Source organism: Flavobacterium sp., from assembly GCF_043780635.1.
GTDB lineage: Bacteria > Bacteroidota > Bacteroidia > Flavobacteriales > Flavobacteriaceae > Flavobacterium.
The window spans coordinates 1-57,671 of record NZ_JAYWCK010000071.1 but is presented as its reverse complement, the minus strand read 5'-3'; the positions used below and the strand labels follow the sequence as shown (position 1 = coordinate 57,671).

The 57,671-nt window shown below is 34.4% G+C and carries 52 protein-coding genes, 6 tRNA genes and 1 pseudogene (1 of these 59 running past the window's edge); 33 read left to right on the top strand and 26 right to left on the bottom strand.

All coding sequences use genetic code 11. The features are described 5' to 3' along the window. Positions 1-1,231 carry the start of a DEAD/DEAH box helicase gene (locus tag ACH2BV_RS06885; RefSeq protein ID WP_395049985.1) on the bottom strand. 1,340 nt of this gene lie to the left of the window's left edge, so 1,231 of the gene's 2,571 nt are visible here — the first part of the coding sequence; the start codon lies at positions 1,229-1,231; its stop codon lies beyond the left edge, outside the window. Next, positions 1,232-3,094: a site-specific DNA-methyltransferase gene (locus ACH2BV_RS06880; protein WP_395049984.1), complete on the bottom strand. Its 1,863-nt coding sequence runs from the start codon at positions 3,092-3,094 to the stop codon at positions 1,232-1,234. It lies immediately after the preceding gene. A gap of 109 nt (positions 3,095-3,203) precedes the next feature. On the opposite strand from ACH2BV_RS06880, the gene ACH2BV_RS06875 reads away from it, so the two are divergent. From ACH2BV_RS06875 to serB, 10 genes are all read left to right on the top strand, one after another. Further along, a complete protein-coding gene (locus ACH2BV_RS06875; protein ID WP_395049983.1) occupies positions 3,204-3,449 on the top strand; it encodes a helix-turn-helix domain-containing protein in 246 nt (81 codons plus the stop codon). Between the two features lie 722 nt (positions 3,450-4,171). Further along, positions 4,172-5,617 (top strand): tRNA (N6-isopentenyl adenosine(37)-C2)-methylthiotransferase MiaB, encoded by a 1,446-nt coding sequence (miaB, locus tag ACH2BV_RS06870; protein ID WP_395049982.1) that lies wholly within the window; start codon positions 4,172-4,174, stop codon positions 5,615-5,617. A gap of 107 nt (positions 5,618-5,724) precedes the next feature. After that, positions 5,725-6,096, top strand: coding sequence for a GxxExxY protein (locus ACH2BV_RS06865; protein WP_395049981.1), 372 nt, complete (start codon positions 5,725-5,727; stop codon positions 6,094-6,096). Positions 6,097-6,179: 83 nt separating this feature from the next. Next, positions 6,180-7,436: a sigma-54 interaction domain-containing protein gene (locus ACH2BV_RS06860; protein ID WP_395049980.1), complete on the top strand. Its 1,257-nt coding sequence runs from the start codon at positions 6,180-6,182 to the stop codon at positions 7,434-7,436. A gap of 58 nt (positions 7,437-7,494) precedes the next feature. Next, entirely contained in the window at positions 7,495-7,998 is a 504-nt protein-coding gene (locus tag ACH2BV_RS06855; RefSeq protein ID WP_395049979.1) for an LptE family protein, read from the top strand. Between the two features lie 55 nt (positions 7,999-8,053). Next, on the top strand, positions 8,054-8,905 hold the full coding sequence (locus ACH2BV_RS06850) for a tetratricopeptide repeat protein (RefSeq protein WP_395049978.1): 852 nt from the start codon (positions 8,054-8,056) through the stop codon (positions 8,903-8,905). Between the two features lie 3 nt (positions 8,906-8,908). Beyond that, positions 8,909-9,253: a preprotein translocase subunit SecG gene (gene secG / locus ACH2BV_RS06845; RefSeq protein WP_395049977.1), complete on the top strand. Its 345-nt coding sequence runs from the start codon at positions 8,909-8,911 to the stop codon at positions 9,251-9,253. A 123-nt stretch (positions 9,254-9,376) separates the two neighbouring features. Beyond that, positions 9,377-9,652, top strand: coding sequence for a co-chaperone GroES (gene groES / locus ACH2BV_RS06840; protein ID WP_395049976.1), 276 nt, complete (start codon positions 9,377-9,379; stop codon positions 9,650-9,652). A gap of 56 nt (positions 9,653-9,708) precedes the next feature. Then, complete coding sequence (gene groL, locus ACH2BV_RS06835; protein WP_395049975.1) at positions 9,709-11,337, top strand: chaperonin GroEL; 1,629 nt, start codon at positions 9,709-9,711, stop codon at positions 11,335-11,337. A 212-nt stretch (positions 11,338-11,549) separates the two neighbouring features. Further along, the gene (serB, locus tag ACH2BV_RS06830) at positions 11,550-12,788 is read left to right on the top strand and encodes a phosphoserine phosphatase SerB (RefSeq protein ID WP_395049974.1); all 1,239 of its coding nucleotides are present in this window, start codon (positions 11,550-11,552) and stop codon (positions 12,786-12,788) included. 61 nt (positions 12,789-12,849) lie between these two features. Here the strand turns inward: serB and ACH2BV_RS06825 are convergent, their stop codons facing one another. Both ACH2BV_RS06825 and ACH2BV_RS06820 read right to left on the bottom strand, forming a co-directional pair. After that, positions 12,850-13,008 (bottom strand): hypothetical protein, encoded by a 159-nt coding sequence (locus tag ACH2BV_RS06825; protein ID WP_395049973.1) that lies wholly within the window; start codon positions 13,006-13,008, stop codon positions 12,850-12,852. A gap of 1 nt (position 13,009) precedes the next feature. Next, positions 13,010-14,536, bottom strand: coding sequence for a GH3 auxin-responsive promoter family protein (locus ACH2BV_RS06820; RefSeq protein WP_395049972.1), 1,527 nt, complete (start codon positions 14,534-14,536; stop codon positions 13,010-13,012). Positions 14,537-14,640: 104 nt separating this feature from the next. Here ACH2BV_RS06820 and ACH2BV_RS06815 point away from each other — a divergent pair, with 104 nt between their 5' ends. Then, complete coding sequence (locus ACH2BV_RS06815; RefSeq protein ID WP_395049971.1) at positions 14,641-15,435, top strand: DUF2797 domain-containing protein; 795 nt, start codon at positions 14,641-14,643, stop codon at positions 15,433-15,435. Positions 15,436-15,495: 60 nt separating this feature from the next. On the opposite strand, the gene sppA is transcribed toward ACH2BV_RS06815, so the two are convergent. Beyond that, positions 15,496-17,256, bottom strand: a complete 1,761-nt coding sequence (gene sppA, locus ACH2BV_RS06810; protein WP_395049970.1) for a signal peptide peptidase SppA — start codon at positions 17,254-17,256, stop codon at positions 15,496-15,498. A 135-nt stretch (positions 17,257-17,391) separates the two neighbouring features. Between sppA and folK the strand changes: the two genes are divergently transcribed. Continuing rightward, entirely contained in the window at positions 17,392-18,528 is a 1,137-nt protein-coding gene (gene folK, locus ACH2BV_RS06805; protein ID WP_395049969.1) for a 2-amino-4-hydroxy-6-hydroxymethyldihydropteridine diphosphokinase, read from the top strand. Between the two features lie 13 nt (positions 18,529-18,541). Here the strand turns inward: folK and ACH2BV_RS06800 are convergent, their stop codons facing one another. After that, the gene (locus ACH2BV_RS06800) at positions 18,542-20,953 is read right to left on the bottom strand and encodes a T9SS type B sorting domain-containing protein (protein ID WP_395050003.1); all 2,412 of its coding nucleotides are present in this window, start codon (positions 20,951-20,953) and stop codon (positions 18,542-18,544) included. A gap of 1,795 nt (positions 20,954-22,748) precedes the next feature. Between ACH2BV_RS06800 and ACH2BV_RS06795 the strand changes: the two are divergent. Beyond that, a pseudogene (locus ACH2BV_RS06795) lies at positions 22,749-22,964 on the top strand (deoxynucleoside kinase); the annotation flags it as partial. Between the two features lie 14 nt (positions 22,965-22,978). Here the strand turns inward: ACH2BV_RS06795 and ACH2BV_RS06790 are convergent. The 3 genes from ACH2BV_RS06790 to ACH2BV_RS06780 all read right to left on the bottom strand — a co-directional run bounded on the left by ACH2BV_RS06790 (position 22,979) and on the right by ACH2BV_RS06780 (position 27,088). Next, positions 22,979-25,951: a T9SS type B sorting domain-containing protein gene (locus ACH2BV_RS06790; RefSeq protein ID WP_395049968.1), complete on the bottom strand. Its 2,973-nt coding sequence runs from the start codon at positions 25,949-25,951 to the stop codon at positions 22,979-22,981. A 44-nt stretch (positions 25,952-25,995) separates the two neighbouring features. Continuing rightward, complete coding sequence (locus ACH2BV_RS06785) at positions 25,996-26,532, bottom strand: RNA methyltransferase (RefSeq protein WP_395049967.1); 537 nt, start codon at positions 26,530-26,532, stop codon at positions 25,996-25,998. Between the two features lie 70 nt (positions 26,533-26,602). Then, entirely contained in the window at positions 26,603-27,088 is a 486-nt protein-coding gene (locus ACH2BV_RS06780) for a DUF1573 domain-containing protein (RefSeq protein ID WP_395049966.1), read from the bottom strand. Between the two features lie 153 nt (positions 27,089-27,241). Between ACH2BV_RS06780 and mutS the strand changes: the two genes are divergently transcribed. The 3 genes from mutS to ACH2BV_RS06765 all read left to right on the top strand — a co-directional run bounded on the left by mutS (position 27,242) and on the right by ACH2BV_RS06765 (position 30,163). After that, positions 27,242-29,848 carry a DNA mismatch repair protein MutS gene (gene mutS, locus ACH2BV_RS06775; protein WP_395049965.1) on the top strand — a complete coding sequence of 869 codons (2,607 nt, stop codon included), beginning with the start codon at positions 27,242-27,244 and terminating at the stop codon, positions 29,846-29,848. A gap of 144 nt (positions 29,849-29,992) precedes the next feature. Then, positions 29,993-30,065 (top strand) — tRNA-Gly (locus ACH2BV_RS06770). A gap of 12 nt (positions 30,066-30,077) precedes the next feature. Further along, positions 30,078-30,163, top strand: a tRNA-Leu gene (locus tag ACH2BV_RS06765). A 280-nt stretch (positions 30,164-30,443) separates the two neighbouring features. Here ACH2BV_RS06765 and ACH2BV_RS06760 read toward each other — a convergent pair. The 3 genes from ACH2BV_RS06760 to ACH2BV_RS06750 all read right to left on the bottom strand — a co-directional run bounded on the left by ACH2BV_RS06760 (position 30,444) and on the right by ACH2BV_RS06750 (position 34,292). Beyond that, complete coding sequence (locus ACH2BV_RS06760) at positions 30,444-30,647, bottom strand: hypothetical protein (RefSeq protein WP_395049964.1); 204 nt, start codon at positions 30,645-30,647, stop codon at positions 30,444-30,446. Between the two features lie 221 nt (positions 30,648-30,868). Beyond that, positions 30,869-33,016, bottom strand: a complete 2,148-nt coding sequence (locus ACH2BV_RS06755) for a S46 family peptidase (protein WP_395049963.1) — start codon at positions 33,014-33,016, stop codon at positions 30,869-30,871. Between the two features lie 40 nt (positions 33,017-33,056). Beyond that, positions 33,057-34,292: a 3-deoxy-D-manno-octulosonic acid transferase gene (locus ACH2BV_RS06750; protein ID WP_395049962.1), complete on the bottom strand. Its 1,236-nt coding sequence runs from the start codon at positions 34,290-34,292 to the stop codon at positions 33,057-33,059. Positions 34,293-34,447: 155 nt separating this feature from the next. On the opposite strand from ACH2BV_RS06750, the gene ACH2BV_RS06745 reads away from it, so the two are divergent. Together ACH2BV_RS06745 and galE are read left to right on the top strand one after the other, a co-directional pair. Beyond that, positions 34,448-35,578, top strand: a complete 1,131-nt coding sequence (locus tag ACH2BV_RS06745) for a DegT/DnrJ/EryC1/StrS family aminotransferase (RefSeq protein ID WP_395049961.1) — start codon at positions 34,448-34,450, stop codon at positions 35,576-35,578. Positions 35,579-35,664: 86 nt separating this feature from the next. Then, the gene (gene galE / locus ACH2BV_RS06740) at positions 35,665-36,678 is read left to right on the top strand and encodes a UDP-glucose 4-epimerase GalE (RefSeq protein WP_395049960.1); all 1,014 of its coding nucleotides are present in this window, start codon (positions 35,665-35,667) and stop codon (positions 36,676-36,678) included. A gap of 8 nt (positions 36,679-36,686) precedes the next feature. On the opposite strand, the gene ACH2BV_RS06735 is transcribed toward galE, so the two are convergent. The 8 genes from ACH2BV_RS06735 to ACH2BV_RS06700 form a co-directional block, all read right to left on the bottom strand. Continuing rightward, positions 36,687-38,108 carry a peptidoglycan DD-metalloendopeptidase family protein gene (locus ACH2BV_RS06735; protein ID WP_395049959.1) on the bottom strand — a complete coding sequence of 474 codons (1,422 nt, stop codon included), beginning with the start codon at positions 38,106-38,108 and terminating at the stop codon, positions 36,687-36,689. A 202-nt stretch (positions 38,109-38,310) separates the two neighbouring features. Beyond that, positions 38,311-39,183, bottom strand: a complete 873-nt coding sequence (gene fabD / locus ACH2BV_RS06730) for an ACP S-malonyltransferase (RefSeq protein WP_395049958.1) — start codon at positions 39,181-39,183, stop codon at positions 38,311-38,313. Between the two features lie 161 nt (positions 39,184-39,344). Beyond that, positions 39,345-39,569, bottom strand: a complete 225-nt coding sequence (locus tag ACH2BV_RS06725) for a (4Fe-4S)-binding protein (protein ID WP_395049957.1) — start codon at positions 39,567-39,569, stop codon at positions 39,345-39,347. Between the two features lie 17 nt (positions 39,570-39,586). Then, the gene (locus ACH2BV_RS06720) at positions 39,587-39,871 is read right to left on the bottom strand and encodes a GNAT family N-acetyltransferase (protein ID WP_395049956.1); all 285 of its coding nucleotides are present in this window, start codon (positions 39,869-39,871) and stop codon (positions 39,587-39,589) included. Positions 39,872-39,881: 10 nt separating this feature from the next. Beyond that, positions 39,882-40,598 (bottom strand): pirin family protein, encoded by a 717-nt coding sequence (locus ACH2BV_RS06715; RefSeq protein ID WP_395049955.1) that lies wholly within the window; start codon positions 40,596-40,598, stop codon positions 39,882-39,884. A 114-nt stretch (positions 40,599-40,712) separates the two neighbouring features. Then, positions 40,713-41,294 carry a Crp/Fnr family transcriptional regulator gene (locus ACH2BV_RS06710; protein ID WP_395049954.1) on the bottom strand — a complete coding sequence of 194 codons (582 nt, stop codon included), beginning with the start codon at positions 41,292-41,294 and terminating at the stop codon, positions 40,713-40,715. A 104-nt stretch (positions 41,295-41,398) separates the two neighbouring features. Next, complete coding sequence (locus ACH2BV_RS06705) at positions 41,399-42,586, bottom strand: pyridoxal phosphate-dependent aminotransferase (protein WP_395049953.1); 1,188 nt, start codon at positions 42,584-42,586, stop codon at positions 41,399-41,401. Between the two features lie 43 nt (positions 42,587-42,629). Continuing rightward, positions 42,630-43,724 (bottom strand): fatty acid desaturase family protein, encoded by a 1,095-nt coding sequence (locus ACH2BV_RS06700; protein ID WP_395049952.1) that lies wholly within the window; start codon positions 43,722-43,724, stop codon positions 42,630-42,632. A 107-nt stretch (positions 43,725-43,831) separates the two neighbouring features. Here ACH2BV_RS06700 and rsmG point away from each other — a divergent pair, with 107 nt between their 5' ends. Both rsmG and ACH2BV_RS06690 read left to right on the top strand, forming a co-directional pair. Further along, positions 43,832-44,461, top strand: coding sequence for a 16S rRNA (guanine(527)-N(7))-methyltransferase RsmG (gene rsmG / locus ACH2BV_RS06695; RefSeq protein WP_395049951.1), 630 nt, complete (start codon positions 43,832-43,834; stop codon positions 44,459-44,461). Positions 44,462-44,516: 55 nt separating this feature from the next. After that, positions 44,517-45,050: a hypothetical protein gene (locus ACH2BV_RS06690; protein ID WP_395049950.1), complete on the top strand. Its 534-nt coding sequence runs from the start codon at positions 44,517-44,519 to the stop codon at positions 45,048-45,050. A 161-nt stretch (positions 45,051-45,211) separates the two neighbouring features. Here the strand turns inward: ACH2BV_RS06690 and pruA are convergent, their stop codons facing one another. The 3 genes from pruA to ACH2BV_RS06675 all read right to left on the bottom strand — a co-directional run bounded on the left by pruA (position 45,212) and on the right by ACH2BV_RS06675 (position 48,812). After that, positions 45,212-46,840, bottom strand: coding sequence for an L-glutamate gamma-semialdehyde dehydrogenase (gene pruA / locus ACH2BV_RS06685; RefSeq protein WP_395049949.1), 1,629 nt, complete (start codon positions 46,838-46,840; stop codon positions 45,212-45,214). A 250-nt stretch (positions 46,841-47,090) separates the two neighbouring features. Beyond that, positions 47,091-47,477 carry a Co2+/Mg2+ efflux protein ApaG gene (gene apaG, locus ACH2BV_RS06680; protein WP_395049948.1) on the bottom strand — a complete coding sequence of 129 codons (387 nt, stop codon included), beginning with the start codon at positions 47,475-47,477 and terminating at the stop codon, positions 47,091-47,093. Between the two features lie 81 nt (positions 47,478-47,558). Next, complete coding sequence (locus tag ACH2BV_RS06675; RefSeq protein ID WP_395049947.1) at positions 47,559-48,812, bottom strand: DUF5103 domain-containing protein; 1,254 nt, start codon at positions 48,810-48,812, stop codon at positions 47,559-47,561. 179 nt (positions 48,813-48,991) lie between these two features. On the opposite strand from ACH2BV_RS06675, the gene ACH2BV_RS06670 reads away from it, so the two are divergent. From ACH2BV_RS06670 to ACH2BV_RS06640, 7 genes are all read left to right on the top strand, one after another. Then, positions 48,992-49,825, top strand: a complete 834-nt coding sequence (locus tag ACH2BV_RS06670; protein WP_395050002.1) for an IS982 family transposase — start codon at positions 48,992-48,994, stop codon at positions 49,823-49,825. 35 nt (positions 49,826-49,860) lie between these two features. Beyond that, positions 49,861-50,493 (top strand): hypothetical protein, encoded by a 633-nt coding sequence (locus tag ACH2BV_RS06665; protein WP_395049946.1) that lies wholly within the window; start codon positions 49,861-49,863, stop codon positions 50,491-50,493. Positions 50,494-50,727: 234 nt separating this feature from the next. Beyond that, on the top strand, positions 50,728-51,006 hold the full coding sequence (locus tag ACH2BV_RS06660; protein WP_395049945.1) for a rhodanese-like domain-containing protein: 279 nt from the start codon (positions 50,728-50,730) through the stop codon (positions 51,004-51,006). Positions 51,007-51,013: 7 nt separating this feature from the next. After that, entirely contained in the window at positions 51,014-51,328 is a 315-nt protein-coding gene (locus tag ACH2BV_RS06655; protein WP_395049944.1) for a rhodanese-like domain-containing protein, read from the top strand. After that, entirely contained in the window at positions 51,328-51,570 is a 243-nt protein-coding gene (locus ACH2BV_RS06650; RefSeq protein WP_395049943.1) for a hypothetical protein, read from the top strand. The genes ACH2BV_RS06655 and ACH2BV_RS06650 overlap by 1 nt, the downstream gene beginning before the upstream one ends. 182 nt (positions 51,571-51,752) lie before the next feature. Beyond that, on the top strand, positions 51,753-52,604 hold the full coding sequence (locus tag ACH2BV_RS06645) for a transketolase (RefSeq protein WP_395049942.1): 852 nt from the start codon (positions 51,753-51,755) through the stop codon (positions 52,602-52,604). An 84-nt stretch (positions 52,605-52,688) separates the two neighbouring features. Further along, positions 52,689-53,642, top strand: coding sequence for a transketolase family protein (locus tag ACH2BV_RS06640; protein ID WP_395049941.1), 954 nt, complete (start codon positions 52,689-52,691; stop codon positions 53,640-53,642). A 68-nt stretch (positions 53,643-53,710) separates the two neighbouring features. Here the strand turns inward: ACH2BV_RS06640 and ACH2BV_RS06635 are convergent, their stop codons facing one another. Next, positions 53,711-54,907, bottom strand: coding sequence for an FKBP-type peptidylprolyl isomerase (locus ACH2BV_RS06635; protein ID WP_395049940.1), 1,197 nt, complete (start codon positions 54,905-54,907; stop codon positions 53,711-53,713). A 78-nt stretch (positions 54,908-54,985) separates the two neighbouring features. Here ACH2BV_RS06635 and ACH2BV_RS06630 point away from each other — a divergent pair, with 78 nt between their 5' ends. Together ACH2BV_RS06630 and ACH2BV_RS06625 are read left to right on the top strand one after the other, a co-directional pair. Further along, positions 54,986-55,375 carry an RNA-binding S4 domain-containing protein gene (locus ACH2BV_RS06630; RefSeq protein ID WP_395049939.1) on the top strand — a complete coding sequence of 130 codons (390 nt, stop codon included), beginning with the start codon at positions 54,986-54,988 and terminating at the stop codon, positions 55,373-55,375. Between the two features lie 43 nt (positions 55,376-55,418). Then, entirely contained in the window at positions 55,419-55,919 is a 501-nt protein-coding gene (locus ACH2BV_RS06625) for a phosphoribosyltransferase family protein (RefSeq protein ID WP_395049938.1), read from the top strand. Here the strand turns inward: ACH2BV_RS06625 and ACH2BV_RS06620 are convergent. Then, entirely contained in the window at positions 55,911-56,429 is a 519-nt protein-coding gene (locus ACH2BV_RS06620) for a shikimate kinase (RefSeq protein ID WP_395049937.1), read from the bottom strand. The genes ACH2BV_RS06625 and ACH2BV_RS06620 overlap by 9 nt on opposite strands. 126 nt (positions 56,430-56,555) lie before the next feature. On the opposite strand from ACH2BV_RS06620, the gene ACH2BV_RS06615 reads away from it, so the two are divergent. The 4 genes from ACH2BV_RS06615 to ACH2BV_RS06600 all read left to right on the top strand — a co-directional run bounded on the left by ACH2BV_RS06615 (position 56,556) and on the right by ACH2BV_RS06600 (position 56,986). Next, positions 56,556-56,628: transfer RNA gene (locus tag ACH2BV_RS06615), tRNA-Lys, on the top strand. A gap of 37 nt (positions 56,629-56,665) precedes the next feature. Further along, positions 56,666-56,738 (top strand) — tRNA-Lys (locus tag ACH2BV_RS06610). Positions 56,739-56,780: 42 nt separating this feature from the next. Next, a tRNA-Lys gene (locus ACH2BV_RS06605) sits at positions 56,781-56,853 on the top strand. Between the two features lie 50 nt (positions 56,854-56,903). After that, a tRNA-Leu gene (locus ACH2BV_RS06600) sits at positions 56,904-56,986 on the top strand. A gap of 308 nt (positions 56,987-57,294) precedes the next feature. On the opposite strand, the gene ACH2BV_RS06595 is transcribed toward ACH2BV_RS06600, so the two are convergent. After that, positions 57,295-57,663 carry a hypothetical protein gene (locus tag ACH2BV_RS06595; protein WP_395049936.1) on the bottom strand — a complete coding sequence of 123 codons (369 nt, stop codon included), beginning with the start codon at positions 57,661-57,663 and terminating at the stop codon, positions 57,295-57,297. Between the last annotated feature and the right edge of the window lie 8 nt (positions 57,664-57,671).

The window sequence follows — 57,671 nt, the reverse complement described above, 5'->3', positions numbered from 1 at the left end:
TTGGAACGATTTGAAAAACATTTTTTACATCCCAACCCTCTGTAAGCATTGCAACAGAAATTATCCATTCTACGGGTTCGTCTATATTATCTACTAATGGTAACTTTAAAATATTGGCTTTATGGTCTTTGTCGGAAGTTACAATTAAAACTTTGTCGTTACTAATATAACTTTCTGAACCTTCTCCTTTTTCCACTAAAAACTCTACTAATCTAGTTTTTAACATTTTTGCTACTTTAATATCTTTTGTAATAAGTATTGTAAGCGGTTTTAGATTTGAGTAATCCTGTTTATTTCGTTTATGGTTCTGTAATATTTTTTGGAACTTCTCGTTTTCATTGGCATCTACATTTTCGACAACATAATTTACGCTTTTTACGAATTTGTTTTCAATTGCTGTTCTTAATGAAAAACGATAAATAACATCGTTGAAATAATCATTCTCTATATAAGAAGTACCTGTAAAACCTAATATATATTTAAAATTAAATGTTTGGTCTAACAAAAACTCTTTCCATTTTTTCACACTTTTACTTTCACTTGTGTTCCCCTCAACTTTATTATAAGCGTGGTGTACTTCGTCATTCAAAACTAAACATCTTTCGCCTTTACCAAAGGCTAAACTATCAAAAATTGACGAACCTGTTTTTGTATAAACGGCATTAATATTTTCTATTGCGATACAACCATCTTTTATTGTTTGGTCTGCATTTATTATAGTTGGGTTACTAATTTTGGCAGATTGTGGTATGGCATTTTTCAAAGTTGCATCTGTTGAAAGAGCGTTAAATTTTTTTGTTAGTTCTCTTTCTATTGTTAAACTTGGCGGACCTAACACTAAAACCTTATCGACAATTCCTAAACCTAACGCAATTTGTGCAATGCCATACATTACATAACTTTTTCCTGTTCCTGTTGCTAGGTCAATACAAGCTGAAAGTTTGTGAGGAATTTGAATTTTTGATAAATATTCTTTTTCGCTTTTATAACGTAATTGCAGTTGTTCATTAGCATTGTAGTTTTCTTTTACCATATCTTCGATAGTATTGTACTTTGAAGATATTAGATAATGAATTGCTGTTTTTATAGCTGTTTTTTGGTATTCTCTATTTGTGCAAAGTATATCTAAAAATCTATCCCAATCAACTAATGGGTATTTAATTGGGTCGTAACTTTTTGAATCGACTTTTAAAACTAAATCTTGTGTGTTGAATATTTTTTTACCTACCATTTAGTTTGTTTTTAATACTTGTTTGAACTCGTTACCATAAATATCAATAAAAATAACGCATATTTTTTCTCCGAATTTTTCTAATGGAATTTGCAAATTGTTTTCTTTTTCCCCAATGTCATCTTTGAATATACAATGACTCATCATAAAATCATCGCCGTTAAAATTGTCGTCAATAACGACCATACTTAAACTTTCAAAATTTTGGAGTGTTTTGTTTGTGTCTTCTTCTCTAAAATTTGAACTGAATTTCGTTATAATAATATTTTCGTTTTCAAAATTTGATTCAACATCAGGTTGTAAACTAAAATGAAAACCGATAGCGTTTTCTAAATCATTTACTTTTGTTTTGTTTTGAGGTTGACGAATTTTAGCAAAATTTTTAGGATGTAATTCTTTGATTATTTGGTATGGAATTTTTAGAAAATAATAGCGTACATCGTCTATTTCGTAAAAATCACTAATAAAATCGACTGCGTTTGCTGGTGCAATGATGTAAACCCTTTTAGAAACACTTTTGCCTAAAGTTTGGTGTAAGTTTTCTAAAAAGAAAATATCTAAATTACTGTTTAAACTGTTTAGGTAATCCCAAACAATAACTGGGTAGCCGTCTTTTCGTTCTCCGTGAAAAGTAAATCCTTTTTTGGTTGATTTTTTTGGGGCTACTTCAAAAAGTTGTAAAACAAATTCAATATATTTATCTTGATTGAGTTCTTGCATTTTTGCAAGGTCATAAATACCTGTGTTTACTGTAACAAATGTTTTTGCTTGTTTGTTATATGCTTTCTTTTTAGCATCAAAATTTTTAGAGTTTTGAATATTCAACAATCTTTTTTGTATTGTATAAAAACTAAATTTTCCAATATCACAAGTTATCCATTTTCTGTTTAATTTTTCGGCAACTGCACAAGTAGTTCCGCTACCTCCAAAAAAATCTAAAACTATATCATTTTCGTTGGTAGATGCCTTTATTATTCTTTCCAATAGAATTTCAGGCTTTTGTGTAGGGTAGCCTAAAATTTCTGTTCTTATTCTTGAAACTATTGGTAAATACCACCAATCTTCTGGTATTTTTCCTAATGATAAATCCGCAATAGTACCTCCAAAACCTGTGCTTTCACTTTCAAATTTTCCTGCTGTTGTATCGTGGTATGGCATTCTAATATCATCTTTATTAAAAATCCATTTTGTTGTTGATTTTGTATACCAAAAAATAACATCGTGTTTTCTTGAGAATTGTTTTTGACCTGGTGCAGATGGCCCTGTATAAGTCCAAATTATTTCATTTCTAAAATTATTCTCCCCAAAGATTTCATCTAAAATCGTTTTAATATAATGTGCTTTTTTCCAATCTAAATGAACATAAATTGAACCGTCGTCTGAAAGTATTTCTTTCGCAAAAATTAATCTTCTTCTTATAAATTCAATAAAATCAGAATCTTTTGACTTATCGCTATATGCTTTTTGCCCACTATCTCCTTCAAAATCTGATGAAGTGCCAAAAGGCGGGTCAATGTAAATAAGTTTTACCTTTCCTTTTACTTTGTCCTTAATTAGAGGGTCTTCGTTTTTATATATGGTTTTAAGGAATTGCAAATTATCACCAAAAACTAACATATTTCTCCAACCATCAGCAAAAACTTCTCTTTTTCCGTTGTAGATTTTTTCAACTTGCAAAGGCACTGCAAAAGTGCCGTCTTGGTCAGCCAATAGATCTTCTTTACGCATTTTACCTGCATAACGAAGTTCGTATTCTTTTTGTGTAGTTGGAAATAATTTTTCTTTAAAATCGTCTGGAATGTTTGAACCTTTTGCAAGTTGCTCAATTAAAAATTCTCTTTCTTGTAATGTTAGGTTTTTCATCTTTGTATAATTGTTTTCAAAAATATAAAAAACATTTATTTAAAGGGGTATTAATTAAAGGTTATTTAATTAAAGGCTATATTCTAATATTGAGTCATATATTTTTAATATGGTCAAAGAGAAAAAAGAGAAATCTAAAGAAGTTTTAATTCTAGCTGAACGAATTAAAAGTTTAAGAAAAAAAGCTGGATACACCAGTTATGAGATTTTTGCTTATGACAATAACATAACTAGAAGTCAATGGGGCAGATATGAAAAAGGCGAAGATATTAGATTTACAAGCCTTGTTAGAATATGTAAAATATTTAAAATTTCACTTGAGGATTTTTTCTCAGAAGGATTTAATAGTAAATGATTTCTAATGTGTTTTTGAAAATAGTTTAAGTACATTACTTCGACAACTATCAAAAAATTGTCAAAACTATAAAACTTAAAAACCCCACCATCGGAAGCTCTTTTATAATGCGAATATTGCTCACATTCAAGAGAGCAACAAATTCATAATCGCATACAACGGAACTATTTTTACTTTCTCCATTTCAGAAAAATTTTCTAATGACTGCCGTATTCCAATAGTCTAGTTTTTTCTAAACACATTCTTTTCGATAAAAAACAAGGCAATACTATTGATGAAATGATGAAAATCCAAACCAATATGAGTGTTGTTTTGATAAAAATACAAATCAATACCCTCTCATCGAATCAATTTCAAAACACTACAATGTGAACAAACCCTGCTAAATGCAGCATTCTTTTATTCTAAAAAACATACTAATCGGGGTTGATTTCATAAGAAATTAATCCTTTTTTTAATCAAACACCCTAGCCCCGATTGAAGTGAAAAGCCCAGAGCAAAAAAAGTAAAAGTTTCCTGTTCTAAAAAAGCGACCAACGGAAGCTCTTTTTAGGACTTTGGAAACTTTACTTTTTTGCGAGGACTTGTAACAGAAAGCGGGAGAATGCTTCTTATAATAAAACGCCTTAAAATACTGTTAATTCTTCGGCTGACATCTTGTCAGATTGATTCAAATAATTGTAACTTTGCATTCTTATTAAAACACACTTTTGAAAGTGACTATGGAAAAGATTATTGAAGAAAGCAAGCAAGGCGAAAGCCTCGTTTTAGATTATAAACCGGAGAATACCAAGAAACTCTTTATAGAAAGTTACGGCTGTGCGATGAATTTTTCGGATAGCGAAATCGTAGCTTCCATCCTATCGTCTAACGGATATAATACCACGCAAATCCTTGAAGAAGCTGATTTGGTTTTGGTAAATACCTGTTCGATTCGGGACAAAGCGGAACAAACAATCCGTAAACGTTTAGAGAAATACAACGCCGTGAAACGCACCAATCCGAAGATGAAAGTTGGGGTTTTGGGTTGCATGGCAGAACGTTTGAAAAGTCAGTTTCTGGAAGAAGAAAAAATTGTTGACCTTGTTGTAGGTCCTGATGCGTATAAAGATTTGCCCAATTTATTGGCAGAAGTCGAAGAAGGTCGCGATGCGATTAACGTGATTTTGTCGAAAGATGAAACCTATGGCGATATTTCACCCGTTCGATTGAATTCGAATGGCGTTTCAGCTTTTGTTTCCATCACACGTGGTTGCGATAATATGTGTACGTTTTGCGTGGTGCCTTTTACCCGAGGTCGCGAACGCAGCCGTGAACCGCAAAGCATTATAGCAGAAATTCAGGATTTGTGGGACAAAGGTTTTAAGGAAATTACGCTTTTGGGTCAGAATGTGGATAGTTATCTTTGGTATGGCGGCGGACTGAAAAAAGATTTTATCAATTCTTCCGAAATGCAAAAAGCAACTGCGGTTGATTTTGATCAATTACTTGAAATGGCGGCTGTTGGTTTTCCAAAAATGCGCATTCGGTTTTCGACTTCAAATCCTCAAGATATGCACGAAAGTGTGTTGCACGTGATTGCGAAACATTCGAATATTTGCAACCATATTCACTTGCCGGTTCAATCGGGAAGCAACAGAATCCTTAAGGAAATGAACCGTTTGCACACTCGGGAACAGTATATGACTTTGATTGATAAAATCAGGACGATCATTCCGGATTGTTCCATTACCCAAGACCTGATTTCAGGTTTTCCAACTGAAACTGAAGAAGATCACCAAGATACTTTGAGTTTGATGGAATACGTGAAATACAGTTTTGGTTATATGTACGCTTACTCTGAACGTCCGGGAACACTTGCCGAACGCAAAATGGAAGATGACGTTCCGGAAACTACAAAATTGCGAAGATTACAAGAAATTGTGGATGCACAAAGAAAACACAGTGCAATAAGAACTCAGGAATTCGTGGATCAAACTGTGGAAGTTTTGGTGGAAAAAGTTTCAAAAAAATCAGAAAACGATTGGTCTGGAAGAAACTCACAAAGTATTGTGGTGGTTTTCCCGAAAGAGAATTATAAAATTGGTGATTTTGTAAATGTGAAAATTACGAGTTGCACCAGTGGAACTTTGATTGGTGAAGCAGTTGGATTGAGTGAGACGAATTAAAAAAAGTTCGCCACGAATTTCACGAATTAGCACGAATTTCTTTTTTTAATTTTAAAAAAATTTATAAACTATTGAATTATTGAAATCAGTAGCAAAAAACAATAAATATGGAGTTATATAAAAAAGAAGAGTATTACAAAATCATAGGCTTATGTATGGAAGTTCATAGAGTTTTAGGTGGCGGATTATCTGAAATTATATATAAAGATGCTTTGGAAATCGAATTCAAGATTAACAATATTCCCTATGAAAGAGAAAAACCATTTTCTATAATATATAAAGGACATCCAATTTCACATAAATATTATGCAGATTTTGTAGTTTATGATGAAATTATTTTTGAGGTAAAAGCGCTAAAAGAAATTATAAATGAACATCTAACTCAAACATTGAATTATATGGTTTTAGCTGAAAGTCAAATTGGAATAATCGCAAATTTTAATATTAAAACGCTTCAACACAAAAGAGTTGTTGTTTAAATTTCAAAAATATTTACAGTTAAAAAAATTCGTGAAATTCGTGAAATTCGTGGCAAAAAATAATTTGTGTTAAACAAAAAACTATGGAAACAGTTCAATCAATAAAACAACGATTCGAGATTATCGGGAACGACCCGAAACTCAATCGTGCGATAGAAAAAGCCATTCAAGTGGCACCAACTGATATTTCGGTATTAGTGGTGGGTGAAAGTGGTGTTGGAAAAGAAAGCATTCCGAAAATCATTCATACTCTTTCTCACAGAAAACACGGAAAATACATCGCCGTAAACTGTGGAGCCATACCGGAAGGAACCATTGACAGTGAACTTTTTGGTCACGAAAAAGGATCTTTTACAGGCGCAACTGGAACTCGTGAAGGTTATTTTGAAGTTGCCGATGGTGGAACCATTTTCCTTGATGAAGTGGGCGAATTGCCTTTGACAACGCAAGTAAGATTGCTTCGTGTGCTTGAGAATGGCGAGTTTATAAAAGTAGGTTCTTCACAAGTGCAAAAAACAAATGTTCGGATTGTGGCTGCAACCAATGTAAACTTGTTTGACGCCATCGAAAAAGGGAAATTTCGAGAAGATTTGTATTATAGATTGAGCACTGTGGACATTACTTTGCCGCCTTTGCGCGACAGAAAAGACGATATTCATTTACTGTTCAGAAAATTTGCTGCAGATTTTGCCCAAAAATATAAAATGCCTCCGATTAAACTAGACGAAAATGCAGTTCAGTTATTGCAAAAATTTCGTTGGAGTGGAAACATTAGACAGTTGCGAAACGTAGCTGAACAAATTTCGGTTTTAGAAACTAATCGCGACATAAACGCAGCAACACTGCAATCCTACTTACCTTCGGAAGCAAGTAATTTGCCTTCTGTTATAAAGGACAAGAAAAGCAAAAATGATTTTAGCACCGAAAGAGAAATTCTGTACAAAGTGCTTTTTGATATGAAAAGTGATTTGAATGATTTGAAGAAATTGACTTTGGAATTGATGCAAAACGGCGTCACAAAAGTTCAGGAGACAAATTCAAATCTTATCAAAAAAATATATGGTTCCAACGAAGATGACAGCGAAATAGATTTTGAAGAAGAGCCAAGAACTGGAGTAATCACGACACAAAACAACGAAAATAATTATCAGGAGCAAGATGATAATTACCAATTTGCCGAAACAGTTGAAGAAGAAGAAATTCTGAAATTAGAGCAAAGAGAAATCGAAATGATAAAAAAATCTTTGGATAAAAATAAAGGAAAACGAAAAGCTGCCGCCGATGAATTGGGGATTTCGGAAAGAACTTTGTATCGAAAAATAAAACAGTTTGATCTTTAAAAATTGAATATCTTTGACCCGAGCGCTATCAAACTGGCGCGCACTTTTTAAATATAAAATGAAGCACTTACACTATATCATTACTCTTACACTACTATTTACTTTCAGTGGATGTTCGGTTTATAACTTCACTGGAACTGGTAAAATTGATGCAAAAACTTTTCAAGTAAATTATTTTCCAAACAATTCCGAATTGATTGAACCAGGGATTGACCGAACTTTTACCTTGGCATTGCAAGACCTTATCCAAAATCAAACCAACCTAAATATGGTGAAAAATAGTGGTGATTTAACATACGAAGGAGAAATTACAGATTACAGAATATCTCCAATGATGGCGACTGCCGATATTCAAGCTGCACAAAACAGATTGACAATCAGAGTAAATGTAAGGTTTACCAATAAAAATAAAGAAGCCGATAATTTTGAGAAACCGTTCGAATTTTTTTACGATTATCCAGCAGCACAACAACTTACAGGAACAACAAAGGATAACGCAATAAAAGTGATTTTCGAAAGAATCACCCAAGATATCTTCAACGAATCATTAGCAAAATGGTAAAAGTAAGTTGGCAGATAGCAGGACTCAGGTGGCAGTTAAAATCTTAAATCTTAAAATGAACGTAACCGATTATACTTATCTAATTAATAAACCAGATGCTATCAACGAGAAGCAAACAGATGCCTTGGGGAAAGTGCTGGATGAATTTCCGTTTTTTCAAAGCGCCAGAGCTTTGCGATTGAAAGGGCTTTTTAATGAAAATAGTTTCAGATATAATTATGCTTTAAAAGTTACGGCTGCGCACACTACTGACAGAACCGTTTTATTTGACTTCATCACTTCAGACACTTTTGTCGCTATCCAAAAAGGATTATACGACAAGAAAATTTTAGAACTTCTAGACATCAACGTTGTTGATTCAGAAGTAATTAAGCCTGAAATAAGGCTTGAGCCAAAAATAAATACCTTAGAACAATCCATTCTTACTACTATAAAAGGAGCTACTCCTATTGAAGTTGATGAAAATACAAAATTAGCAGAAGAAAATCTGGAAATTGGGAAACCTTTGGGTTTCTCCATAAACGAAAAACATTCTTTTCAAGAATGGCTCCAACTTTCCCGAACTCAACCAATAGTAAGAGAAAAAGTAAGCGAAGTTATTTCTAAAACAGCTGCATTGGACGAGGACAAAAAGAAAAAAGCGGAATTGATTGATAAATTTATTGAAGCTAGTCCAAAGATTTCTCCAATAAAGCAAAGTACAGAATCAGCCACTTATTTTGAAACAAATAAAACAGATAATTCTTACTTAATGACCGAAACTTTAGCAAGAGTTTACTTGGAGCAAAAAAAATATCAAAAAGCGATACAAGCTTATGAGATATTAATTTTGAAATATCCAGAAAAAAGTAGTTTCTTTGCAGACCGAATCTCGGATATTAAGATTTTACAACAAAATAATAATTAAACAATGAGCACATTTTCAATTTTTTTAGTTTTAATAACAATAGTTTGTTTCTTACTAGTAGTAGTAATAATGGTTCAAAACCCTAAAGGTGGTGGGCTTTCTTCATCATTAGGTGGTTCTACACAAATTGGTGGTGTACAAAAAACTACAGACTTTTTAGATAAAAGCACTTGGACATTAGCTGCAATATTAATTGTACTTATTTTACTTTCAAGTTTAAGTTTTGGAGGATCATTAGGCGAAAGTGATTCAAAAATTATTGACAAAACCGAAACTCCTGCTTCAAGCACTACAACTCCAGCTGCACCTGTTCAAAATGCACCTGTCGGAACAACTCCAGCAAAATAATTTTTTACATCATAATATTTAAAAGCGTTAGCATTTTGTTAACGCTTTTTTTGTGCATAAACGTCAAATTTTAACTACTTTTGCACGGTTAAAATACATCAAAATAAAAAAATACAAACTATTATGGCTTTAAATATCAAACCGCTTTCAGACCGTGTTCTTATCGAACCAGTAGCTGCTGAAACAAAGACTGCCTCAGGGATTTTTATTCCGGATAACGCAAAAGAAAAACCACAAAAGGGAACTGTTGTTGCTGTTGGAAAAGGCACAAAAGACCACGAAATGACTGTAAAAGTTGGAGATTCTGTTCTTTACGGAAAATATGCCGGTACAGAATTGAAACTAGAAGGAAAAGATTATTTGATTATGCGTGAGGACGATATTCTTGCGGTTGTGTAATTAGGTATTAAGTTCAAAGAATTAAGTAGTAAGACAATTTAAAAGTTAAAAACAAAATGGCTAAAAATATAAAATTTGATATTGAAGCACGTGACGGTTTAAAACGTGGCGTCGATGCATTAGCAAACGCAGTAAAAGTAACCCTTGGACCTAAAGGTCGTAACGTAATTATTGGAAAATCTTTCGGTGGTCCAACTGTTACTAAAGATGGTGTTACCGTTGCAAAAGAAATAGAGTTGAAAGATCCATTAGAAAATATGGGTGCTCAAATGGTAAAAGAAGTAGCTTCTAAAACCAATGATTTGGCTGGAGACGGAACAACAACTGCTACAGTTTTGGCGCAAGCCATTGTAAAAGAAGGTTTGAAAAATGTTGCTGCCGGTGCAAATCCAATGGATTTGAAAAGAGGAATCGACAAAGCTGTTGAAGCTATTGTTGCTGACTTGGCAAAACAAGCTAAAGTAGTAGGAAGTGATTCTGAAAAAATAAAACAAATTGCTTCTATTTCGGCTAATAACGATGAAGTAATTGGCGAATTGATTGCTAACGCTTTCGCGAAAGTTGGAAAAGAAGGCGTAATCACTGTTGAAGAAGCCAAAGGAACTGATACTTATGTAGATGTTGTCGAAGGAATGCAATTTGACAGAGGATATCTTTCTCCTTATTTTGTTACCAATGGTGAGAAAATGGAAGTAGAATTAGAAAGTCCTTACATCCTTTTATACGACAAAAAAGTTTCTTTATTAAAAGAGTTGTTACCAATTTTAGAACCTGTTGCACAATCGGGCAGACCCCTATTAATTATTGCCGAAGACATTGATGGAGAAGCATTATCAACTTTGGTGGTAAACAAATTACGTGGCGCCTTGAAAATCGCTGCTGTAAAAGCACCTGGTTTTGGAGACAGAAGAAAAGCAATGTTAGAAGATATTGCAATTTTAACTGGAGGAATCGTAATCTCGGAAGAAAGAGGGTACACTTTAGAAAACACAACTATCGAAATGTTGGGAACTGCAAAAAGAGTAACTATCGATAAAGACAATACAACCATTGTAAGTGGTGCTGGTGAAGCTGATGTAATCAAAAATCGCGTGAGCCAAATCAAAGGCCAAATGGAAGCAACGACTTCGGATTACGACAAAGAAAAATTGCAGGAACGTTTGGCTAAATTAGCTGGTGGTGTTGCTGTTTTATACGTTGGAGCAGCTTCTGAAGTGGAGATGAAAGAGAAAAAAGACAGGGTTGACGATGCGCTTCACGCAACTCGTGCCGCTGTTGAAGAAGGAATTGTAGCTGGTGGAGGTGTGGCGCTATTGAGAGCCAAAAATGCTCTTGCTGCTTTAAAAGCAGATAACGCTGACGAAGCAACCGGAATCCAAATTATATCACGTGCTATTGAATCTCCATTGAGAACGATTGTCGAAAACGCTGGTCTTGAAGGTTCAGTTGTTGTTGCAAAAGTTGCCGAAGGAAAAGGTGATTTTGGTTACAATGCAAAAACCGACGAATATGTTGATATGCTAAAAGCAGGAATTATCGATCCTAAAAAAGTAACTCGTGTAGCTTTAGAAAACGCAGCATCTGTTGCCGGAATGATATTGACAACCGAATGTGCTTTGGTAGAAATCAAAGAAGAAAACGGTAGTGCAATGCCTATGGGCGGAGGAATGCCTGGAATGATGTAATTTTAAATTCCAAACTAGGATAAATAATCTAGAAACCTGTTCCAATAAAGGAACAGGTTTTTTTATCGCCAAGGATTATTCCAACTAGAGTTTCTGCTAATAATGCAAGAAAGTTTAACCTCCATTTTCTCTTTGTGAAAAAACAAGTGATATTCTTTTTTATAAGCAATAGATTGTCGATTTTTGCCCCTTGTAAATCAATTCAAATAAAAATGATTATAGACGATAAAGAAATAATTTTATTAAAAGTTTCTGGCCAGGACAAGCCAGGGGTGACAGCTGGTTTAACATCCATATTGGCAAATTATGATGCCATTATTTTAGATATTGGTCAAGCCGATATTCACGATACGCTATCTTTAGGTATTTTATTTGAAATAAAAGCAGGTTCTTCTTCAGCGCCTGTATTGAAAGATTTATTGTTCAAAGCCTATAATTTGGGGATTAATGTTAAGTTTATTCCGATATCTATTCCTGATTATGAAATTTGGGTTAAAGGACAAAGCAAGCAACGTTACATCATCAATGTTTTGGGTGAAAAGTTGACAGCAAGGCAGCTAGCAGCTGTGACCAAAATAATGTCAGACCAAAAATTGAATATTGATTCGATCATAAGATTAACCGGTAGAACTTCGGTGGTGGAGATAGAAGAATATCCTCGTTCTTGTGTACAATTATCTGTAACCGGTAATATTGTAGATAAAACGCTGATGACGGCAAATTTTATGGAAATTTCAGGGGCGTTTGATGTAGATATCTCTTTTCAAGAAGATAACATGTACAGAAGAAATAGACGTTTGGTGTGTTTTGATATGGATTCTACCTTAATTCAAACCGAAGTAATTGATGAATTGGCTGAATTAAATGGTGTTGGCGCACAAGTCAGAGCCATCACAGAATCGGCAATGAATGGCGAAATTGATTTCAGCGAAAGTTTCAAAAAACGTATGGCTTTGTTGGAAGGTTTGAGCGAAGATGTTCTGCATAATGTTGCCATAAATCTACCCATAACAAAAGGAGCTCACCGCTTGATGAGAGCCTTAAAATATTACGGCTATAAAACTGCTATTTTATCTGGAGGATTCACCTATTTTGGAGATTATTTACAAAAGGAATTAGGGATTGATTACGTTTACGCCAATCAATTGGAGATTAAAGATGGTAAACTGACAGGTAAATATCTGGGTGATATTGTGGATGGTCAAAAGAAAGCAGAATATCTAAAAGCCATTGCAGAAAAAGAAGGAATACACATCAACCAAACCATTGCTGTGGGCGATGGCGCGAATGATTTGCCTATGTTGAACTTAGCGGGTTTAGGAATTGCCTTTCACGCCAAACCGAAAGTAAAAGAAAATGCAGCAACTTCTATTTCGAGTCTGGGTCTTGACGGTATTTTATACTTATTGGGCTACCACGACAGACATATTGATATGATGCAGGAGGAGTAAATATTTCAAATTATATTATAAAATCAAAATCCCGTATTGAAATTTCACTACGGGATTCTTTTTATATTTTTAATACTTTTTTGTCGTGTTTAATTTTAGATTGGTCAAGAATTAGCTTTTCTGAAGCATTGCAGATACCTCTTGCTCCACAACTCATCCTATGTGGTCCGCAGGAAGCCAAAAAAGTTATCGTAAACATTATTAAAAAAAGTTTTTTCATTTTATTGATTTACAATTTCTTGCATATTTTTCAATTGTTCCAAGTAATCTCTTTGGTTCGACAATCTCGGTATCTTATGTTGTCCGCCCAGTTTGTCTTTTTCTTTTAACCAATCGTAGAATAAATTTTCTCGAGCAACATTTATAACTAACGGATTAAGGGTCATATTGTTAAATCGTTTTGCCTCGTAATCAGAATTTAAGGATTGTAATGTTTCATCCAATACTTTTTGGAACGTAGTCACATCCTCCGGAATTTTCTTAAACTCAATCATCCATTCGTGAGCTCCTTTATCCTTATCTTTCATAAAAACGGGAGCCACAGTATAGTCTACTATTTCGGTTCTGGTAATTTGGCACGCTTTGGCAATAGCCTGATCCGTATTTTCGACCATTAATTCTTCGCCAAAAACATTAATATGATGTTTTGTTCTTCCTGTCACCCGAATTTTATATGGATTCAATGAAGTAAAACGCACGGTATCCCCTATCAAATAACGCCACAACCCAGAATTAGTGGTGATGACAATAGCATAATTTTTAAAAAGTTCGACATCAGACAACCGAATGGTTTTTTGATTTGGCGTTCCAAAAGTATCCATCGGAATGAATTCATAGAAAATTCCATAATCAAGCATCAACAATAAATCATTGGAATCATTCAAATCCTGAATGGCAAAAAATCCTTCGGAAGCATTGTATATTTCATAATATTTGAAATCACTTTTCGGCAGAATTTTTTTATATTGTTCTCGATAGGGTTCAAAGCTAACGCCACCGTGGAAATAAACTTCCAAATTTGGCCAAAGTTCCATCAAATTTCCTCTGCCAGTTTCTTCAAGCAATTTGTTCATTAAAACTAACATCCAAGAAGGAACACCAGCAAAACTGGTTACATTTTCGTTTTTGACTTCATTTATTATCGCAGGAAGTTTCGTTAACCAATCGCTCATCAACGAAATTTCCTTATTTGGAGTGCTGCTGAAATCTGCCCAAAGCGGCATATTTTCAATTAAAATAGCGGATAAATCCCCGAAAAAAGTATTATTGTCTTCATAAATTTGGGAACTTCCGCCAAGTCGAAGGCTTTTCCCCAAAAACATTTCGGAATTTTCGTTATTGTTCAAATACATACACAACAAATCCTTGCCAGCTTTGTAATGACAGTCTTCTAATGCTTCAGGGCTTACGGGGATAAATTTGCTTTTGGCATTTGTAGTTCCACTCGATTTGGCAAACCATTTTACGGGAGTTTCCCAGAAAACATTCTGTTCTCCTTTTCGGGTGCGTTCTAACAAAGGTTGCAATTCTTCATAGGTAGAAACGGGAACTCTTTCGGCGAAAGTAGCATACGAATTTACGGAAGCATAATCGTATTTTTGACCCATAATTGTATTTTCTGAGGCTCGAATCAAGTTCATCAGCAACTCTTCCTGTACTTCATTTGGGTATTTTATAAAAAGTTCTATTTGATGAATTCTTTGTTTAAGAACCCAGGAAGCAAACGAATTGATTACAGTTATTGGCATTTTTCTGAGTAATGAATTATGAATTACAATTTACGAATTATAACTTTACCAAAAATAGCGATTTTTGTCAAACTTTATACTTTAAACCTGAAACTTTAAACCAAATGACTTACGAAGGTGTACTTTCTAAAATGCAAACCGAATTTGGGAATCCAATTCAATATTATTTGGTTTTTGAAAACAGTTTTTTAAACGTGAATCAATTGCTGAACAAAAATCTGGAAATCAATTTTGTGGGTTACCAATGTTTGAATTGTGGCAAAAAGAAAAAGATTTATCGTCAAGGATTTTGTTACGATTGCTTTTATTCCAGCCCAGCTGTTGGCGATTGGATTATGAAGCCTGAATTAAGCACTGCTCATCTTGGGATTCAAGACAGGGATTTGGTTTATGAAGAGAAAGTACAATTGCAGCCACATATTGTTTATTTAGCTTTGTCAAGCGAAGTAAAAGTGGGAGTAACACGAAAAACTCAAATGCCTACACGATGGATTGATCAGGGCGCAACCCAAGCTATTGCTATTGTGGAAGTTCCTAACAGGTATTTGGCAGGAATCACCGAAGTCGCCTTGAAAAACCATTATGCCGATAAAACTAATTGGCGCAAAATGCTTCAAAACGATGTGGAACAAGTCGATTTAATCGCTGAAAGATTGAAAGTCGAAAACTTAATTCCCGCCGAAGTCCAGGAATATTTCTATTTGCAGAAAAACGATTTATATGAAATGCATTTCCCGGTTTTAGAATATCCAAAAAAAATAAATAGTTTAAGTTTAGAAAAAACACCCAATTTTCAAGGAAAACTAACTGGAATAAAAGGACAATATTTAATTTTTGATGATGGGACTGTTTTTAATATCCGCAGTTCTGAAGGGTATGTGGTGCAAATTAATATTTAAAACAAAGCCCTTTCAATCCCATGGCATAGGACCAAAAGGGCAAACTATTAAAAAAAATACTTATTGAATGGTAATCTGAAAAGGCATCATAGCATGAACTCCTTTTTGAGATTGCATTCTTTTAATTTGTTCCATCAAACGATAGGTTTCTTCTCCTAATTCTTCTTTTATAAAGGATTCTTTTGATTTTGCAAAAGGCAGATTTTCTAAAATATCGTTGATGTCTTTTTCAAATTCAGGGAAGTTTTGTGTTTTGTAGTCTTTAATTTTGGCTAAACTTGCTGCTTCTTTTAATGCAGCATCCAAACCACCAATTTTATCCACAAGTCCTATTTTTATTGCTTGAGAACCTGACCAAACTCTGCCTTGTGCAATTGAATCTACTTGTGCAAAGGACATTTTTCGTCCTTCGGCAACGTGTGATACAAAAGTTTTATAAATATGCTCGACACCTTCAAGAGTAACTGCTTTAAATTTTTCGTCCATTGGAACAAACGGACTATATTCAGCTGCATTGTCATTGGTTTTTACTTGTTCAGTGTGAATGCCAATTTTTGTTGCTAATTGTGTGAAATTAGGCAATATTCCAAAAACTCCTATTGAACCAGTAATAGTATTGCTTTCAGCAAAAATTTTGTTAGCATTGCAGGCGATATAATATCCTCCTGAAGCAGCATAATTTCCCATAGAAACCACAACTGGTTTTACCTTTTTTGTCAATTCAATTTCTCTCCAAATCAAATCCGATGTTAACGCATTTCCACCTGGACTATCAATTCGAAGCACAATTGCTTTTATATTCTTGTTTTTTCTTGCTTCAACTAGTGAGCGACGCATTGAGCCTTCACCAATAGTGTTGACATCACCTTCTCCACTCATAATTTCTCCCTGAGCATAAATAATGGCAATTTTGTCTTTGCTATCAAAGCTTTCCGAAGTCGTAGCTACTTTTCTGGCATAATCTAAAATGCTTATTTTGTTGTAATCTTCATCATTATCAACTTTTAAAGCTTTTTTAACGGCACTATGATAGACATCTTCATAAGCCACAACATCAACTAATTTCTGTGCCTTTGCCATTTCAGGAGTTCTGGCAAGAAGACCGTTTGCAATTTCGTTCAATTTTGCAACTGAAACATTTCTGCTTATCGAAATATCGGCTATCACACTACTCCAAACGGAATTTAATAATGCTGAAATTTGTTCTCTGTTTGCATCACTCATTTTGTTATCAAGGAAAGGTTCAACAGCACTTTTATATTTTCCGTGTCGAATTACTTCCATTTTTACGCCGGTTTTATCCTGAAAATCCTTGAAAAACATCATTTCTGCTGATAATCCTTTGAAATCTAAATCCCCAACCGGATTAATGTAAATCGTATTGGCTACAGAATTTAAATAATATTCTTTTTGTGAATACGAATTGGCATAAGCCATAACAAATTTTCCTGATTTTTTGAAACTTTGCAATGCATCACGCAACGCTTTATATTGAGCAATTCCTAATTCAGAATTATCATTTAAAATTGAAATCCCCTTGATGTCATCATCTGTTTTTGCTTCTTCGATGGCATTTATAATATCAGAAAGACCTACTTTTTCGCCATCGGCTAAAATGGTCATCCAAGGATCTTTGTATTTTCCGGCATAATCATTTTTAATGTGTTCCAGGTTCAATTCGATAACCGAGTTGTTTTTAACCGCTATTTCTTCAGATTCGCCACCAAAAATCATCGCTAATATTACTATTCCAAAAAAGGACAACATAAAAAAGACAAATAAGCCTACGATGGTTGCCAAAACATTTCCTAAAAATCTCATAATTGTATTTTTTTAATAAGTAGTAAAAAGTGCTGAATTGTTACAAATTTAAGTTCAAAAACTAAAAAAATAGTTATCAACACGCTGGCAAATATAGTTCAATTCTAAAATTGTTTTAGTTAATTTGTGGTTAATATGAAATCACAACATCAGGTCGTTTTATCCCTCGGGACTAATCAAGGTAATCGTCTTGATAACGTGGAGCGTAGCCTTGAAATGATACATCGGGAAATAGGTACGATTATCAAAATTTCGAAGTTGTACGAAACGCCTTCTTGGGGTTTTGATAGTGATGCCTTCTATAATTGTGCTTTAGTAATTCACACTTTTAGCTATGCACATAAAATCTTAGAGCAAATTCTGAATATTGAAAGACGATTGGGTCGACTTCGTGGAGATACGTTAGAATATCAATCGCGGATTATTGATATTGATTTGATTACTTTCGACGAAGAAATTATTGAAACAAAAGAACTTCAGGTTCCACATCCGCTGATGCAAAACAGAAGGTTTGTTTTGTTGCCAATGTTGGATTTGAATTTAGACTGGAAACATCCTGTTTTTCACAAAAAAATTTTCGAATTACTGGAAAATTCTCCAGATAACAGTGTTTGCACAATTGTACAGAATTTAGAAATGCCATTGGACAGCATTCCTTTGGAACAGTTTAATTATATCGCTTTTGAAGGAAATATTGGAGCTGGAAAAACAACTTTAACCACGAAAATTGCTGAAGATTTTAATGCTAAAACAGTTTTGGAACGCTTTGCCGACAATCCTTTTCTTCCAAAATTTTACGAAGATCAAAATCGTTATGCTTTTCCGCTTGAAATGTCATTTCTTGCCGATAGATACAAACAATTATCCGATGATTTAGCTCAATTCGATTTGTTCAAGGATTTTATCGTTGCCGATTATCATATTTTCAAATCCTTGATTTTTGCTAAAATAACGCTAGCCGAAGATGAATATCGTTTGTACCGAACGTTATTTGATATTGTTTATAGAGAAATGCCAAAACCGGATTTGTATATTTATTTATACCAAAACACAGAGCGTTTACTGGAGAACATTAAGAAAAGGGGAAGAGATTATGAACAAAAAATTCCTGCTGAATATTTAGATAAAATTAACAATGGTTATCTTGATTATATCAAATCGCAAACCGAATTGAATGTTTTAATTATTGATGTTTCGGATAGGGATTTCGTAAAAAATCAGGAAGATTATCTTTATATTTTGGATGAAATCCAACAGAAGATTAGCCAATAAACTTGTTTCGAGTTTACCTTTTCAAAGAAAAATGACCTTTTATTTCGGGTTTAGAATCATCCAATTTCAAACAATACCAATAATCATCTTCGGGCAAGATATTATTATTGTATTTTCCATCCCAACTATATTTTAAAGCATTTAATGTTATTAATAATTTGCCGTACCGATCAAAAATTAAAGTACTAGAACCAGGGAAATCTTTCATTACTGTTATTTCCCAAACGTCGTTAAATCCATCGCTATTTGGAGTAAAATATTTTGCAATTGTTAATATTATAAAATCTTGGGTTACTAAATTGCATAAGTTTTTTTCTCTAACGTAGGCAGTATGTATTCCACTCGTGATGTACGAAAATTGATTAGAATTCTGGAATATTACTCCGTCTATAGAAAATTCGTAATAATTTTCCGGATTTGTTAGTTCAATTGTTATGAAGTTTTCGTTAACGATAATTGCATTAATAATGGGAGCAGGAAGTTCAATAACATTGATGTATTTGTTTGAGTAACATACAATAGAAGGCGAACTAATAATTACACTATAATTTCCTATGGTTGAGACGACAATGGTTTGTGAGGTTTCACCTCCTGGAGACCATAAATAATTCATCCCTGAGATTGAAGCGTCTAACATTGTGGTTTCGTTTTGGCATAAGATGACTTCTTCATTTATGCTGAGCACTGGGTATACAGTTGCTACTACTGCTACTCTTGGACTTGTACATTGATTTGTTGTATCAACATAATAGGTAGTTGTAGAAGAAATGCTTGGAGTCGTAAACGAAGTTCCTGTTCCCAATAAAGCCCCCCCCGTTGGGACATTATACCAGTTTAGTGTTCCTGATGAAGCAGTTGCGCCAAGTATTATTGTTCCTAAATCACAGCCATATCCTGGTATGGTTGAAGTAATCGATGGAGAACTATTTACCGTTGCAATAATTGCAGTTCTTGCAGCAATGGTACAACCAGTTGCTGTCGCATCAACATAATAGGTAGTAGAAGATGTCAAACTTGGGGTTGTAAATGAGTTTCCAGTTCCCAATGAAGTTCCTCCTGTCAAGACGTTGTACCAGTTTATTATTCCAGACGAAGCAATTGCTCCCAATGTTACTGAACCTGTATCACAACGAGATGCTGGTGTTGTTGAAGTAATCGATGGAGAACTGTTAACCGTAGCTACAATGGCTGTTCTTGTAGTAGTTGTACAGCCAGATGCAGTAGTATCAACATAATAGGTTGTTGTAGTTGAAATGCTTGGTGTTGTAAAAGAGGTTCCAGTTCCTAGTGAACTTCCTCCCGTTTGAACATCATACCAGTTTATTGCCCCAGCAGCCGAAGCTACTGCTCCCAATGTTACCGTACCTGTGTCGCAACGAGAAGCGGGTGTTGTCGAATTAATCGATGGTGAAATGACGGTAGCGGTAATTGCAGTTCTTGTCGGGGTTGTACATCCAGATGCCTTGGCATCAACATAATAGATGGTAGTAGTTGTAATGCTTTGTGTGGTATATGATGCTCCAGTTCCTAATGAAGTTCCACCCGTTTGTGTGTCATACCAGTTTACTGTTCCTGATGAAGCAGTTGCGCCAAGTATTACTGTTCCTAAATCACAGCGTGAATTAGGAATTGTTGAAGTAATAGTTGAGGGTGTATTAATAGTTGCTGTTATAGCCGTTCTTGTTGGGGTTGTACACCCAAACTCCGTTGCATCAACATAATAGATGGTAGTAGTTGAAATGCTTCGTGTTGTATATGATGTTCCAGTTCCTAGTGAACTTCCCCCCGTTTGAACATCATACCAGTTTATTGTCCCAGCCGAAGCTACTGCTTCCAATGTTAACGTACCTGTTTCGCATCGAGAAGCGGGTGTTGTCGAAGTAATCGATGGTGAAATTTTGACGGTAGCGGTAATTGCAGTTCTTGTCGCAGTTGTACAACCAGTTGCTGTCGCATCAACATAATAGGTAGTTGAAGCGGAGATGTTCGGGGTTGTAAATGAAGTTCCGGTTCCCAAAGAAGTTCCAACCGTTAGTGTGTCATACCAATTTATTGTTCCAGCCGAAGCTAGAGCTCCCAATGTTACCGTACCTGTGTCGCAACGAGAGTTAGCTGTTGTCGATGTAATTGTTGGAATAGGATTTATTGTTGCAATAATTTGAGTTCTTGGCGCACTAGGACAGTTTCCAGTTGCATCAACATAATAAATAGTTGTGGTTGTAATGATTGGAGTTGTAAATGTATTTCCTGATGTAATTGGACTTCCACCAATACTAGTTGTATACCAGTAAACACTTCCGTTTGTTGCAGTGGCATCGAGGGTAACGGTACCTGATCCGCATCTTGAGTTTGGTGTAGTACTATTTATTTGGGGAATTGTAATTATAGTACTCGTAGAAATTTGAAGTGTTGGGTCTCCCGGCATTCCTCCATATTCAACAATGTATCCTTTAGGTTGATAAGGACTGCCTGGATTAAGGTCTCCTGTATTGCTTAAATCATTCCAAGAACCGGGAACGCCAACTCCTGGTGCTGTAATGTGTGCGAAATCTTCATCTCCGGCTTGGTTAGGCTCATTGTTCATTGTGTTCCAAAAGGCAAAATTTGGAGTTGAACCTCCACCTGTTCCATACCAGAAAACAGTTCCCAATCCTCCATAGGCAAGACCTTCAGGTCCCGTTACCCATCTCCATAATCCTTCAACTCTTGCATCGCTACCTCCAATCCATCCAGCACCTCGTGCTTGTGCTCCTGATAATTGTGCTTCATCAGCGGCGGTAACGGTTGCTAGGTATCCTTGTAATCCATAATAGGTTTTCGATGAAGCAGCAGTATTCGCATTTGACCAAGTGATACCCACGTTGGGAACAAATTCATAAAAATGGCCGTTTCGCGGCAAATAATTCGCTCCCCCAATGCCCAAGTTGATAGAAAAGTTTCTGATTCCTGATGGTGAAAGTGAATAATTGTAATATTCAACATTTTTTATTGCAGTTTCAAATTCACTGTACGGTAACAATCCACCTGTTGTGCTGGATAATATTAGTTTCCCTTCTGAACGAATCCACGTGGATGTAATATTAGGATTAGTATATAAAACCGATAAAGAAAGCTGATCCTGGCCAACAATATAACCTGATGAAATTTGAATATCAACTGAACTGGCACTCGTATCGGCAGGGTCGTGGGTTATTGTTACGCTGGTTGCAATTTTGACATAGGTTAGTGGACAGTATATTTGATTTCCAACGGCTGTAATTTGTGGAGGGGCAATACCCATAAAGGTTTTACCCGAATTTATAGTTAATGTGTTTTTACTAGAATTATCTTTTTTGATAGGTGAATTATTGTTACTGGCAAAAGTAGCTTTCGAACAGATCAAAAGCAAGAGTGCTGTGGCTTTAAAAAAATGTCTAACTCTCATTTTGTAAGGTTTCGAAGTTCTGTTTGAGCAAAAGTCATCATAGAAAAACGGATGAAAAATAGGGTCAGAATGTGTTTTTTCATTTTTTGTAATTTACTTTTTTTTATAATATTTCAACTCCACTACTAGTAGAATGGATTTTGTACCTATAGAATTTTGAAACTACCCATATATCATACTGTATTTGTGAACATACAAATTATGTAATAAAAAATATTTTTTGTATCCTGTACAGTACTGCTTTATACTACTCTAGAAAAAAGACTACTTTAACTTCAATCTTCCAGAAGAATTGTCTTGATTTTATTCTATGATGTCCTACATAAATTGATTTTTTTCATAATTTTTGTTCGACCTACATCTCATTAACCCCATCAACCTTCTCTTTTGAAATGCAATTAAGTTTGCTAAATTCTATTTTGATAACTTTTTTAGCTACTGTTGTCATAAAAAAAATGCCCGGATGAATAATCGGACATTTTACTTTAAATATTATTTCGAATTAATAACTATTCTTTTATAATTATAAACGTTCCCTCAGCGTCATCAATTGACACTTTAATTATATAGGTACCAGTTTTTTTTTGGCAAATTCAATTTTTCAATAAATTCCAAACTACAATCCTTGCACTAACGGGAATATTTAAAGAATATTTTGTTCCTATGTTGCGGAATTTCAATAGAACCATCGCGCATTGCAGCGGCATCTAGCGACACACTAAATACTTACTGTTTTTTGTAAAAGTACACCTATCAATAGCCTATTTCACACCTATGACACCTTTTGCACCAGGGGCGATTACTAGAAAATATCAAGAAAAGAGGCAGAAGTTACGAACAAAATATTCCGGCTTCTTATTTAGATAAAACAAACAATGGTTATCTTGATTATATCAAATCACAAACCGAATTGAATGTTTTAATTATTGATGTTTCGGATAGGGATTTTGTGAAAAATCAGGAAGATTATCTTTTTATTTTGGATGAAATCCAACAGAAGATTAGCCAATAAATTCACTTTCGAGTTTACCTTTTCAAAGAAAAATGACCTCTTTTTTCGGGTTTGGTTTCATCGATTTTCAAAACATACCAATAATCATCGGAAGGCATAGGATATTTATTCAACATTCCGTCCCAGGTTAATTTAGTTATGTTTAGCACCGAAATTAATTTTCCATATCGATCAAAAATACTGACCTCAGCCTGAGGATAATTAATTAAACCTTTTACTTCCCAGAAATCATTATAAGTATCACCGTTTGGTGTGAAAAACTTGGGAGCAATCAAAACAATAAACGTTTGGCTATCATTGCTGCAAAGATTTATTTCTCTTACATAAGCTGTTTGTAATCCGCTTGGCACATTAAAAAAAACATTCGAGCTTTGATAATTGATTCCGTCAACCGAATATTCAAAATAGGCCTCTTCTTTTTTTAAATAAATCACAACGGTAGTTTCATTGACATCAATGCGTTCAATTTCAGGGATATTGTGCTCTACAACCGTAATTTTTTTTGTGCTGGAACAATTTTCTGGTGCTGGACTTGTAACAACTACAGTATAAATTCCCGAAGTTGAAACTGTAATTGTTTGTTTAGTTTCAGTTGTTGACCATAAATAAATCATCCCAGGAACTCCTGCGTCTAGTGTTGCCGTACTTGATTTGCATTTGGTTGCTTCTTGATCTGCAACAACGGGTGGTGTATAAACAAAGACATCCACTGGAACTCGATTTCCGTTGCTGCATCCGTTATTAAAGGCTTCTGAATAATAAGTACTACTCGCCGTAATATTTGGGATTGTAAAACTGGTTCCTGTTCCTTCAATGGTTGATCCCGTTGCAGTTGCATACCAATTTACAATTCCAATATCAGAACTTGCTTGAAGCGTTACGGTTCCCGAACCACATCTAGCAACTCCTGAATTAGTTGAAGTAATAGTTGGAATTGTATTTACAGTTGCAATAATTGGAATTCTGTTTGGACATCCATAATCAGCATAATAAGTTGTTGTTGTGTTTATTGAAGGAGTCACATAGTTGTCTCCCTTTTCTAAAAAAGTCCCACCACTTGCTGCATCATACCAATTTATTGTTCCTGTTGAACTTGCTTGAAGTGTAAATATTCCTGAACCGCATTGGGGAAGTGGTGTTGTACTTGTAATTTGAGAGACTGTCATTGATGTACTTGCTGAAATTTGAATAGCATCAACATCGCCTGCCACCATTCCTCCATATTCGACAATATAGCCTTTAGCTTGATAATCTCCACTTGGATTACTATTTACAGGTAAATCATTCCAAGACCCAGGAATACCAACTCCAGGAGCGGTAACGTGAGCATAATCTTCTTCTGTTCCATTGAATTGGTTGGGTTCTCCATTATTCCAAAAAGCAAAATTCGGAGTTGAACCATTAGCCACTCCGTTCCAAAAAATCGTACCAGTCCCACCATTAGCAAGCCCTTCTGGTCCAGTAACCCATTTCCAAACGCCTTCTGTTTCCTGATCACTCCCTCCTATCCATCCAGCTCCTGATGCTTGAGCTCCTGCTAATTGGGCTTCATCTGCAGCTGTTAAGGTGGCTAAATAACCTTGTAAACCATAATATGGCGCCCTAGTTTCTGCAGCTAATTTTGCATCTGTCCAAGTGATTCCTGTATTGGCAACATATTCATAAAAATGTTTATTTCTTGGCAAATAACTTAATTGTCCTGAACCCAAACTAATGGAAAAAGTTCTAGTTCCTGCAGGCGAAGCCGAGGAATTGCTGAATTGGACATCTGCAATGGCGGCTTCAAAATCGGCATATGGAATTTTACCTCCTGTTGAAGAAAATAATTTTAGTTTTCCTTCTGATTGAACCCAAGTTGCAGAAACAGTTGGGTGAACTCCTGTAAGAGTTAATAGATCTTGCCCAAAAACATATCCTGACGAGACTTGAATATATACAGCGTCGGTAGTTGGTTCAGAAGGGTCGTATGTAATACCTACTGTTTGTACAATATTTAAAGAGGTTCCGGGACAATAGGTTTGATTTCCTGTAGCTTTGATTACAAGAGGGTTACTCGTATTGGTGGTTTTAATACAGTTTTCAGAATAACTAGCAGTAGCGTCTTTAATAGATGACCACTTAGTATCGGAATATACTACGTTATCTACTTGTATGCAGCTAAGGTTTGGATTGGATATAAAATTAATAACATTCATAGTGTTATTAATACCGTTTTTTAAATTAAGGTTGGTTAATTGATTCGAGTTGCACAATATAGAATTCAAAGACGTGTTTTTAGAAATGTCTAAAATGGTTAATTGGTTATTAGGACAATACAAATAATTCAATAATTTATTTAAAGTGAAATCCAACTTTGTTAATTGATTTTTACCAATATCTAATCCAGTTAGGGCAACGTTTTTAGAAATATCTATGCTGGTTAATTGATTAGAACTGCACCATAAATAAGATAATTTAGTGTTTTTAGAAACATCTAAATTTGTTAAATTATTATAACTCGTATATAAATCAGTTAAAAGAGTATTTTTAGAAACATCTAAACTTGTTAATAGATTACCAGAACAATTTAGACCAAATAATGATTTATTTTTAGAAACATCTAAACTTGTTAATTGATTACTAGGACAATATAAAGCAGTTAAAGATGTGTTTATCTTTAAACTTGTTAATTGATTACTACTGCATCCTAAACTCCATAAAGATGTGTTATTAGAAACATCTAAGTTGGTTAAATTATTATCATTACAATCTAAAGAGGTTAATGCTGAAAAATCTTGAATTCCTGTTAAATCACTTATTTTCTTACCAGAAACTTGCAAACCAATTTGATTACTAATATTCATAGTAAGTACCTTACCATCAATAGTACCATTGTCAATTCCTAAACCAATCAATGCCTGCTCAAAATTCACATCTGGAATTAAAGTATATTGGGAGTAACCAAAAAAATTAGAGAGTAGTAAAACGAGAAAGAGTAGTTTTTTCATAAAATAATCAAGAAAAAAAAGGGCAAATTCAATTAGTAACAAATCTACAAATTCCATTTCATTTTTTGGAACAAATCCCAAACTACAATCCCTGCGCTTACTGAAATATTCAAGGAATGTTTGGTTCCCAATTGTGGGATTTCAATACAGCCATCACAAATTGCAACCGCTTCTTGTGAAACTCCAAAAACTTCGTTTCCAAAAACCAAAGCATATTTCTGGTCCTTCTCCACTTTGAAATCCTGGAGAAAAATAGCGCTTTCAACTTGTTCAATGGCAAGTACAGTAACATCTTCTTTTTTTAAATTTTCGATAACTTTGAGAACATTTGCACAATGTTCCCAAGCCACAGTTTCGGTTGCTCCAAGTGCTGTTTTATGAATTTCCTTGTTTGGAGGAGTGGCAGTAATGCCACACAAATATATTTTTTCAATCAAGAAAGCATCGGCGGTTCTAAATACGGAACCAATATTATGCAAACTCCGAATATCATCTAAAACTATGATAATTGGTGTTTTTTTAGCTTCTTTAAAAGCTTCAATAGATTTTCTCTCGAGTTCGCTGTTTTCTAGCTTTCGCATAGTATTGATAATAAATTATAAAAAAGGCTTCCTAAAATTAGGAAGCCTTTAGATTATTTCTAAAAAGAATTTAGCTTTTTGTTGCCGGAGCAGCCGGTGTCGGGTCTGGCAAAACGGTTCCTTTAATTGTAAGTACTTTTGATGGTATTCCTTCAGCATTTGAAGTTACAGTTACTGTTTTTGTAAAAGCGCCAACTCTATCTGTAGCGTATTTTACACCTATAACACCTTTTGCGCCAGGAGCGATTGGTTCTTTTGGAGTAGTAGGAACAGTACATCCGCAAGATCCTTGAGTGTTTGTAATAATCAATGGTTTGTTACCGTTGTTTGTGAATTCAAATTTACGGTTACCATCAGCATTGTGAGCGATTGTACCATAATCGATAGTCTCTGTTACGAAAACCATTCCAGCGCCTTCTACTTTAGGCAATGCAGGCGTAATAGTTGTTGTTTTTGAAGTTGTTTTTTTTGTAGTCTTTGTAACTTTTGAAGTTTCCTGAGCATTAGAAAAAGTAAATGCTAAAAGTGCTATTGAAAGTGCAATAATTTTTTTCATTTTGTTTTGTTTTGTGTGATTGAATGACAAATTTATAGAAAAAAATGAAACACCATCTTAAATTTTCCTTAAAAATATTTTAAATTTCGGGAGTGCTAATAATTCGCCATAAAATATATAAATTCGCTTTCTATTAAATTTAAAGAATACATTTTGTCATCTAAAGAGAAATTGGTCAAGGAAACGCCGTTAATGAAGCAATACAACGAGATCAAAAGGAAATATCCTGATGCTTGTTTGTTGTTTAGAGTTGGAGATTTTTACGAAACTTTTGGAGAGGATGCTGTTCGGGCGTCAAAAATCCTGGGAATTGTTTTAACTAAACGAGGAGCAGGCTCTGAAACGGAAACGGCTTTGGCTGGTTTTCCACATCATTCTTTGAATACTTATTTGCCAAAACTAGTCAAAGCGGGCCTTCGTGTGGCTATTTGTGACCAACTCGAAGATCCAAAAATGACCAAAACCATTGTGAAACGCGGCGTTACAGAGCTTGTAACTCCAGGTGTTTCTATGAATGATGAAGTTTTACAATCTAAAACCAATAATTTCTTGGCAGCAATATTCTTTGCCAATAAATCCATAGGAATTTCATTTCTGGATGTTTCTACAGGTGAATTTCTCACCGCCCAAGGCAATGCGGAGTATATTGATAAGTTATTGCAAAATTTCAATCCAAGTGAGGTTTTAATTCCAAAGCACAGCAAAAATGATTTCCGAGAAACTTTCGGAGATGATTATCACAGTTTTTATCTCGAAGACTGGATTTACAAGGAAGATTATGCTTTCGAAATCCTGACCAAACATTTTCAGACCGTTTCTCTCAAAGGTTTTGGAATTGAAGAATTAAAGGAAGGAATAATAGCTTCGGGAGCGATTTTATATTATTTATCTGAAACCCAGCATAACAGAGTTCAGCATATCACCGCTATTCAGCGTATTGCTGAAGACGAATATGTTTGGATGGATCGATTTACGATTCGAAATCTGGAGTTGTATCACAGCTATAATCCGAATGCGGTTACGCTTCTCGATGTGATTGACAAAACGCTTTCGCCAATGGGTGGTCGTTTATTAAAACGTTGGTTAGCACTTCCTTTAAAAGACGCAACTAAAATAAGATATCGCCACCAAGTGGTTTCCTATTTAAAAGAAAATCGGGATGTTTTGAAAAAGATTCAGAGCCAAATCAAACAAATTTCGGATTTGGAACGCTTGATCTCAAAAATTGCAGCAGGAAAAGTGTCTCCTCGAGAAGTTATATATTTAAAAGAATCATTGGATGCTATTATTCCGATAAAAAATTTGGCTCTAGAAAGTCCGCAAGAAGCGGTAAAAATCATTGGCGACAGCCTGCACAGTTGCGATTTATTGCGCGAAAAGATCAAAACGGTTTTAAACCAAGATGCTCCAGTGGCAATTGCCAAAGGAAATGCGATTGCTAAAGGAATCAATGAAGAATTAGACGATTTACGAGCGATTTCAACATCAGGAAAAGAATATCTCGAAGGAATTGAAAAACGAGAATCCGAAAGAACTGGGATTTCGTCATTGAAAATTTCATTTAATAATGTTTTTGGATATTACATCGAAGTTCGAAATACACATAAAGATAAAGTTCCCCCAGAATGGATTCGGAAACAAACTCTAGTTAATGCAGAGCGCTACATTACTGAAGAATTAAAGGAATACGAAACCAAAATACTTGGTGCCGAAGAAAAAATTCATAAAATAGAAGTAGAATTATTCGAGCAATTAGTGAGTTGGATTTCGACTTATATCAAGCCGGTTCAAATGAATGCTAATTTGGTGGCACAACTGGATTGTCTGTGTTCTTTCACGCAATTGGCTATAGAAAATAAATATGTTTGTCCTGAGTTAGATGAAACTTTTGAGTTGGAAGTAAAGAACGGAAGACATCCTGTTATCGAGAAACAATTGCCCGTTGGAACACCTTATATTGCCAATGATGTTTTTTTGGATAGAGAAACTCAGCAGCTGATTATGATTACCGGCCCTAATATGTCAGGAAAGTCCGCTATTTTGCGTCAAACCGCTTTAATCGTGCTCTTGGCTCAAATGGGAAGTTTTGTCCCGGCAGACAGCGTAAGAATGGGAATTATCGACAAAATATTTACCAGAGTTGGAGCAAGTGATAATATTTCGATGGGAGAATCCACTTTTATGGTTGAAATGAATGAAACGGCTTCCATATTGAACAATATTTCTGATAGAAGTTTAGTGTTGTTAGACGAAATTGGAAGAGGAACTAGTACTTATGATGGAATTTCCATCGCTTGGGCCATAGCCGAATTTTTGCACGAGCATCCTTCTAAACCTAAAACATTATTTGCAACGCATTATCACGAGTTGAATGAAATGAGTGAATCTTTGCCCAGAATCCAGAATTACAATGTTTCTGTGAAAGAATTAAAAGATACTGTTCTTTTTATTCGAAAATTAGTAAAAGGTGGAAGTGCTCACAGTTTTGGAATACACGTTGCAAAAATGGCCGGAATGCCACAAATCGTAATTTTGAAAGCGCAAAAGCTTTTGAAAAAACTAGAAAAAGACCATTCTAGCGAAGCCTTGAGTGGAATCAAATCATCCAAGGATGAAATGCAAATGAGTTTCTTCAATCTGGACGACCCTTTATTAGAAGAAATAAAAGACGAGATTTTAAACTTGGACATCAACACCATAACACCTATGGAAGCCTTGATGAAACTCAACGAAATCAAGAGAATGTTGACTAAAAAATAGTTCGATTTTCTTTAAAGTTTGGGTTATCAGAAACTTAGCTTTTACCTATTTATTTTTTATAAAAAACACTTGTGTAATTGAATTAATGTATTAAATTTGCATCCGCATTACAGTTAAGTACGGTGTTCTTTTTATAATGAAAATGCGAAAATAGCTCAGTTGGTAGAGCGCGACCTTGCCAAGGTCGAGGTCGCGGGTTCGAGCCCCGTTTTTCGCTCAAAACCATACTGCTCGGATGGTGAAATTGGTAGACACGCTGGACTTAAAATCCAGTGAACAGCAATGTTCGTGCGGGTTCAAGTCCCGCTCTGAGTACAAGAAAAGCCGTAAAGAATTAATTTTTAATTCTTTGCGGTTTTTTATTTTTTACATTTCCACTCTTTTAATATCTCTTTAGGTTTAACAATTAAAATAAAGAGAATAAAACTCCATTCAACAAAAAAAGCCATAACATTTTACTTTGTATGGGTTTCTATTTTTTCTAAAATTCCAATTGTTTTAAAAAAGAAATTTAAAAAGCTTATTCAAAAATTTTCAGTTTAAGGCAAAAAAAAGCCACGCAATGCGTAGCTTTATTTTTTTGCGTAATTTAGAATTACTTAGCAGCTGGAGCTTCAGCAGCAGGAGCAACAGCAGTTGTGTCAGTAACAACTGTAGTTGAGTCAGTAACTACAGCAGTAGTATCAACAATTACTGCAGTAGTATCTACAGTAGTAGTGTCAGCAGCTGGTTCAGCTTTTTTACATGATACAACAGTCAACATAGCAACAACGGCTAAACTTAAAAGTACTTTTTTCATCTTACTTAATTATAAAAGGTTAATTATTAATTCGGGGCAAAGATATAAATTTTTTAATAGTTAAAATATTTTTTCATAATTTTTTTAAAAAAATATTTTCTTTTGTTAATAGCTGAAAAATTACAATTATTAATTTCTCTATATCAAAATACATAATAAATATCTGACATCCATTTATCTGACTCTTTTTTCTATGCTATTTTTGCTATAAGCTTTATTTTTCAGTAGTTTAATTTTTTGGGATGAACCAATTTCAGTTCATTTATCAAATTTTTTGCACCCGCATAGTTATCCATAATAAACAAAATATAGCGCACATCTACCATAATATTTCTACATATACTTGGATCATAATAAATATCACTCAAAGTTCCTTCCCAAACTCTGTCAAAATTGAGCCCTATTAAGTTACCATTTGCATCAATCGCTGGACTTCCTGAGTTGCCTCCTGTAGTATGATTTGTACCAATAAAACAAACAGGCATTTTACCATTTTCTCCATATTGACCGTAATCTTTGGCTTTGTATAAATCTATTAATTTTGCAGGCACATCAAATTCATAATCACCCGGAATGTATTTTTCCATTACACCGTCTAAATAGGTCATTGGCTTATAAACCGTTGCATCTTTAGGTTCGTATCCTTTTACTTTTCCATAAGTAATTCTTAGCGTGCTATTGGCATCAGGGAAAATTCGACTATCTTTATTTAATTCCAATTGCGCTTTCATATAGGTGCGTTGCAATGCTGTAATCCTTAAATTGATTTCATCATATTTTGGCGCAACTTCTTTTGAATATTTATCAGCCATATTTTTTATTAATAGAAAGCCTTTGTCAGCATTTAAGCTTGCTAAAACCGTTTTTGAATCGCCAGAAAGCAATTCTTTAAGACCCTCATAATTGACCAATTTAGATTGCCCGTAAATATCTGTAGCCAAATCTGCCACATTTATATTGGACAAAATAGTTGGTAAAAATTCCTTTGGAACTTTAGTGGCATACAAATGAATCAATTGTTCAAAAACTTTTTTATCAACATTTGGATTAAAATCTTTATAAAAATCAGCCAAACCAGTTATTAAATTATTTTTTCTATCGGCAAATGCTTGCTCTCCTTTTGAGTTGTAAACTTGCTCTAATTGGTATAATTTATATCCAACACTCAAAAGTTCGGTATTTCTCAGTGCCACCTCAGAAAAATAATCTCTCGCCAATGCATAAGGAGCGATTTCAGTATAATTTTTTTCAAAATCAGAAAGCAAATTTCCATATTCAACCTGTTTTCCTGCTTTTACAACTTTTTCTTGGAATGCAATTTCTTGATTTTTCTTGATGGTTATAGCATCCGATTTTTCCAAACCTTGTGTTTCTCCAATCCATTTTTTCCAATAATTGGCAATACTTGCATATTTTGAAGCATATTGAATTTTGATAGCATTGTCTTTTCGCATAAATCCATCTACCACATTCAGTGCTTGATCTCTAATTTCAATTTTTGCAGGATTTAGCTCGTTTACAATTTGTTTAATCGCAACAGCAGGCAAATACTCATTTGTTTTTCCAGGATAACCGAAAACTAAGGTAAAATCGTCTTCAGCAACTCCATCTAACGAAATAGGCAAAAAGTGTTTGGGTGTGTAGGGAATATTATCTTTCGAATATGTAGCAGGACGATTATTTTTGTCGGCATATATTCGAAATAAGGAAAAATCTCCAGTTTGACGAGGCCAAACCCAATTGTCAGTATCAGAACCAAATTTTCCAATAGATGTTGGTGGAGCGCCTACCAAACGCACATCTTTAAAAGTTTCTGTAACAAAAAGCATATACTGATTGCCTTCATAAAAAGTACGGATTTTATTCTCCTGCCAATTCTCCTTTGGTAGAGAAATAGTTAAAGCAGAGATATTGTCTTGAATTTTCTTTTGTTTTTCGGCTTCAGAAGTCAAATTTGTAGTGCCTTCTAGAACTTTTGTAGTAACATCTTCGATTTTAACGATGAAAGTCACCACTAAATTTTCATTTGGCAATTCCTCTTCCATTTTATAAGCCCAAAAACCATTGGTCAAATAATCGTGATCTACAGACGAATGATTTTGAATAGCATCAAATCCACAATGGTGATTGGTTAGAATCAATCCTTTTGGAGAAATCACTTCAGAGGTACAGCCACCGTTAAATTGGGGAACAGCATCTTTCAAACTCGATTGATTAACATCATAAATTTCTTTTATTGACATTTTCATGCCCAAATTTTTCATTTCAATTTCATTCATCCCATTCAGTAACGAAGGAATCCACATTCCGCCTTGCTGGGCTTGTGTTTGAACTACAAATAATAATAGAAGAGCTTTTAAAAATTTCATGGTAATAAGATTTAGGGTTTTATTTTTGGGGATATTAAATTCAATCTTCAGAAATGTGTTTTAAAATAATGGCCGTAGCACCTTTGTTCATTTGCACAAAAGCACTGCAAATATGCCCTTTTTGGAATCGAAGGTCATCGTTGGAAATCAAACTAGAAAAAGCATCAAGAAGTTCATTTTTATTTGAAATAGAAATACAACCTCCCCTATTTACTAAAGCCGTAGCTTCTGCAAAATGAGAAAAGTTTGAACCAATCACTATTGGAACTCCAAAAGTAGCAGGTTCTAGAATATTGTGAACACCCGGATTTCCAAAACCTCCTCCAACATAAGCAATATCAGCATAACTATAAATTTTGGTCAGGATTCCGATAGTGTCAATGATGAAGACATCAAAATCGGATAGATTTTTAGTTTCCTTTTCTGAATACAAAACTACATTTTTGGTAATCGAATTTTTCAATTCTTGAATTTGTTCCATTTTGATGTTGTGTGGAGCAATGATAAACTTGACTTTTCCGGAAGTTTTATTGATATAATCAACTAATAAACTTTCATCTTTTGGCCAAGAACTTCCCACAACAATAGTTAATGTACCGTTTTTGAATTCTTCAATAAAATCCAAAGAATTGTCCTTTTCCAAAATTGAAAGAACTCTATCAAAACGTGTATCGCCTGAAATTGCCACATTGTTTTTTCCTAATTCCAACAACAAATTTTTAGAACTTTCATTTTGCACAAAAAAATAGGTAAACGTATTCAAAGCTGTTCTGTAAAATCCGCCATACCATTTAAAAAACAATTGGTTTTTTCTAAAAATTCCAGAAATCAAATACGTTGGAGTTTCGAGTTTTCTCAATTCATTCAAATAATTGGGCCAATATTCATATTTGATAAAGAAAACCATTTCCGGATGAACCAATGACAAAAATTGTACAGCATTCTTTTTGGTGTCCAAAGGCAAGTAAACCGTAACATCAGCAATCAAATTGTTTTTCCGAACTTCATATCCCGAAGGAGAGAAAAAAGTCAGTAAGATTTTATGATTTGGAAATTTTTCTTTTATTTTTTCAATCACGGGTAAACCTTGCTCGTATTCGCCAAGTGAAGCGGCGTGAAACCAAATGGTTTTGTCGTTTGGTTTGATTTTGCTTTCTAAAATTTCAAAAATTGGCTTACGACCATCTACAAAAAGTTTAATTTTCGGACTGAATATAGCGACAATTTTCAATAAAAAATCGGCAATATGAACAATTAGATTATAGAAGAAAAGCATATCAAAAAATTTCTGCTGCAAAAATACGTTTTCTTTTAATTATCTATAAAATCATTCTGCTAAAATCCCTATTTTTGTTCCAAATTTAAAACTTTGTGAACTTTGTGCAAGCTTTGCAAACTTTATGGCTAAAGAACTTTAAACAAAAAGGTTAAATGAAAAAAATACAAATGGTTGACTTAAAAAGTCAATATGATAAAATAAAAGACACTGTAAATACTTCTATCCAAGAAGTTCTGAACACCAATGCTTACATTAATGGTCCACAAGTTCACCAATTCCAAAAAAATCTAGAAGAATATCTTGATGTTAAGCATGTAATTCCTTGTGCAAACGGAACCGATGCTTTGCAAATTGCAATGATGGGATTAGATTTGAAACCTGGAGATGAGGTTATTACTGCCGATTTTACCTTCGCTGCGACTGTAGAAGTAATTGCCTTGTTGCAACTGAGACCTGTTTTGGTCGATGTTGATTTGATAAATATGAATATTTCTATCGAAGGAATCAAGAAAGCGATTACACCAAAAACTAAAGCCATTGTTCCGGTCCATTTATTCGGTCGTGCTGCCAATATGGAAGCAATTATGGCTATTGCCAAAGAAAATAATCTTTATGTTATTGAAGACAATGCGCAAGCTATTGGAGCCAATTGCAAGTTTTCTGACGGAACTAAAAAGAAAGCAGGAACAATAGGAAACGTTGGTGCAACCTCATTTTTTCCTTCTAAAAATTTAGGGTGTTATGGTGATGGCGGAGCTATTTTTACCAATGAAGATGCTTTGGCACATAAAATTCGAGGAATCGTAAACCACGGAATGTATGAGCGTTACCATCACGATGTCGTGGGTGTAAATTCAAGATTAGACAGTATTCAAGCTGCGGTTTTGAATGCTAAATTACCTATGTTGGACCAGTACAACAAAGCACGTCAGAATGCTGCCAGAAAATACTCAGCCGCTTTTGAAGGACACAAAAACATCATCGCGCCAAGTATTTGCGAGATTTGCGACTGCCACGTTTTTCACCAATATACCTTACGAATCATTAACGCCAATAGAGATGGTTTAATGCAGCATTTATTGAATAAAGGCATTCCGTGTGCCATTTATTATCCAATTCCGTTGCATTTGCAAAAAGCCTATTTGGATTCAAGATACAAAGAAGAAGATTTTCCCGTGACAAATCAATTGGTAAAAGAAGTGATTTCGTTGCCAATGCATACCGAATTAGACGATGAACAAATAAAATTCATTACTGAAAGCGTTTTAGAATATTTAAATTAAGAGAAAAGAGAATAGAATAAAGAAAATAGACCTTGTGAAATGGGTATTCTATTTTCTATTCTCTTTTTTCTATTTTTCTTAAAATTATGAAAATACTAGTTACAGGAGGTTTAGGTTTTATCGGTTCGCACACTGTGGTTGAATTGCAAAATCAAGGTTTCGAAGTAGTAATTATTGATAATCTTTCGAATACATCATTGAATGTTTTGGACGGAATTGCCAATATTACCGGAATAAATACGGCTTTCGAAAATTTGGATTTGCGGGAGAAAGAAAAAGTTCAGGATTTCTTCAAAAGACATCGTGATATTTCCGGCGTAATCCATTTTGCGGCTTCAAAAGCAGTTGGCGAAAGCGTTGGAAATCCATTGTTGTATTATGAAAACAACCTGAATACTTTAATTTATTTGCTTCAGGAATTGCAACAACAACCGGAGGCCAACTTCATTTTTAGTTCGTCTTGCACGGTTTACGGTCAAGCCGAAAAAATGCCCATTACTGAAGATGCTTCTATACAAATTGCAATGTCACCTTACGGGAATACCAAGCAAATTGGTGAAGAAATCATAACAGATACTGCAAAAGTAACAAATATCAACGCAATTTTGTTGCGTTATTTCAACCCGATTGGAGCACATCCAACCGCAGAAATTGGTGAATTACCTATTGGAGTTCCACAAAACTTAGTGCCTTTTATTACCCAAACAGGATTTGGTTTAAGAAATGAATTGTCGGTTTATGGGGATGATTATCCTACACCTGACGGAACGGCCGTGCGAGATTACATTCACGTTGTCGATTTGGCGAAAGCCCACGTTATTGCCTTGAAACGGTTATTAGATAAAAAGAATTTGACGAAAGTCGAAACTTTCAATCTGGGAACAGGAACAGGAAGCTCGGTTTTGGAAGTGATTCGCGCTTTCGAGAAAGTAAGCGATCAAAAATTACCTTATAAAATTGTGGCTCGCAGAGAAGGAGATATTACTTCGGCATACGCCAATACGGATAAAGCGAATAATGTTCTGGGCTGGGAAGCCCAATCTACATTGGAAGAAGCTATGGAAAGCGCCTGGAAATGGGAACAAAAGATTAGAAGTTAGATTGTAATTTAATTTTTGACAAGTTTTTTTATTGTTCTTGAATTTTCAGAATCTATATTCAAAAAATAAATGCCTTTTGATAATTCCGAAATTGAAAAATCTTTATTTAGGACATTTTTATCAATTTCAGTATTTTCAATTCTAATAATTTGTCCTAAACTGTTTGTTAAGGTGAATTTGTATTTGCCGTTTTCAATGTCTTTCCCGATAATACAGAAAAAATCATTTGTTGGATTAGGAAATAACTGAAATTGATCATTTTCGACAAGTGTTGGAATTCCTAAAGCCAAAGTAATAGCAAAACTTTTAGTAATGGTAATGCCGTTATAAGTCGCTTGAAAAGTATAAGTTCCAGGAATGGTTGGCAACAGTTTTGAAAACCCCAAATAACTCACTTTATAGAAAGTTGGAATGGTATAGGACCAGCTATTAAAAGCACTTCCGTTTGGATTTAAAATCTTCATATCCATAATTGAACTCACAGGAATCTCTCGCACAAAGACATAAAACTTGGCATAACCAGGTGATAATCCAGCTCCTTGAAATGGAATAGAAAACGAATTACTTTCATTAGATATTTCAGTAGAAGGACAACCCGGTATAACAATATCCGTTGCATTTACTGACACCTTAAGAATTTCGGGGTTTGTATGAGGTTTTTGAATAGCCCACCAAGACGTTGCGTTTAGTGAATTGCAAGTACCAGAAAATGGATCTTTGTAAGTTGCGCTTGTACTTCCAGATCTTATTTCAAAATGTAAATGTGGTCCAGTAGAACTACCGGAACTTCCCACTACCCCAAGATATTCACCAGCAACTACTGTTTGTCCAACTATTTTTGAAGTCACTGAGTTTTTTTTCATATGCCAATATAATGCTTGCGAACCATCAGCGTGTTGAATAATTATAGAATTCGCCGTCAAGGAATTCGTCGCGCAGTTTCTATCATAATTACCGTCAGCTTTTTGTACAATTGTCCCCGCTGCTGCAGCAATAACTTCAACTTGATTATTATCCATTTTTAAGAAACCAAAGGGCCATATAGCTATATCAGTTCCTTGATGAGCATCATAGGTGTTGTTTTCACAATTAAAATCTAATATCGCACCTGCTGTCGTATTTTGATCTACATAAGCTCCAATAAAGTGATAGCCACTATCTGTAAAACCCGCAGCGGCTTTTATTGGCCAAATCAAAGGGGTAGCAAGAACACTATTCAGTTTGTTTTGTTTTAAACCTATTCGCTTGCTATTTTCGTAGCATTGTTTGTCTAAAACTGCATATTGTTGGGGAGTAATACAAGGGTTTTTTACATCATTTTCGTTAATTGGATTAACTCCTTGCTGAATCTCAACTGGTTTCTGTGCATATGTTGCAAATGAAAAAATGTTAAGAATAAAAAATACTAAAATTGTAGATATCTTTTTCATCGTAGTAGGTTTTATGGTTTTATATTATTCGATTTGGGTTCAAATAATGGTAATGTTTGAATGCTTTTTTATTATAAGGTGATAAAAAGAAGTTAAAACATTATTCAAAGCTATAAAAAAATCCCCACAAACAGCTGTTTATGAGGATTTTATTTTTAATTTCCCAATTTTAGAAGGGAAAACTATTTGAATAAAATGGTATCTATGCGTTTGCCGTCATTGCTTCTCTATCAATTTTTCCAATCAAACCAGCCAATACTTTTCCGGGACCCACTTCTGTAAATAAAGTTGCTCCATCGGCAATCATTTGTTGTACTGATTGTGTCCATTTTACAGGCACAGTCAATTGTATGATCAAGTTTTTCTTGATTTCATTAGGATCAGAAACTGCAGTTGCTGTTACGTTTTGATATACTGGACAAATTGGTGTCGAAAATGTAGTTGCTTCAATGGCTATGGCCAATGCTGAACGAGCCGGTTCCATCATTGGCGAGTGAAAACCACCACCAACAGGTAACAACAAGGCACGTTTTGCACCAGCTTCTTTCATTGCTTCGCAGGCTTTTTCTACCGCCGAAGTTTCTCCTGAAATCACTAATTGTCCGGGACAGTTATAATTTGCAGCAACAACGATTCCATCAATTGAAGCGCAAACATCTTCCACAATATTGTCGGCTAATCCAAGAACTGCCGCCATTGTTGAAGGTTTAATTTCACACGCTTTTTGCATTGCCAAAGCGCGTTGTGAAACCAATCGCAATCCGTCCTCGAAAGACAAAACACCATTGGCAACCAATGCTGAAAATTCGCCCAAAGAATGTCCAGCTACCATTTCTGGTTTGAAATCTTCCAAGGTTTTGGCTAAAATCACTGAATGTAAAAAAACGGCTGGTTGGGTAACTTTGGTTTCTTTTAATTCTTCGGCTGTGCCTTCAAACATAATATCCGTGATGCGGAAACCCAAGATTTCATTGGCTTTTTCGAAAAGTGATTTTGCTAATTCAGAGTTTTGATATAAGTCTTTGCCCATTCCGGTGAATTGTGCCCCTTGACCTGGAAATACGTATGCTTTCATCTATTTTTAGTTTAAAATTATCCCTTCGACTGCGCTCAGGTTGATGTTTAGAAATTGAAAAAATAATTTCAATCAAGGTGCAAAAATAACACTTTTTAATAAAACGTCATTTGTATCTCAGGATTCTTTATAAAAGATGAAGTAGTAATCAAGAATTCTATTTATACATTTTTAAAAAAAGTTAATGCACCTGAAGGACATTTTTGAACTGCTTCGATAATTTTTTCAGTAGATGAAGCATCAATTTTTATCCAAGGCTGTTCTTTGGGTTGAAAAACATCTGGATTGTTTTTAACACAATTTCCGGAATGAATGCACTTTCCGGATTGCCATACTACGGTTACTTCACCGTTAGTATATTCCTTTTTTAAGTTCTTTGGATCCATATTTTATTAATTAAATTTTATAAAACATCACTAAACTCAGTTATTTTATCAAAAACACTTTTTGCAAAAGGGCAAAGTGGAATAATTTTGATGTTTTTTTCTCTGGCATATTCTACCGCTTTGGTTACCATTTTTTTACCATAACCTTTTCCGTTATTTCCTGGGTTGACTTCAGTGTGGTCAATGATAATCGTGTCGTTGCCAGCAAAAACAAAAGTCATTTTACCTTCTTGTTTCCCATTAACCGAAACATAAAAGTAGCCTTTTGTTCCGTTTAATTCTAATCCTATTAGTTCTTCCATTTTTTTATATTTATAGAGTCATTGGAACTTCCATTAACAAAAATTCAGCTTCAGATGTGGCTTTGATATCGACTTCATTAAAATTCCAAATTCCAAATCCATCACGTGTGTTTAATTCTTGTCCATCAACAATAATACTTCCTTTTAAAACAAATAAATATAAACCATTGCCCTCTTTTTTCAATTGATAAGTTACAGAAACATTTTTGTCAAATAAACCCAAATGAAACCAAGCATCCTGGTGAATCCAAACTCCTTCGTCTTCTAGGCTTGGAGACAAAATTTGGTGTAGTTTGTTTTTTCTGTCAGCTGGATTTAAAGTAATTTGGTCGTAACGCGGAGTTACATTTTGTTGGTTTGGAATGATCCAAATTTGTAAAAATTTGACCTGCGAATCTTTATTTTTATTGTATTCACTGTGTTGAATTCCTGTTCCGGCACTCATCACCTGAATGTCGCCGTTTTTTATCACGGTTTTATTCCCCATACTATCTTGGTGTTCCAAATCTCCTTCTAAAGGGATGGAAATAATCTCCATATTTTGATGTGGATGCGTTCCAAATCCCATTCCTGCAGCGACAGTATCATCGTTTAAAACTCTCAAAACTCCAAAATTCATTCTTTCGGGATTGTAATAATGGGAAAAACTAAAAGTATGATGGCTGTTTAACCAACCTAAATTGGCAATTCCTCTCGTATCGGCTTGGTGTAAAACTGTATTTTTCATAATTGTTTGTGTTGATTGTTATTTGAAGAAACAAATTTACAACCACTATGAGCGAAAATCACTTAACCTAGATTAAGAACGAATTTCTAGATATTTAATGTTTTGTAATGAAGGTTAATTCCCTTTTTTAAGAAGTCTTGCTTTCATTTTGCTGAAGAATTCCGGCGTGACGCCAATGAAAGAGGCGATTTGTTTTTGGGGAACCTTTTGCATAAGCGAAGGATGTTTTTTGCAAAATTTCTCAAAACGATCTTCTGCTGATAGACTCAAGTTGTCCATAATACGTTGCTGATTGGCAACCAAAGCATTTTCGGTTAAAATTCGGAAGAAGCGTTCTAGTTTTGGGATCTCGTGATACAATTGTTCTTGATTTTCTTTGGAAAGCAAAACTACTTCGGCATCTTCAATCACTTCAATAAATAGATTACCCGGTTTTTGAGAAATCAAACTGTACATATCACTAATCCACCAACCACTGCAAGCAAAACTCATCACGTGTTCGACAATATTATCGTTGATGTTGAAACTTCTCAGCACTCCCGAATTCACAAAATAGGAGTTCTTGCAGACTTCGCCTGCATTCAGTAAAATAGTTTTTGCTTTGTAATGATGCGTTTCTGTTTTAGACAAAAAAAGTTCCTGCTCTTGCGGAGTCAGATTAATATGTTTGCTAATATTTTCAACAATTAAATTCATATTTTCATATAATTTCCTTCCTTTTATCTTTGTGGGCAAGACCAAATATAACAAAAAAAGCCTCAAGAAATTCTTGAGGCTTTGTGTTTTATTTAGAGAATTATTTAAGCTACTGCTGCTTTAATTCTTCTTAATGCTTCAGTTAATAAATCTTCGCTTGTTGCATAAGAAAAACGAATACAATTTGGATTTCCAAAAGCGTCACCGGTTACAGTTGCTACATTGGCTTCACCCAAAAGGTACATTGAGAAATCATTAGCATCTTTGATAAATGTTCCTTTTAATGTTTTTCCGAAGAAAGAAGAAACGTCTGGAAACACGTAAAATGCGCCTTCTGGAACGTTGATTTTGATTCCGGGAATATCTTGAAGCAATCCTACCACTAAATCTCTACGGCTTTTGAAAGCAGCAACCATTTCGTGAAGTACGCTTGGATCAGCATCAACAGCAGTAATTGTAGCACGTTGTGCAATTGAATTTGCTCCTGAAGTTACTTGACCTTGTATTTTTGTACACGCTTTTGCGATGAATTCTGGTCCGCCAATATATCCAATTCTCCATCCTGTCATTGCGAAAGCTTTTGCAACTCCGTTTACAGTGATAGTTTTTTCTAACATTCCTGGGATTGAACCGATGCTACAAAAAGTTCCAGAAAAATTGATGTGCTCGTAGATTTCGTCAGCAACAACATATACGTGTGGGTGTCTTTCCAACACTTTGGCCAAAGCCGTTAATTCTTCACGGTTATATACAGAACCACTTGGATTACAAGGAGAACTGAACCACATCATTTTTGTTTTTGGTGTGATGGCCGCTTCTAATTGTTCCGGAGTGATTTTGAAATCACTTTCGATAGAGGTTGGAACTTCTACAGGAACTCCACCTGATAATTTTACGATTTCGAAATAAGAAACCCAGTAAGGTGCTGGCAAAATAACTTCGTCACCGTCATTTAACATTACTTGAGCAATATTGTACAATGATTGTTTTGCTCCAGTTGAAACTACAATTTGTGATGGTTTATAATCTAATCCGTTGTCTCTTTTGAATTTTCGGCAAATGGCTTCTTTCAATTCAAGGTATCCTTCTACTGGTGAATAGGTGCTGTAATTTTCGTCGATAGCCCGTTTTGCAGCTTCTTTTACGAAATCTGGTGTGTTGAAATCGGGTTCACCCAAACTTAAACTGATAATATCTTTTCCTTGTGATTTTAATTCTCTGGCCAATGCAGCCATTGCTAATGTTTGTGATGTAGCTAAATTGTTGATTCTGTCTGAAAGCGGATTGTTCATTAAAATGTAATTTTTGGTTTATAATGTTGGTTGTGTGTTTTATCTATTGTAAAGCTGGTTTCATTCCAAGGTCTTTCAAATGCTTGAAATGTGCAATTACCGCACTTCGGAAAGTTTTATATTCGTAATAAGGCAAGTCACACTCTTGAGCTGTTTCTCTTACTATTTTGGAAATTTTACCATAATGAACGTGGCTAATATTAGGAAAAATATGGTGTTCGATTTGGTGATTTAAACCGCCTGTGTACCAATTTATAATCCAGTTTTTTGGAGCAAAATTAGTAGTGGTAAATAGTTGGTGAATTGCCCAAGTATTATCGATTTCTCCGCTTTCATTTGGAACTGGATTTGTGGTTTCTTTAACCACGTGTGCCAATTGGAATACAACGCTCAATATTAATCCTGCGGTGTAATGCATTACAAAAAAACCAACAAGAACTTTCCACCAAGTAACTCCTAAAAGCATGGGCAATACAATCCAAATGGTGAAATAAATGGCTTTTGTGATTAATAAAGTTGTCCAAAGTATTTTTGGGCTTTTGGCTTCGCCGTAAGATAACTTTCTTTTTAAATACCTTCTCATCTGCTTAAAATCAGTGGTGATAGCCCAATTGAAAGTCAATAACCCATATAAAAACACGGAATAATATTGTTGAAAACGGTGAAAACTATACCATTTTGCGTCTTTGGTAAAACGGATTACTCTTCCGGCATCAAGATCTTCGTCGTGACCGGGAATATTGGTATAAGTATGATGCAAAACATTGTGCTGTACTTGCCAATTGTAAACGTTTCCAGCCAAAACATAAATACTTCCGCCCATAAATTTGTTAATCCAATTAATGTTGGAATACGAACCATGATTTCCATCGTGCATTACATTCATTCCAACTCCTGCCATTCCTATTCCAATGACAATTGCCAATAACAAATGTACCCAAAACGGCATATTTAGCGTTAGAATTAAAAAATACGGTGCAAGGAAAACAGCGAACATAATTATGGTTTTAACATAGAGTTTCCAGTTGCCCGTTTTCTGAATGTTATTTTCTTTGAAGTAATTGTTTACGCGAGAGTTAAGTGTTCTAAAAAATTTTAGATTGTCTTGTTTCGCGAATGTTGGGGTGACGTTGTTCATCTTTAATTTTGAATAAGTTGCAAATATAATTATTAAAAATTTTCAATCTGTAAAATTGCGTTAAATATTCAAAACTAAAAACTGTACTTTTGTTAAAATTTTAAAAAATGGACAAAATTCTAAAGTATTTTCCCAATTTGACTGATATCCAAAAAGAGCAATTCGAAAAACTGGATTTTTTGTATCACGATTGGAATGCCAAAATCAATGTCATTTCCCGAAAAGATATTGACGAATTGTACACAAAACACATTCTACATTCCTTGGGAATTGCCAAGATAATAAAATTCGAACCGGGAACTTATGTCTTGGATGTGGGAACAGGTGGTGGATTTCCTGGAATTCCCTTGGCGATTCTTTTTCCGGAAACCCGTTTCTTTTTGATTGATGTAATTGCCAAAAAAATAAAAGTCGTTCAGGCTGTCGCCGAAGCATTGGAACTCAAAAACTTGAAAGCAAAACAATTGCGTGCCGAATTGGTGAAAGGTGATTTTGATTTTATTGTAAGTCGTGCCGTGACCAATATGCCTGATTTTGTGTCTTGGGTAAGAGACAAAATTAAAAAGAAAAGCAAACACGAACTCAAAAACGGAATTCTCTATCTCAAAGGTGGCGATTTAACCGAGGAATTAGCGGCTTTTCCAAAAGCGACGGAATACAATTTATCTGATTATTTTGAGGGAGAGTTTTTTGAGACAAAGAAAGTAGTGCATTTGCCGTTGAAGTTTGTGAATTAGGAATTGCGATTACATATTCTTAGTATTCTCAAAAGAAATAAAACAAGGGTTAAAAATGAAAAAAATAATTGTAGAAGATAGTTTCGATTTTAAGCAAAAAGCAATCCTTTTAATCTTAACATCTATTCCTTTGTTATTTGTTTTTGCGTTCTTTTACAACATAAAAAACTTTATTAACACAGATAAATTCATATTGAATTTTATATTTTTACTTGTGGCTTTGCTTTTTAGTATATTGGGATTCATAATAATGTTTTCAAAAAAAGGATTTAATATAAATAATGGTAATCTTTACCTTTCATATACTTTTCTTCAGAAGAATATTTATTACAAAAATGTAAGTCTAAATAATAAAATAGCTTTTACAATTTTTAATAAAAGAGTTACTCAAAATAATACTTATTTAAGTGCTGGAGGCGCAGACTTAAGTTATAAATATATAAACAATGACATTGTTTTATTAAGTCAAAATCATTTAGAAAAGACAATAATTATTACCATTAATTCCTCTGATAACGCAAATGCTTTAAAGGTTTTTTTAGAAAATTATTCAGGATTAAAGTATGAGATTTATTCGCCAAAATTTTAATGCTTTTAGCTTTAATTTTCTAAAACAAACAATGCATTTATTCCTATAAATTTGTCAGGAATGACAATGTTACACAAAATCAAAACCCACAAGAACTCAAACTACTTGATTCTTGTGGGTTTTTAAATATCTAAATGAGATTGCCTTGTTCCTCGCAATGACTATTCTCCCAAAAACGGGTATCTATAATCTTCCGGAGTTACAAAAGTTTCTTTGATTGTTCTTGGCGAAGCCCAACGTAATAAGTTCAAGGCTGAACCCGCTTTGTCATTAGTCCCAGAAGCTCTTGCGCCACCAAAAGGCTGCATTCCTACAATGGCTCCGGTAGGCTTGTCGTTGATATAGAAATTTCCGGCTGCATTTTGCAAAGCTACAGTGGCTTGCTCAATCGCATAACGATCTTGACTGAAAACAGCTCCTGTCAAAGCATATGGTGAAGTTGCGTCAACTAGTTTTAAAGTTTCTTCCCATTTGGCATCTTCATAAACAAAAATCGTCATTACAGGTCCGAATAATTCGGTTTCCATTGTGGTATAATGTGGATTCGTAGTTACGATTATGGTTGGTTCAATAAAATATCCAACAGATTTATCATAGTTACCACCAACGATAATTTCCGCATCCGAATCTTTTTTGGCTTGGTCAATAAAACTCGCCAATTTATCGAATGAACCTTCGTGAATTACGGCAGTAATAAAATTCCCAAAATCTTCTGGAGAACCCATTTTCATAGATTTTACATCAGTAATCAACTGTTTTTTTAATTCCTGCCACATACTTTGAGGAACATAAGCTCTTGAAGCTGCAGAACATTTTTGTCCTTGAAATTCGAAAGCACCACGAACAATTCCGGTTGCCACTTGTTTTACATTGGCACTTGGATGTGCTACAACAAAATCTTTTCCACCTGTTTCACCCACAATTCTTGGGTAGGTTTTATAAATATGGATGTTAGTTCCAATTTTTGCCCAAATACTTTGAAACACATTTGTAGAGCCTGTAAAATGGATTCCGGCAAAGTCTGGACTTGCCAGAAGAGTATCCGTAATCATTTGCGCATCGCCAAAAACTACATTGATAACTCCATCAGGAAGACCAGCTTCTTTAAACACATCAATGATAATTTTTGCAGAGAACACTTGCACGAAACTTGGTTTCCAGATGACAACATTTCCCATCATTGCAGCGCTTGCCGGAAGATTTCCTGCAATTGCGGTGAAGTTAAAAGGTGTCACTGCATACACAAAACCTTCTAGCGGACGATATTCCAATCGGTTCCACATATCAGAATTTGATTTGGGCTGGTCGCTGTAGATTTGCGTCATAAATTCCACGTTGAAACGCAAGAAATCGATTAATTCGCAGGCAGCATCAATTTCGGCTTGAAAAACATTTTTGGATTGCCCAATCATTGTTGCAGCATTTATCCTTGCTCTGTAAGGTCCGGCTATTAATTCGGCGGCTTTTAAGAAAATCGCTGCGCGTTGTTCCCAAGCCATATTTGCCCATTTTGTTTTGGACTCTAGGGCATTGGCAATCGCTTTTTCGATATGGGCTTTTTCGGCAAGATGATACGTTCCTACAATATGTTTATGATCGTGTGGTGCTGTTATATTTCGAGTATTTCCTGTTCTAATTTCTTCGCTTCCAATATAAAGAGGCACGTCGATTTTAGAATTCCACATTTGTTTGTAAGTAGCAAGAACGGCCGCTTTTTCTGGAGAATCTGGCGCATACGATTTTACGGGTTCGTTTACGGCTTTTGGCACATTGAAAAATCCTTTTAGCATATTTATGTATTTTGTGAATTAGAAAATTTTCACAAAAGTACAAAGGATTGTTTTAAAAATACGTGATTATTGATTTAATTCTATTGATTCTGTCGAGAATTTAGCCCAGATGTAAATGAAAACCCCGCAGTTAGAAAAGCTATTTTTCCTTGCAATTGCAGAGCGACCAAAGGGAGCTCCTGAAAATGCATTAGAAAAAAAGATTTTTGAACGAGGAGTTGTAATGGACAGCTGGAAAAAGCTACAAAAATTAATTCAAGGCAAAAGGTGCGCACAATCTAAATGTTGGCACGATAACTTTAAAGTTTTTTGTAGTGGTGAAATTTACCATATTAAAGTAGCCCTTCATAGCACCATAAGGGGACGACAACAAGCAACCGGAGTTATAGGTGTGTAATTCGCCGGGTTTCAAAACTGGTTTTTTGCCAATAACGCCTTCGCCATCAACCACTTCTATATTGTTGAGGGAATCGAAAATTTCCCAATGGCGTGAAATTAATTGGACAGAATCTTTGCTGTGATTTTCGATCGTGATTTCGTAACTAAAGGCAAAATGAATCTTGTAGTTCTTGAAGTAAGTTCCTTCAAAACTAGTCAAAACCGATATTTTTATGCCTCTTGTTATCTGCGAAACCATAGCAAATTATTAAAGATTAGTTTAATGATGGCAAAATTACAAAAAAAATGAGTTGGTTTTGCAGTTTTAAAAAAATGTTTTTTAGTTGGTAATTACATTTGAATTTGCAGTTGCTTTACCAATCACTCTTTCGTAACGGTCGTTGTTTTCGCGATAATATACGAGTACGGTATAATCATTTTCGGTTTGCCAAAAGTTTCCGTCTATAGCATTTTCAGCATCAATATTTCCTTTGTCGTCAGCAACTTGGTATTGAAAATTTGTAAATCCTTGTTTTATCAGAACGGCTTTTTCAAAGATATTTTTTGCTGCGTTGAAATCCATTTTGTACTCTGGTGTTAAGCTATAATTATTGAACATTCCGGTAATATAAATGCCTTTATTCTTCATAAAAGTTGGAGCCGAAAGACTAAAATATACCCAGGCATAATCAGCTTCAATTTCGTTTTTGGTTCCTCTAATGTTGCGAACTACAAAATTTCCATTGACATCCGGAAACACTGAATAAGGGTAATTTGCTCTGGCGTTATTAGTAAATAAATTAGCCCCATAAATACCCGTACTCGAATCTATTCGCGAGACATTATTTCCAGCAGCTCTTATATCATTATTGTCAAAATACAGAAACTCGTTTCCTGCCCAAAATTGGGTTTGAGTATCATATTTATATATTAATTCATTTCCAATGGTATATTGTGGAACTATGTTTTTGATTGCGTTATTAAACTGTCCGTTTTGAAACAAAACCACTTTGACGTTCTTTAAAGGATTTTGAAAATTGATAACAAGCGACCTTACGGAAAATTGAATATTGTGTTTATAATCTAAATAGTTGGCCGTTCTGGCTCGTCTGATTTCCATAGGAACTGTCACAAGATCTTCATAAACAATGAATTTTCTGGAAAATAAAACTTCTTTATTTTCGTCCAAAATTTTTAAAATATAATTTCCGCTGATTCGTAATTGCACAAACTGATTAGGAATGGGTAATTTATAATGTGAATAAATTTGCAAAGTGTTAAAGGAGTTCTCGTATTCTTGAATTCTTTGCCCGTCGAAACCTTTTAAATACTCGGTTTTTGGGATATCTGTTGGATTCCAATCGTAGTCACAATGCACAATTTCGAAGTAATAGTTAGCTTCATTTCCAAATAAATCATCAAATTGAAATTGGAAACCATCGCCTAATTTGAAAATAGGAACTGCATTTTCATTGCTTTGAACAAAAGAGATGGCTTTGATGTTGTAAGGTGGAGCAACCTCTATTTCTGTTTGGGCAACAGCCGAAGTTACAATAAAGATTAATGCTATTATTCGAAAGAAAGATTTACACATAGTCTTGTGATTGGTAAATTGTAAATGTAACCCGTTGGGTGTAATTATTTAAAGTAAAATAAGTCGGATAAATATTGGTCAAGATACTGAAATTCAGTATCTTGAAGTCGCTAAACAAACCAATATTTATGTCAAATATAGTAAAAAATTATTTAAGAGTTTTAGAAGTTATAAGTTCTTTGAATTGTGAATTAGAATATAAATCAGGCGTTGGTAGAAATCAAAAAATGTCTGATTTAGAAGTAGTTGCACTTAGTTTAACGGCTGAATTTATGTCGATTGACAGTGAAAACTCTTTGTTTAAATCAGTTGATGTTAGTCAAATTCCAAATTTAATTGAGCGAAGTCAATTTAACAAAAGAAGAAGAAAATTGTTTTTATTTTCAGAAGAAGTTAGATTAAAATTGGCGTCTCGTTTTTTGGAGTTTGAAGATTATTTTATTGTTGACAGTATGCCTTTAGAGATTTGCAAATTTGCTCGTCATCGAAGAATTAAAATCTGTAAAAAAGAGTTTGAAACAGCTCCATCAAAAGGATTTTGTGCTTCACAAAACACTTGGTTTTATGGTTATAAACTTCACGGAATTTGTTCTATATCAGGTATTTTTCATTCATTAGATATTACAAAAGCAGAAGTTCACGATGTTCATTTTCTGAAGAATGTAAAACAACAAATGTCTGACTGTGTGCTGCTTGGAGATAGAGGTTATTTGTCAAAAACTATTCAATTGGATTTATTTCAAACGGTAAATATCAAATTAGAAACCCCAAAAAGGAAAAATCAAAAAGACTATAAACCACAACCTTATATCTTTAGAAAATCAAGAAAAAGGATTGAAACTCTATTCTCTCAATTATGTGACCAATTTAAAATAAGAAACAATTATGCAAAATCTTTTGAAGGATTTAAAACAAGAATTTTAGCCAAAATAACGGCATTAACTTTAGTTCAATATGTCAATAAATTTATCTTTGACAGACCAATAAACAATATCAAAAATCAAATAATTTAATTACACCCAACGGGTTTAACTTAATAAAATGTATTATGAAAACAAAAATCTATTTTGGTTTTATGGCATTACTATTTGTATTAGGATGCTCGAATGATGAGAATGTTTCAACTTTAACTCATAGCGGAAATCAGCTAAACAATGCTAAGAGAACCGCATCTCCTATTGCGCAATGGACGAAGCCTGCAATCTGGGATAACAATAATGTATTACAGACAGCCTTATGGTTTCCTCCACCAGCAGGCGCAACATTACCAAATTATAGCTTTGCTCAATTTCCAAATTATAACTTTTCTCCTTATTATTTAAATGGTGAAACAGAATATAATCCTGCTAATTATGATGTGATGACGCATTTTGGATACATCAGTCCTGAAGCTGTAACTGGTGCTGTTGTAGAATTTACATTCCCTCAAATTAAATATTTTCTTCCACATATGAATAATAAAAATCAACAAAGGATATATACTGTTAATAATATTGATAATCAAACAGTAATAACTTGTACCACAAATTTGGTTAAGGGTATGAATCCTATGTTCTGTTTTTTAGTAAAAGTAGATTGTGGAAAAGGAAATAGTGGTTATACCACTTTTTGGACTGATATGAAAGTGAATGGTGTTTCGGTAAAAGGAACAATTAAAAATAAGGTCTTTGAGTGTAATTAAAGACAATATCCTGTTATTTATTTTTCATCACGCTAATACAAATTATGTTATCCGAAGCCTCCTGGCTTCGGATTTTTTTATTAATACCCACGAAATATTAGGGCAGCAAAAATAAATTTTAACTTGTGTAACTAAAGTTACTGTTAATACATAATCATTACATTAATTTTGTCCCATAATAATTAAGAATACACTATATAAAGTGTAAATTAATTGAATGTTAAAAAAATGGAAATGGAAAAAATAATCAGAGAAAACCTAGGCACAATCGTGGATGTTCGAACTTATGGAGAATTTATGGGTGGCAATGTTGCCGGTTCTATCAACATTCCATTGAATGAAATGCCGGAAAGAATTGAAGAATTAAAGACAATGAAAGCCCCATTAATATTGTGTTGTGCATCAGGTGGAAGAAGTGGTCAAGCCCAACATTTCCTGTCACAATATGGTATCGAATGTTATAATGGTGGTTCTTGGCTAAACGTAAATTATTATAAATCTATAAGTAATTAATCAAAAAATGATAAACACTTTAAAAAAATTATTCGGTCTTGGTCCAGGAGTAAATTATGCTGAATTAGTTAAAAATGGAGCAATAATTTTGGACGTTCGTTCCAAAGCCGAATTTGCTGGCGGACACATTAAAGGTTCTGTCAATATTTCAGTAGATACTTTAAGAAACAACTTGACCAAACTGAAAGATAAAAACAAACCCATTATCACTTGTTGTGCATCAGGAATGCGAAGCGCATCAGCAAAAGGTATTTTAACAACTAATGGTTTTACTCAAGTATACAATGGCGGTGGTTGGTATAGCCTTCAAAGTAAGATATAATGAACAAAGAAACCCTATTAACTGATTGGAATTTTATGCGTTTTCTACGTTTGGGATTGGGGATTTATATCGCCATCCAAGCTGTTGAAACCCAAAGTTTATTATCAGGAATTGTAGCCCTGTTTTTTATATTTCAGGCAATTACGAACACAGGTTGCTGCGGTGCAAATGTTTGTGCAGTGCCAATAAAGAAAAGCAATTCCGATACAATTGAAGTAGTAGAATACGAGGAAATTAAATAATAAAATATACTGCCTTCGAAAAGGCAAAAAGGTAGTTTTTAAATGTCCTGTTTTCCATTGGAAAAGTCCCGCATCTGTGGGACTTTTTTTGTTCTCATAAATCATAATAACAATTCCGAAAATCATTTGTCTTACGGCAAAATAAAAATTACATTTGCAACAGTTTAACTTTTACACATAAAATGAAGCCTAACACACAACAATTAAACGATTTAACTATCCAAGTCAGAAGAGATATTCTTCGTATGGTTCACGCTGTCAATTCAGGTCATCCCGGAGGTTCTCTTGGTTGTACCGAATTTATGGTTACATTATACCAAAATATAATGGACCGAAAACCAGGTTTTGATATGAACGGAATTGGAGAAGATATCTTCTTCCTTTCAAACGGTCATATTTCTCCTCTTTTCTATAGCGTATTAGCAAGAAGCGGTTATTTTCCGGTATCGGAATTAGCTACTTTCCGTCTAATCAATTCAAGATTACAAGGCCACCCAACAACTCACGATGGTTTACCTGGTGTGAGAATTGCTTCAGGTTCTTTGGGACAAGGATTATCAGTTGCCATTGGTGCTGCTCAAGCCAAAAAATTGAACAAAGACAGCCATTTGGTTTATACCTTGCACGGCGATGGCGAATTGCAGGAAGGTCAAAACTGGGAAGCCATAATGTATGCTTCTGCTAAAAAAGTGGATAATCTGATTGCAACAATCGATTTAAATGGAAAACAAATTGATGGAACTACAGACGAAGTTTTGGCAATGGGAAGTATTCGTGCCAAATTCGAAGCATTCGACTGGGACGTTCTAGAAATTGCAAAAGGAAACGACATCGAAGCGATTATAGCTGGATTAACTGACGCAAAATCAAGAACCGGAAAAGGAAAACCTGTTTGTGTTTTATTGCATACCGAAATGGGTAACGGAGTAGATTTTATGATGTACAGTCACGCTTGGCACGGAAAAGCACCTAACGATGCGCAACTAGAAAATGCTTTAGCTCAAAACTATACTGAAGCAGAAAGCGACTACTAAATCAGATTTTAGATTGCAGATTTCAGATTCAAAACTAAATCTTTCAATTAAAAAATCTTTTAATCTTTCAATTTAAAAAGAAAAATGAAAAAATATATAAATACAGGAAGTAAAGATACTCGCTCCGGTTTTGGAGTGGGAATGACCGAATTAGGTCAAAAAAATGAAAAAGTGGTGGCACTTTGTGCAGATTTAATTGGTTCGTTAAAATTTGACGATTTTAAGAAAAATCACCCAGAGCGTTTTTTCCAAATTGGGATTGCTGAAGCCAATATGATTGGAATTGCAGCAGGATTAACTATTGGTGGAAAAATTCCTTTTACAGGAACTTTCGCTAATTTTTCTACAGGAAGAGTTTACGATCAAATTCGTCAATCAGTAGCCTATTCTGATAAAAATGTAAAAATTTGTGCCTCTCACGCTGGGTTAACTTTGGGTGAAGATGGAGCAACTCACCAAATATTAGAAGACATTGGATTAATGAAAATGTTGCCGGGTATGACTGTAATTAATACTTGTGATCACAATCAAACAAAAGCTGCAACAATAGCCTTAGCAGATCATCACGGTCCTGCTTATTTGCGTTTTGGCCGTCCGGTGGTGCCAAATTTTATGCCAGCTGACGAACCATTTGTTATTGGGAAAGCAATTATGCTAAACGAAGGAACAGATGTAACGATTATTGCTACAGGACATTTAGTTTGGGAAGCGCTTGTTGCTGCCGAAGCTTTGGAAGCAAAAGGAATTTCTGCCGAAGTAATCAACATTCACACCATTAAACCATTGGACGAAGAAGCGATTTTGAAATCATTGGCAAAAACCAAATGTGTAGTTACTGCCGAAGAGCATAATATTCTTGGTGGTCTTGGAGAAAGCGTTGCCAGAGTTTTGGCTTTGAACAATCCATCTCCGCAGGAGTTTGTTGCTGTTCAGGACAGCTTTGGCGAAAGCGGAACTCCAGAGCAATTAATGGAGAAATACAAATTAAACAATCAGGCGATTGTTTCAGCTGCAGAAAAAGTCATTAAAAGGAAATAAGACTTTTGCTTATTTTTCACCATAAAAAAACCTCGAAAGTTTATTCTTTCGAGGTTTTTTATTTTGATTTAATTTTGATAAGGCGGCTTACAATTAGCATCTAAATGCCTTCTTAATCTTAATGGGTCGGTATAGTCTGAATCTTGAGGTGTTGGCAGATTTGTTGAAGATTCGGGTAAACTTGGATTAAAAAGAGGACCTGTAAATTTTCTGGGAATACCTTTTGTTTCAGTTTCAATGGCAGTTGTCATAGGATTATCTACGATAGGATCGTAAGGAAAATAAGCACTTAAACCGGAATTTGTTCCAGTTGGTTTTGTGATTTCCAATCTTGTGGTGTAGTTGTCTCCATCATCGTCAACATCAAGGAAATTAGGAACTCCATCTTTATCAGTATCATCAGCATAACGGATTGCGTCAATAGGAAGAGTAGGATAGTTTGTTGTATTTGCATATACATACATATATCCATCATTGTTTAAATCCTCTTGATAAGAAAAAACCCCATCATTATCCTGATCTAATCTTTGTAATTCATATAATTTAAAACTAAATACTAAAGGTGAATAGGCAGGAATTGAACCCGAACCGGTATTGTAATAGGCTAATCCAGAAGGCAGAAACATCACACCAGCACCAAAATCGTTGTGGGTAATTGTACCATCTGTTTTTGTTGTGTATGATCCCGTCTTAAAAATTGGAAAAGTTTCACTCCATCCTGATATTGTAGTAAATAGACTTATCATTGACTGAGGATATACTACTTCCTCAAATTTTGTGGCGATAAGTGATGCATCAGTAGTAGCTGTAGCAGCTGTAAGTTCTAAATAATCCCCTCTATAAGATGTCATTACTCCATCAACATTACAAGGAGAAACCCCTCCACGACCTGTGACAACATCCTTCTTACCTTCTCTTAAAACTAAATAATATAATTTATAGGTTATATTGTTTTGGCTTACATCTTTGCTCCAAAGTTGGGGAAAAGCTGTGCTACCAACAAAAGCATTAGCTTTATAAGACATTATAGATGGTTGACCTCCATCAATTTTTGTAATACTTACATTCTGATCATCTACAAAACCTGGATGATCGACAACTGTTATATAATTTGTTTTTAAATAATCCTCAATGATTGCAATATCAACTTTATATTGTTCTGCATAATCTCTAGGTGGCTCATAAGTAGGCGTGTCATTCTTTGAACATGAAAATAAAGAGACTGTTGTAATTAATAGAATAAAATAAAACTTAAATTTGTTCATTATTGCTGATTTTTAAGTGCGCAAGATACAATTTTGATTTATTTTTGTAAAATATTTAACTTCGATTTTGGAAAATTTATGAGAATAGATAAATATTTATGGTGTGTGCGATATTATAAGACCCGAAATATGGTTACCGAGGCCTGTAAAAAAAATCATGTCACTTTAAACGGCCTGGTTGCCAAACCATCGAAGGAGGTTTTCCCTACAGATAAAATCACTTTTAGAAAAGACCAAATCACACAAATTATCACCGTGCTGGACATTCCAGACAATCGAGTGGGTGCGAAACTGGTTGACATTTATCGAAAAAATGAAACTCCGGCAGAAGTCTATGAACATTTAGAATTACTGAAATTATCAAAGGAACATTATCGAAAAAATGGAACTGGAAGGCCTACCAAAAAAGACAGACGTGATATTGACGAATATGGAAATGAAATTAAAGTAGATGATGATGCACTTTAAAAAACATTTCTAAACTTTAAACCTTTAACTTTAAACAAAAAAAATGAGCAAGAATATCATCTTATCGAATCAGGAAATTGAGCATACCATAAAAAGAATTGCTTACCAAATCTATGAAACATTCGTAGATGAAGAAGAAATTGTCATCGCAGGAATTGCTTCCAATGGATTTACTTTTGCAAAAAAAATTGAAGATGCTTTAAATAAAATTTCAACTCTAAAAGTTTCACTTTGTGAGGTTCAAATCAATAAACAAAATCCTGAATTGCCAATAAACACTTCTTTAACAAAAGAAGAATACACTAATAAAGGATTAGTTCTTGTAGATGATGTACTGAATTCAGGAACCACTTTGATTTATGCTGTAAGACATTTTCTGGACGTGCCTTTAAAGAAATTTAAGACAGCAGTCCTTGTAGATAGAAATCATAAAAAATACCCTGTGAAAGCTGATTTTAAAGGAATTTCGCTTTCTACCTCATCATTAGAACACGTACAAGTTGTTTTTGATGAAAACGGTGATAATTATGCTTACTTAAGCTAAAATAGCTAGAATATCTTGTGTAGTTTCATCCTTAGTCTTATCGTCAATACTTACCTTGTATTGAGCTTGGTTGTAATAATAACTTCTGTCAAAAAGGTGCTTGGCAATAAATTCCTTCATTTCGTCCTCATTTTTATCTGCTATAAGAGGACGTTTGCTTTTATTAGCAACCAATCTTTCAAATAAAGTATCAACCGAACCTTTTAAATAGATGGATAAAATATTTTCACCTTTTAGTAATTCATGATTATTAGCATAGCAAGGAGTTCCTCCTCCCAATCCTATAATTAAATTTTGGGGTAAATTCAATAATTCAATAAAAACTTCTCGCTCCAGCTTCCTGAAATAAATCTCGCCTCGTTGTTCGAAAATTTCATTTATGGATAAGTTTGTTCGTTCTTCGATACTTTTATCCAAATCTACGCAAGGAATATTAGTAATATTTGACAATCTATTGGCAATTGTAGACTTACCACAACCCATATAACCTAATAAAATAATTTTTCTCATTTGAATAAAACCTTATATACTAAGGCGTTAAGTACTATTGTTTAAAAAAGACAAATTTATAATAAAATAGCTTTGAAAAATTAAAAATAAGACCTTATATTTGCAGCCGCATTCAAGAAACGAAATGACTCGATAGCTCAGTTGGTAGAGCACATCACTTTTAATGATGGGGTCCTGGGTTCGAGCCCCAGTCGGGTCACAAATTTGTGATTTTCACATCCGTTTTTTGAATCAATGACTCGATAGCTCAGTTGGTAGAGCACATCACTTTTAATGATGGGGTCCTGGGTTCGAGCCCCAGTCGGGTCACTATATAATGCGCATACGTTAATAGAATCTTGATAGTCTGAAGACTTGATAGCTCAGTTGGTAGAGCACATCACTCTTAATGTTGGGGTCCTGGGTTCGAGCCCCAGTCGAGTCACAAAAAATATAGAGACGTTCGCTGAGGCAAACGTCTCTATATTTTTTTTAGGCCACGTGGAGAAACGGTAGACTTGCCAGCTTGAGGGGCTGGTGCTCGCAAGGGCGTGCGGGTTCAAATCCCGCCGTGGTCACGAATAAATGAAAAACAGCATAAAAATAGTAAGCTCGCTTGAACTATTTTTTATGCTGTTTTTGTTTTCAAAGCGGAGCTTTGTGGGAAAGACGAAGTCAATCCCGAAGTCACAAATAAACAAAATGCTTCAAAAAAAATCAGGTTTACTTGAATTTTTTTTGAAGCATTTTTATTTTTAAAGAGGGCTTTGCATTAAAGACAAAGTCAATTCAGACGTAATTATAAAAAGCTACTTTTAGTTGCTTTTTTTTTAATCAAACCTTAAATCGCATCAAAATACTCTATATTATCTATGTTACTTTTTTTTTATTGCGCTGATGATGATGATAATAATAATAATGCTGCAATTAGGTTAACTCCAAATGCGATACCCCAATTTGTCCAAACCTTTCCTTGTTTAATTTTTTTGGCCTTTTTAGCATAGCCATCATAATAGTGTGGGTTTTTCATCAGTTCCGGATTTGGATAACTCAAATTTGCTTCTTTTGGCTGTGTTGATGAGCAAAACAAATTATAAAAAAAACTTAAATTATTTTGAATGAATAATAATAAACTAAGAATAAGTGTGTTATCAATATATAAAATACAGGGCAAACGCACCAGTTTTTTTTTAAAAACTATATAATTATCTGAATATAAATGGTTTAATGCTTGTTTTATAATAAAAAATATCATATATTATA

Coding starts and splice junctions, on each gene's coding strand:
- ACH2BV_RS06880 (WP_395049984.1), bottom strand. CDS start 3,094: ATGAAAAACCTAACATTACAAGAAAGAGAATTTTTAATTGAGCAACTT.
- ACH2BV_RS06875 (WP_395049983.1), top strand. CDS start 3,204: ATGGTCAAAGAGAAAAAAGAGAAATCTAAAGAAGTTTTAATTCTAGCT.
- miaB (WP_395049982.1), top strand. CDS start 4,172: ATGGAAAAGATTATTGAAGAAAGCAAGCAAGGCGAAAGCCTCGTTTTA.
- ACH2BV_RS06865 (WP_395049981.1), top strand. CDS start 5,725: ATGGAGTTATATAAAAAAGAAGAGTATTACAAAATCATAGGCTTATGT.
- ACH2BV_RS06860 (WP_395049980.1), top strand. CDS start 6,180: ATGGAAACAGTTCAATCAATAAAACAACGATTCGAGATTATCGGGAAC.
- ACH2BV_RS06855 (WP_395049979.1), top strand. CDS start 7,495: ATGAAGCACTTACACTATATCATTACTCTTACACTACTATTTACTTTC.
- ACH2BV_RS06850 (WP_395049978.1), top strand. CDS start 8,054: ATGAACGTAACCGATTATACTTATCTAATTAATAAACCAGATGCTATC.
- secG (WP_395049977.1), top strand. CDS start 8,909: ATGAGCACATTTTCAATTTTTTTAGTTTTAATAACAATAGTTTGTTTC.
- groES (WP_395049976.1), top strand. CDS start 9,377: ATGGCTTTAAATATCAAACCGCTTTCAGACCGTGTTCTTATCGAACCA.
- groL (WP_395049975.1), top strand. CDS start 9,709: ATGGCTAAAAATATAAAATTTGATATTGAAGCACGTGACGGTTTAAAA.
- serB (WP_395049974.1), top strand. CDS start 11,550: ATGATTATAGACGATAAAGAAATAATTTTATTAAAAGTTTCTGGCCAG.
- ACH2BV_RS06825 (WP_395049973.1), bottom strand. CDS start 13,008: ATGAAAAAACTTTTTTTAATAATGTTTACGATAACTTTTTTGGCTTCC.
- ACH2BV_RS06820 (WP_395049972.1), bottom strand. CDS start 14,536: ATGCCAATAACTGTAATCAATTCGTTTGCTTCCTGGGTTCTTAAACAA.
- ACH2BV_RS06815 (WP_395049971.1), top strand. CDS start 14,641: ATGACTTACGAAGGTGTACTTTCTAAAATGCAAACCGAATTTGGGAAT.
- sppA (WP_395049970.1), bottom strand. CDS start 17,256: ATGAGATTTTTAGGAAATGTTTTGGCAACCATCGTAGGCTTATTTGTC.
- folK (WP_395049969.1), top strand. CDS start 17,392: ATGAAATCACAACATCAGGTCGTTTTATCCCTCGGGACTAATCAAGGT.
- ACH2BV_RS06800 (WP_395050003.1), bottom strand. CDS start 20,953: ATGCCGGGAGACCCAACACTTCAAATTTCTACGAGTACTATAATTACA.
- ACH2BV_RS06790 (WP_395049968.1), bottom strand. CDS start 25,951: ATGAAAAAACTACTCTTTCTCGTTTTACTACTCTCTAATTTTTTTGGT.
- ACH2BV_RS06785 (WP_395049967.1), bottom strand. CDS start 26,532: ATGCGAAAGCTAGAAAACAGCGAACTCGAGAGAAAATCTATTGAAGCT.
- ACH2BV_RS06780 (WP_395049966.1), bottom strand. CDS start 27,088: ATGAAAAAAATTATTGCACTTTCAATAGCACTTTTAGCATTTACTTTT.
- ACH2BV_RS06760 (WP_395049964.1), bottom strand. CDS start 30,647: ATGAAAAAAGTACTTTTAAGTTTAGCCGTTGTTGCTATGTTGACTGTT.
- ACH2BV_RS06755 (WP_395049963.1), bottom strand. CDS start 33,016: ATGAAATTTTTAAAAGCTCTTCTATTATTATTTGTAGTTCAAACACAA.
- ACH2BV_RS06750 (WP_395049962.1), bottom strand. CDS start 34,292: ATGCTTTTCTTCTATAATCTAATTGTTCATATTGCCGATTTTTTATTG.
- ACH2BV_RS06745 (WP_395049961.1), top strand. CDS start 34,448: ATGAAAAAAATACAAATGGTTGACTTAAAAAGTCAATATGATAAAATA.
- galE (WP_395049960.1), top strand. CDS start 35,665: ATGAAAATACTAGTTACAGGAGGTTTAGGTTTTATCGGTTCGCACACT.
- ACH2BV_RS06735 (WP_395049959.1), bottom strand. CDS start 38,108: ATGAAAAAGATATCTACAATTTTAGTATTTTTTATTCTTAACATTTTT.
- fabD (WP_395049958.1), bottom strand. CDS start 39,183: ATGAAAGCATACGTATTTCCAGGTCAAGGGGCACAATTCACCGGAATG.
- ACH2BV_RS06725 (WP_395049957.1), bottom strand. CDS start 39,569: ATGGATCCAAAGAACTTAAAAAAGGAATATACTAACGGTGAAGTAACC.
- ACH2BV_RS06720 (WP_395049956.1), bottom strand. CDS start 39,871: ATGGAAGAACTAATAGGATTAGAATTAAACGGAACAAAAGGCTACTTT.
- ACH2BV_RS06715 (WP_395049955.1), bottom strand. CDS start 40,598: ATGAAAAATACAGTTTTACACCAAGCCGATACGAGAGGAATTGCCAAT.
- ACH2BV_RS06710 (WP_395049954.1), bottom strand. CDS start 41,294: ATGAATTTAATTGTTGAAAATATTAGCAAACATATTAATCTGACTCCG.
- ACH2BV_RS06705 (WP_395049953.1), bottom strand. CDS start 42,586: ATGAACAATCCGCTTTCAGACAGAATCAACAATTTAGCTACATCACAA.
- ACH2BV_RS06700 (WP_395049952.1), bottom strand. CDS start 43,724: ATGAACAACGTCACCCCAACATTCGCGAAACAAGACAATCTAAAATTT.
- rsmG (WP_395049951.1), top strand. CDS start 43,832: ATGGACAAAATTCTAAAGTATTTTCCCAATTTGACTGATATCCAAAAA.
- ACH2BV_RS06690 (WP_395049950.1), top strand. CDS start 44,517: ATGAAAAAAATAATTGTAGAAGATAGTTTCGATTTTAAGCAAAAAGCA.
- pruA (WP_395049949.1), bottom strand. CDS start 46,840: ATGCTAAAAGGATTTTTCAATGTGCCAAAAGCCGTAAACGAACCCGTA.
- apaG (WP_395049948.1), bottom strand. CDS start 47,477: ATGGTTTCGCAGATAACAAGAGGCATAAAAATATCGGTTTTGACTAGT.
- ACH2BV_RS06675 (WP_395049947.1), bottom strand. CDS start 48,812: ATGTGTAAATCTTTCTTTCGAATAATAGCATTAATCTTTATTGTAACT.
- ACH2BV_RS06665 (WP_395049946.1), top strand. CDS start 49,861: ATGAAAACAAAAATCTATTTTGGTTTTATGGCATTACTATTTGTATTA.
- ACH2BV_RS06660 (WP_395049945.1), top strand. CDS start 50,728: ATGGAAAAAATAATCAGAGAAAACCTAGGCACAATCGTGGATGTTCGA.
- ACH2BV_RS06655 (WP_395049944.1), top strand. CDS start 51,014: ATGATAAACACTTTAAAAAAATTATTCGGTCTTGGTCCAGGAGTAAAT.
- ACH2BV_RS06650 (WP_395049943.1), top strand. CDS start 51,328: ATGAACAAAGAAACCCTATTAACTGATTGGAATTTTATGCGTTTTCTA.
- ACH2BV_RS06645 (WP_395049942.1), top strand. CDS start 51,753: ATGAAGCCTAACACACAACAATTAAACGATTTAACTATCCAAGTCAGA.
- ACH2BV_RS06640 (WP_395049941.1), top strand. CDS start 52,689: ATGAAAAAATATATAAATACAGGAAGTAAAGATACTCGCTCCGGTTTT.
- ACH2BV_RS06635 (WP_395049940.1), bottom strand. CDS start 54,907: ATGAACAAATTTAAGTTTTATTTTATTCTATTAATTACAACAGTCTCT.
- ACH2BV_RS06630 (WP_395049939.1), top strand. CDS start 54,986: ATGAGAATAGATAAATATTTATGGTGTGTGCGATATTATAAGACCCGA.
- ACH2BV_RS06625 (WP_395049938.1), top strand. CDS start 55,419: ATGAGCAAGAATATCATCTTATCGAATCAGGAAATTGAGCATACCATA.
- ACH2BV_RS06620 (WP_395049937.1), bottom strand. CDS start 56,429: ATGAGAAAAATTATTTTATTAGGTTATATGGGTTGTGGTAAGTCTACA.
- ACH2BV_RS06595 (WP_395049936.1), bottom strand. CDS start 57,663: ATGATATTTTTTATTATAAAACAAGCATTAAACCATTTATATTCAGAT.